The organism is Exiguobacterium sp. KRL4 (genome assembly GCF_001870785.1).
Lineage (GTDB): Bacteria > Bacillota > Bacilli > Exiguobacteriales > Exiguobacteriaceae > Exiguobacterium_A.
On the sequence record NZ_MOLV01000028.1, the window covers coordinates 57672 to 103020 of the forward strand.

Annotated in this window: 39 protein-coding genes and 1 riboswitch (1 of these 40 running past the window's edge); of the genes, 22 read left to right on the forward strand and 17 right to left on the reverse strand. The window is 46.4% G+C overall.

The window, feature by feature from the left end; translation table 11 throughout:
- Nucleotides 1–474, reverse strand: the beginning of a protein-coding gene (locus BLD48_RS13905) for a methionine ABC transporter ATP-binding protein (RefSeq protein ID WP_071500754.1). The gene continues 540 nt to the left of window position 1, outside the view; only the first 474 of its 1014 coding nucleotides appear in the window; its start codon is at nucleotides 472–474; its stop codon lies beyond the left edge, outside the window.
- Nucleotides 475–557: 83 nt separating this feature from the next.
- A riboswitch (SAM riboswitch) is annotated at nucleotides 558–663 on the reverse strand.
- A gap of 62 nt (nucleotides 664–725) precedes the next feature.
- Nucleotides 726–1913 (reverse strand): aminotransferase class I/II-fold pyridoxal phosphate-dependent enzyme, encoded by a 1188-nt coding sequence (locus tag BLD48_RS13910; protein ID WP_071500755.1) that lies wholly within the window; start codon nucleotides 1911–1913, stop codon nucleotides 726–728.
- A 163-nt stretch (nucleotides 1914–2076) separates the two neighbouring features.
- Here BLD48_RS13910 and BLD48_RS13915 point away from each other — a divergent pair, with 163 nt between their 5' ends.
- Nucleotides 2077–3681 carry an alpha-glucosidase gene (locus BLD48_RS13915; RefSeq protein WP_071500756.1) on the forward strand — a complete coding sequence of 535 codons (1605 nt, stop codon included), beginning with the start codon at nucleotides 2077–2079 and terminating at the stop codon, nucleotides 3679–3681.
- A gap of 357 nt (nucleotides 3682–4038) precedes the next feature.
- Here BLD48_RS13915 and BLD48_RS13920 read toward each other — a convergent pair whose 3' ends face one another.
- From BLD48_RS13920 to BLD48_RS13930, 3 genes are all read right to left on the reverse strand, one after another.
- Nucleotides 4039–4767 carry an MBL fold metallo-hydrolase gene (locus tag BLD48_RS13920; RefSeq protein WP_071500757.1) on the reverse strand — a complete coding sequence of 243 codons (729 nt, stop codon included), beginning with the start codon at nucleotides 4765–4767 and terminating at the stop codon, nucleotides 4039–4041.
- Between the two features lie 101 nt (nucleotides 4768–4868).
- Nucleotides 4869–5672, reverse strand: a complete 804-nt coding sequence (locus tag BLD48_RS13925) for an SMP-30/gluconolactonase/LRE family protein (protein ID WP_071500758.1) — start codon at nucleotides 5670–5672, stop codon at nucleotides 4869–4871.
- A gap of 33 nt (nucleotides 5673–5705) precedes the next feature.
- Nucleotides 5706–6230 carry a YceI family protein gene (locus tag BLD48_RS13930; protein WP_071500759.1) on the reverse strand — a complete coding sequence of 175 codons (525 nt, stop codon included), beginning with the start codon at nucleotides 6228–6230 and terminating at the stop codon, nucleotides 5706–5708.
- A 131-nt stretch (nucleotides 6231–6361) separates the two neighbouring features.
- On the opposite strand from BLD48_RS13930, the gene BLD48_RS13935 reads away from it, so the two are divergent.
- A complete protein-coding gene (locus BLD48_RS13935; protein ID WP_071500760.1) occupies nucleotides 6362–8560 on the forward strand; it encodes a phosphodiester glycosidase family protein in 2199 nt (732 codons plus the stop codon).
- 95 nt (nucleotides 8561–8655) lie between these two features.
- Here BLD48_RS13935 and BLD48_RS13940 read toward each other — a convergent pair whose 3' ends face one another.
- Nucleotides 8656–8919 carry a metal-sensitive transcriptional regulator gene (locus BLD48_RS13940; RefSeq protein WP_014971295.1) on the reverse strand — a complete coding sequence of 88 codons (264 nt, stop codon included), beginning with the start codon at nucleotides 8917–8919 and terminating at the stop codon, nucleotides 8656–8658.
- 229 nt (nucleotides 8920–9148) lie between these two features.
- Between BLD48_RS13940 and BLD48_RS13945 the strand changes: the two genes are divergently transcribed.
- The 3 genes from BLD48_RS13945 to BLD48_RS13955 all read left to right on the forward strand — a co-directional run bounded on the left by BLD48_RS13945 (nucleotide 9149) and on the right by BLD48_RS13955 (nucleotide 12665).
- On the forward strand, nucleotides 9149–9694 hold the full coding sequence (locus BLD48_RS13945) for an RNA polymerase sigma factor (protein ID WP_014971294.1): 546 nt from the start codon (nucleotides 9149–9151) through the stop codon (nucleotides 9692–9694).
- Nucleotides 9694–10446 carry an anti-sigma factor gene (locus BLD48_RS13950; protein WP_071500761.1) on the forward strand — a complete coding sequence of 251 codons (753 nt, stop codon included), beginning with the start codon at nucleotides 9694–9696 and terminating at the stop codon, nucleotides 10444–10446. The genes BLD48_RS13945 and BLD48_RS13950 overlap by 1 nt, the downstream gene beginning before the upstream one ends.
- A 176-nt stretch (nucleotides 10447–10622) precedes the next feature.
- Nucleotides 10623–12665 (forward strand): putative bifunctional diguanylate cyclase/phosphodiesterase, encoded by a 2043-nt coding sequence (locus BLD48_RS13955; RefSeq protein WP_071500762.1) that lies wholly within the window; start codon nucleotides 10623–10625, stop codon nucleotides 12663–12665.
- Between the two features lie 257 nt (nucleotides 12666–12922).
- Here the strand turns inward: BLD48_RS13955 and BLD48_RS13960 are convergent, their stop codons facing one another.
- The 3 genes from BLD48_RS13960 to BLD48_RS13970 are packed head-to-tail and all read right to left on the reverse strand — an operon-like array spanning nucleotide 12923 to nucleotide 14954.
- Nucleotides 12923–13270 (reverse strand): iron-sulfur cluster biosynthesis family protein, encoded by a 348-nt coding sequence (locus tag BLD48_RS13960; protein ID WP_071500763.1) that lies wholly within the window; start codon nucleotides 13268–13270, stop codon nucleotides 12923–12925.
- A 50-nt stretch (nucleotides 13271–13320) separates the two neighbouring features.
- The gene (locus tag BLD48_RS13965) at nucleotides 13321–14049 is read right to left on the reverse strand and encodes a TspO/MBR family protein (protein ID WP_071500764.1); all 729 of its coding nucleotides are present in this window, start codon (nucleotides 14047–14049) and stop codon (nucleotides 13321–13323) included.
- Nucleotides 14050–14108: 59 nt separating this feature from the next.
- Nucleotides 14109–14954 carry a DegV family protein gene (locus BLD48_RS13970; protein ID WP_071500765.1) on the reverse strand — a complete coding sequence of 282 codons (846 nt, stop codon included), beginning with the start codon at nucleotides 14952–14954 and terminating at the stop codon, nucleotides 14109–14111.
- Nucleotides 14955–15139: 185 nt separating this feature from the next.
- Between BLD48_RS13970 and BLD48_RS13975 the strand changes: the two genes are divergently transcribed.
- The 6 genes from BLD48_RS13975 (at nucleotide 15140) to BLD48_RS14000 (ending at nucleotide 20120) form a co-directional block, all read left to right on the forward strand.
- A complete protein-coding gene (locus tag BLD48_RS13975) occupies nucleotides 15140–15685 on the forward strand; it encodes a helix-turn-helix domain-containing protein (RefSeq protein WP_071500766.1) in 546 nt (181 codons plus the stop codon).
- Nucleotides 15686–15698: 13 nt separating this feature from the next.
- Nucleotides 15699–16793, forward strand: a complete 1095-nt coding sequence (locus BLD48_RS13980; protein WP_014971287.1) for an ABC transporter ATP-binding protein — start codon at nucleotides 15699–15701, stop codon at nucleotides 16791–16793.
- Nucleotides 16793–17599 carry an ABC transporter permease gene (locus BLD48_RS13985; protein WP_014971286.1) on the forward strand — a complete coding sequence of 269 codons (807 nt, stop codon included), beginning with the start codon at nucleotides 16793–16795 and terminating at the stop codon, nucleotides 17597–17599. The genes BLD48_RS13980 and BLD48_RS13985 overlap by 1 nt, the downstream gene beginning before the upstream one ends.
- Nucleotides 17596–18399 carry an ABC transporter permease gene (locus BLD48_RS13990; RefSeq protein WP_071500767.1) on the forward strand — a complete coding sequence of 268 codons (804 nt, stop codon included), beginning with the start codon at nucleotides 17596–17598 and terminating at the stop codon, nucleotides 18397–18399. Before BLD48_RS13985 ends, BLD48_RS13990 begins: the two co-directional genes overlap by 4 nt.
- A gap of 3 nt (nucleotides 18400–18402) precedes the next feature.
- Nucleotides 18403–19476, forward strand: coding sequence for an ABC transporter substrate-binding protein (locus tag BLD48_RS13995; RefSeq protein WP_071500768.1), 1074 nt, complete (start codon nucleotides 18403–18405; stop codon nucleotides 19474–19476).
- 134 nt (nucleotides 19477–19610) lie between these two features.
- Nucleotides 19611–20120 carry a hypothetical protein gene (locus tag BLD48_RS14000; RefSeq protein WP_071500769.1) on the forward strand — a complete coding sequence of 170 codons (510 nt, stop codon included), beginning with the start codon at nucleotides 19611–19613 and terminating at the stop codon, nucleotides 20118–20120.
- Nucleotides 20121–20152: 32 nt separating this feature from the next.
- Here BLD48_RS14000 and BLD48_RS14005 read toward each other — a convergent pair whose 3' ends face one another.
- Complete coding sequence (locus BLD48_RS14005) at nucleotides 20153–20761, reverse strand: YktB family protein (protein ID WP_071500770.1); 609 nt, start codon at nucleotides 20759–20761, stop codon at nucleotides 20153–20155.
- Nucleotides 20762–20891: 130 nt separating this feature from the next.
- Between BLD48_RS14005 and BLD48_RS14010 the strand changes: the two genes are divergently transcribed.
- Nucleotides 20892–22589, forward strand: a complete 1698-nt coding sequence (locus BLD48_RS14010) for a GGDEF domain-containing protein (protein WP_071500771.1) — start codon at nucleotides 20892–20894, stop codon at nucleotides 22587–22589.
- A gap of 171 nt (nucleotides 22590–22760) precedes the next feature.
- Here the strand turns inward: BLD48_RS14010 and BLD48_RS14015 are convergent, their stop codons facing one another.
- From BLD48_RS14015 to BLD48_RS14030, 4 genes are all read right to left on the reverse strand, one after another.
- Complete coding sequence (locus BLD48_RS14015; RefSeq protein WP_071500772.1) at nucleotides 22761–23411, reverse strand: homing endonuclease associated repeat-containing protein; 651 nt, start codon at nucleotides 23409–23411, stop codon at nucleotides 22761–22763.
- A gap of 269 nt (nucleotides 23412–23680) precedes the next feature.
- The gene (locus BLD48_RS14020; RefSeq protein WP_071500773.1) at nucleotides 23681–25330 is read right to left on the reverse strand and encodes a peptide ABC transporter substrate-binding protein; all 1650 of its coding nucleotides are present in this window, start codon (nucleotides 25328–25330) and stop codon (nucleotides 23681–23683) included.
- A gap of 342 nt (nucleotides 25331–25672) precedes the next feature.
- Nucleotides 25673–26122, reverse strand: a complete 450-nt coding sequence (gene bcp / locus BLD48_RS14025; RefSeq protein WP_071500774.1) for a thioredoxin-dependent thiol peroxidase — start codon at nucleotides 26120–26122, stop codon at nucleotides 25673–25675.
- Between the two features lie 12 nt (nucleotides 26123–26134).
- Nucleotides 26135–26977, reverse strand: coding sequence for a hypothetical protein (locus BLD48_RS14030; protein WP_071500775.1), 843 nt, complete (start codon nucleotides 26975–26977; stop codon nucleotides 26135–26137).
- A 111-nt stretch (nucleotides 26978–27088) separates the two neighbouring features.
- Between BLD48_RS14030 and BLD48_RS14035 the strand changes: the two genes are divergently transcribed.
- The 8 genes from BLD48_RS14035 to rlmD all read left to right on the forward strand — a co-directional run bounded on the left by BLD48_RS14035 (nucleotide 27089) and on the right by rlmD (nucleotide 36606).
- Nucleotides 27089–27376 carry a HesB/YadR/YfhF family protein gene (locus tag BLD48_RS14035; RefSeq protein WP_014971276.1) on the forward strand — a complete coding sequence of 96 codons (288 nt, stop codon included), beginning with the start codon at nucleotides 27089–27091 and terminating at the stop codon, nucleotides 27374–27376.
- A gap of 127 nt (nucleotides 27377–27503) precedes the next feature.
- The gene (gene pruA, locus BLD48_RS14040; protein ID WP_071500776.1) at nucleotides 27504–29048 is read left to right on the forward strand and encodes an L-glutamate gamma-semialdehyde dehydrogenase; all 1545 of its coding nucleotides are present in this window, start codon (nucleotides 27504–27506) and stop codon (nucleotides 29046–29048) included.
- Nucleotides 29049–29120: 72 nt separating this feature from the next.
- Nucleotides 29121–30632 carry a sodium/proline symporter PutP gene (gene putP / locus BLD48_RS14045; RefSeq protein ID WP_071500777.1) on the forward strand — a complete coding sequence of 504 codons (1512 nt, stop codon included), beginning with the start codon at nucleotides 29121–29123 and terminating at the stop codon, nucleotides 30630–30632.
- A gap of 266 nt (nucleotides 30633–30898) precedes the next feature.
- A complete protein-coding gene (gene gatC, locus BLD48_RS14050) occupies nucleotides 30899–31189 on the forward strand; it encodes an Asp-tRNA(Asn)/Glu-tRNA(Gln) amidotransferase subunit GatC (RefSeq protein WP_014971273.1) in 291 nt (96 codons plus the stop codon).
- A gap of 16 nt (nucleotides 31190–31205) precedes the next feature.
- A complete protein-coding gene (gatA, locus tag BLD48_RS14055) occupies nucleotides 31206–32648 on the forward strand; it encodes an Asp-tRNA(Asn)/Glu-tRNA(Gln) amidotransferase subunit GatA (protein WP_071500778.1) in 1443 nt (480 codons plus the stop codon).
- A gap of 13 nt (nucleotides 32649–32661) precedes the next feature.
- The gene (gene gatB, locus BLD48_RS14060; protein ID WP_071500779.1) at nucleotides 32662–34095 is read left to right on the forward strand and encodes an Asp-tRNA(Asn)/Glu-tRNA(Gln) amidotransferase subunit GatB; all 1434 of its coding nucleotides are present in this window, start codon (nucleotides 32662–32664) and stop codon (nucleotides 34093–34095) included.
- 148 nt (nucleotides 34096–34243) lie between these two features.
- On the forward strand, nucleotides 34244–35212 hold the full coding sequence (locus BLD48_RS14065) for a diacylglycerol kinase (RefSeq protein ID WP_071500780.1): 969 nt from the start codon (nucleotides 34244–34246) through the stop codon (nucleotides 35210–35212).
- Between the two features lie 29 nt (nucleotides 35213–35241).
- The gene (gene rlmD, locus BLD48_RS14070) at nucleotides 35242–36606 is read left to right on the forward strand and encodes a 23S rRNA (uracil(1939)-C(5))-methyltransferase RlmD (RefSeq protein WP_071500781.1); all 1365 of its coding nucleotides are present in this window, start codon (nucleotides 35242–35244) and stop codon (nucleotides 36604–36606) included.
- 67 nt (nucleotides 36607–36673) lie between these two features.
- Here rlmD and BLD48_RS14075 read toward each other — a convergent pair whose 3' ends face one another.
- The 3 genes from BLD48_RS14075 to BLD48_RS14085 form a co-directional block, all read right to left on the reverse strand.
- Nucleotides 36674–37867: a CDP-glycerol glycerophosphotransferase family protein gene (locus BLD48_RS14075; protein ID WP_071500782.1), complete on the reverse strand. Its 1194-nt coding sequence runs from the start codon at nucleotides 37865–37867 to the stop codon at nucleotides 36674–36676.
- A gap of 25 nt (nucleotides 37868–37892) precedes the next feature.
- Nucleotides 37893–39044 carry a helix-turn-helix domain-containing protein gene (locus BLD48_RS14080; protein WP_071500783.1) on the reverse strand — a complete coding sequence of 384 codons (1152 nt, stop codon included), beginning with the start codon at nucleotides 39042–39044 and terminating at the stop codon, nucleotides 37893–37895.
- Nucleotides 39045–39177: 133 nt separating this feature from the next.
- Nucleotides 39178–41442, reverse strand: a complete 2265-nt coding sequence (locus BLD48_RS14085) for a methyl-accepting chemotaxis protein (RefSeq protein ID WP_071500784.1) — start codon at nucleotides 41440–41442, stop codon at nucleotides 39178–39180.
- Nucleotides 41443–41620: 178 nt separating this feature from the next.
- Here BLD48_RS14085 and BLD48_RS14090 point away from each other — a divergent pair, with 178 nt between their 5' ends.
- Both BLD48_RS14090 and BLD48_RS14095 read left to right on the forward strand, forming a co-directional pair.
- Nucleotides 41621–42043, forward strand: coding sequence for a CBS domain-containing protein (locus tag BLD48_RS14090; protein ID WP_012371366.1), 423 nt, complete (start codon nucleotides 41621–41623; stop codon nucleotides 42041–42043).
- 128 nt (nucleotides 42044–42171) lie between these two features.
- A complete protein-coding gene (locus BLD48_RS14095) occupies nucleotides 42172–44973 on the forward strand; it encodes a putative bifunctional diguanylate cyclase/phosphodiesterase (protein ID WP_071500785.1) in 2802 nt (933 codons plus the stop codon).
- Nucleotides 44974–45349 lie beyond the last annotated feature (376 nt).

Genomic DNA, 45349 nt, shown 5'->3' on the forward strand with positions numbered 1-45349 from the left:
ATTGTTGGCAAGCGCTCGGGCAATCCCGACACGTTGCTTTTGACCACCACTGAGTTGGCTCGGAAAATTCGTTTCGAATCCTTCCAGTCCGACAAGAGCGACGAGTTCCTTGATCCGGCTTGGGAAATCACTGCGTTTAACGCCGGCTGCTTTTAAGGCGAACCCAATGTTATCAGAAACGTTCCGTGATTGAATCAATTGGAAATGTTGAAAGATCATTCCGATCTTCAGGCGCAACTCCCTTAGGCTGCCTTTTGAGAGGTCGGATAGTTTGATTCCCGATACTTTGACCGTTCCTTGTGTCGGTGTTTCGAGTCCGTTGATTAAACGGAGTAACGTACTTTTTCCGGCACCGGATTCTCCGATGATGCCAAAGATTTCACCTTGTTGAATCGTTAAGTTGACGTCACGTAGAGCAAAAATCGGTGTCCGGTCCCGGACAAACCGTTTGGTAATTCCTTTGAATTCAATCATCTGTCGTTTCCTCCCTATACAAAAAAATCGCCTTTTTCCAGTTAAGAGCAACCAGAAAAAAGCGACGAAGTGTAAGATTTCGTAACTTATCTCTCAGAATGAAACATTCTGTAGGATGTGGCACCGTTCCATTTGCTGGTGGTTGCCGGACGTCGTTGGGCCTATTCCCTCGGTCGCTCTCGATAAGTAGATATGCTGTTGGGATTTACTTTAACGGAAATCATTCCCATCTGTCAAACGTTTTTTCAGAATTATTCCGCAACGGTCTGTGAAAACAAATGTAATTGACCAATCCGTTGCACGGCTTCGACCAATCGTTCGGCGTCGGCAATCAAGCTGATCCGGACATATCCTTCGCCGTATTCGCCGAAGAAATGTCCTGGTGTGACCGCGACATGTGCCTCGTCCAGTAAGTGATCCGTGAAGCTTTGTGAGGTAAAACCGGACGCGACCGGCAACCAGACGAAGAACGAACCGCCCGGGACGGGACCTTCCCAACCGATTTCTTTGAGTTGTCCAAACAAGGCGTCGCGACGCGTTTCATACAGGGCACTCAGCTCACGGACGCACGTCTGGTCACTCGAAAGCGCGACGGCCGCTGCGTGCTGGATTGGTGTGAAGGCGCTGACGTATAAGTGTTCCTGGTATGTTTCAATGCTTGCGATGACGGATGGATTACCGATTGCAAAGGCAATGCGGAAACCGGACATGTTAAAGCGTTTGGATAACGAAAACAGTTCGATGCCGACGTTTTTCGCGCCCTCTGTTTGGAGGAAACTCCGTGTCGGACCGTCAAAGCTGATGCCGCCGTACGCCAAATCATGGACGACACAGATGTCGTTGGCGTCAGCGAAGGCGACGGTCTGCTCGAACGCTTCTGCCGTTGCCGTCGCACCGGTCGGATTGCTTGGATAGTTGAGGAACAGCATCCGGGCCCGTTCGACGTCCTTCGTATCGAGTAGATTGTAGTCAGGTAAAAAGGCATTTTCCGCAAGAAGCGGCAAGGTGATCGGATATGCACCGGCAAGTGCCGCACCGGACAGGTAGTCGGGGTAACCGGGATCTGGAACAATGACACCTTCACCCGGGTTAACGATCGTTTGCGGCAAAGCGACGATGCCGGCCTTGCTGCCAAGCAGAATCGCCACTTCAGAAGCAGGATCGACCGACACACCAAACTCTTTTTGATAAAAGTCGGCAACGGCCTGCTTCAGGAAATCATGTCCACGAAATGGGGGATACTGTAGGTTGGTCGAGTCGTCAATCGCCTCTTTCAAGGCATCCAAAATATGTACAGGTGTCGTTTGGTCCGGGGTTCCTTGACCAAGTGTGATGACGTCGTGACCGGCTGCTTTGACGGCGCCGATCCGCTGGGCGAGTTCAGCAAAGACCGGAGCCGGCAATCGGTCAATCGCAATCGATGGGACGAAATGTTTCATCTGTGTTCCTCCTTGTTGGGTATTGTCGTCAAGGATAACGAATTTTCAGAAAAAATAAAAGAGTTTTTTAATAATCGTTGATAATTGGTAGAAATAACCGATGGTCTGATTCTTTTTGATACACTAAACAGGAATGGATCTGTCTAACGAAGGAGATGAGCGAGTGAACCAAGACTGGTGGAAAGAAGCCGTTGTCTATCAAGTGTACTGGCGTAGTTTTAAGGACTCGAACGGAGACGGGATGGGGGATTTGCAGGGGGTAATCGAAAAGCTGGATTACATCGCTTCGCTGGGGGTCGATGTCATTTGGCTGAACCCCTGTTATACATCACCCGATATCGATAACGGATACGATATTGCGGATTATTATACCATCATGGAAAAAGCGGGAACGATGTCCGACTTGGAACAGTTAATCGGTGCAGCCCATGACCGGGGATTGAAGCTGATTCTTGATCTGGTCGTCAACCACACGAGTGATCAACACGCATGGTTCAAGGATGCGCGAAGTAGCAAGTCGAGCGAAAAGGCGGACTGGTACATTTGGCAGGACGGGGTAAAAGGGACACCGCCGAATAACTGGCGCTCCTATTTCGCACCGAGTCCCTGGACGTGGGATGAGACGCGCGAACAATATTATTTCCACTCGTTTGCATCCGAACAGCCGGACTTGAACTGGGAGAACCGAGACGTGCGCCAAGCCATCTATACGATGATGCGGTGGTGGACAGATAAAGGAATTGACGGCTTCCGGATGGACGTCATCAATTTGATTAAGAAACGAGCGACGTTTGATGATGTGGAAAACCCACTCGATTTGTCTTACTTAGGCAATCAGCCGGGTGTTCATGACTTTTTACAAGAAATGCACCAAGAAGTCCTTGCCGGAACAGATCTCTTTACGGTCGGTGAGATTCCATTCGTCGGACCGGAAGATGGTTTACTGTACGTCGGGGAAGACCGGAACGAACTACGGACGCTGTTTCATTTCGAAGTGGCGGATGACATGGAGACGATGGACTTACCGCGGTTTAAACAAATTCAAAAACAATGGTATGAAGCGTTGTATCCGCACGGTGTAGCGTCCCAGTTCCTGAACAATCATGACCATACCCGTCAGGTGACGCGGTTCGGGAGCGAACGGTATCGGATTGAAAGTGCGAAGTTACTCGGACTGATGTTGCACACGTTACCCGGCATTCCGTATATCTATCAAGGCGAAGAAATCGGGATGACCGGTATCCGGTTTTCTGATCCAGATGCCTATCAGGACGTTGCCTTTCGGAATCAGTATGCAGAACGCATTGCAGCTGGAGAATCACCCGGTACGGTCCTGTCTTCGATGCAGATGCGGGCACGGGATAATTCACGGACACCGATGCAGTGGAATGCGAACAAAGCTGCAGGATTTACGGAGTCCAATTATCCTTGGATGACGGTCAATCCGAACTACCTCGACATCAATGTGGAGGCAGCGGAACAAGATCAAAACTCGGTTCTCGTTTTTTACCGCACCTTGATTGCCTTGCGGAAAACACATCCTGTCATGGTGTACGGTGTCTATCGTGATTTAGCGATTCAAGATCCGTATTTGTATGTTTATGAGCGGGAACTCGACGGTGTGACATGGCGGATCATCTTGAATCTTCATGATGAGGCGGTCACGACGACACTTTCTTTACCAAAGGAACAGCTCGTGTTGTCGAATTATGAAACCGGTGACACGGTACAGTTAGCACGGTATGAAGCCCGGTTGTATCAATACTAAGAAAACGATAAGACAAAACGAGGCTGGGGTATAACTCAGTTTCGTATACGCCATCACGCTTCTCTCACGCGCTTTCCTCAGGCGAGACACAAGCCAAATGATCTGCCCGTTCGGACAGATCGCCCGGTCTTGTTTGTCTCTGACAGCGCAAGTCATCTTGCGCTTTTTCCTGTAGGAGTCGCGTGATTTCGTCTTAAAAGAAAAATGTCACGGAAACATGAATGAACTGCACCCCAACTGGTAGATACTTTAAAAAAAGTGTCTACCAGTTGGGGTGCAGTCCAGATGATGGCAATTCCTCTTTTTCTTTAAAAATCAGCTAGTTATGTCCCAGCCGCTTTCTTTGTGTATTGGCGTTTAGATATAACCGTTTCGTTTTTTAGAAGATAACAGCTGTTCGAATCGATCGACGGCTTGGCGCATATCAAAGCTCGGCGCGACGACAAGTGGTCCGTGACCCACTGCTAGCACATCCGGTGTTAATTCTGTCAGCTGATGGGCGGACTGCAGTGCGACTTCCTTGTCCCATGTCGCAAGAGACGGGAACGGGAACTGCCAGCGTGTGTCGCCTGATACGGCTAGTCCACCCTGTGTTTGAAACGCATCACCGGCAATCAGTGTCCGGCTGCCTTCGTGCCAGAGGGAAATCGAGCCCGGCGTGTGACCGGGTGACGCAATGACACTTAAACTGCCAATTTGTTGTCCGCTTTCTAGTAACCGGTCAGGACGCGTCTTGATGTTTTTCGGAATACCGCCTTTAAGAGGTGTCGTTTCGCCTTCGCGTAACGATTCGTCGCCACTGAGAAGGGCGGCGTCCCGGTAGCTGATCGAGACTTCAGCGAGCGGAAACGCACTCGCTAAGAAATCCAGAGAACCGACATGATCCGCATGCGCATGCGTCAAAACGATGGACTGTAACGGTTTATCAAAGGATTTAATGACGGAATAAATCGCTTTTGCATTCAGTGAGATTCCCGTGTCAATCAAGGTTAAGCTGTCTGCCTCTTCAAATAAGTAACAGTTGACCGGGAAAAAAGACGGGGTCGTTTGCAGTTGATGAAGTCGTTCAATCGTTGAAATATGCATCCAGTTACACTCCCTCGTCAAAGTATTCGCTTCTTCTTCAGTATCGCCTGTTTTAGTACAGGCGTCTACAAAAAAACTCCCTAAAAAGGGAGTCGGAAACATCAATACGTGACTTCGAAAACTGCACCGGCATGTTCCGAGTCGTCACCGTCCGCGGCCGTCGTAACGAGCAAACGGTCTTCATACAAAATCGGACATGTCGGATTGGAAACAGGAAATTCTACATGGTCGAGCTTTTCGCCAGTTTCAAGATTCCAGCGTGTCAGGCATGAGCCGGCATAATGGGCGATGAAGACGTGACCGTCCGTGTCTTTTGTCATGCCGTCCGGGAATCCATCCTCGTCTTCTAAATCGATGGCGACACGGCGGTTCGTTAACGGTTGATCCGCCGCATAATCAAAGGCATAGACTTTTTTAGTCGGTGTATCGATGTGGTAAAGCGTCTTACCATCTTCCGACCAAACCAGTCCGTTTGAGTTCGTTAAGTTCTCGAGCAAGACATCAACTGAGCCGTCATGACGCAAACGGTAAAGAGAAGCGGTCTCGCCGTCTTCCTCATTGATGCTTCCGGCTACATATTGACCGGACGGATCGAGTTTCCCGTCATTCATCCGGTCGGATTCAGGTAGTGTCAACTGTGTTTCCAGTGAGAGGTGTCCTTCTTTTACATCAAATGTACCAAAACCATGAGCAGACGTGACCCGAAGAAAATCAGGAGCATCCGTCAAAGCAATCGATGTGATCGCACTTGGTAATTGATACGGTTTTAGTGCTTCTGTCGTTAAGTCATATGAAAAAAAGAGTTGATTCGGAATATCAACGAAATAAAATCGTTTTGTTTTAGCGTCGTACACCGGTGATTCACCGGTCTTACAAGAGACATCGATAAAGAGTGATACTGTCATTTCATTTCCCCCTACAAGTGCTGTTACCTCTGATTAAGCGTGAATGAATTCGAGATGCAACTGGAACTTGACGTCACTGCCGACCAAGACACCACCGGCTTCGAGCGCGACGTTCCATGTCAGGTTGTAATCCTCACGTTTGATTTTCCCATCTACTTCAAAGCCGGACCGTGTATTTCCCCAAGGATCGACGCCACTGCCTTCATACTCAACCTTAAACGTTTCAGTCCGTGTCACGTCTTTAATCGTCAAATCACCCATTACTTCATATTCGTCACCCGCGTGTTTTTTAAACGATGTCACGCGGTAAGTAATGTTCGGATATTGTTCGACGTCAAAAAAGTCAGCTGATTTCAAATGGGTGTCCCGATCGTTACTTCGTGTGTCGATCGTTGCGACGGGAATCGTCACGACGGCAGATGCATTTTCTAAATCATGGGCTTCACCGCTGACATCAAACGTAAAATCACGGAATTCACCTTTTACCTTTGAAATCATCATATGTTTGACTGTGAATGTGATGGAGCTGTGGTCTTGATCGAGCTGATAGGTGGTCATGTTCGATTCCTCCTCGTTCGATTCACTTCAGGTATGCCTTTAATAGTTCCTTTTTACCTTGAAAACAAAACATTGAAATAATTATGTAATTTTTTACCTTAAAAAGGCATAATGTATACTGGAGGTGTTTTATGAAAAGGAAATTATGTATTTTATTGATTATATTAGGCGTATTTAATTTTCAACAAATAACACATGCTGAAACTATTTCTAAAAGTGTCGACTATACAGTCAAACAAGAAAATACATCTGGTGTTCCGCAGACGATTCAACAACTTACTGTGCGACCTGATTCAGGAAATCAATGGATGACGGTAAAAGGACGTGATCATGTACTAGCCACCGAATCACTGCCTTCTCAAGTAAGTCGATCTACTGCGTCCGGAAATCGTGTGGTTGCTGCCATTAATGCTGATATGTATAAAGTCGCAAGTGGTTTACCAATCGGGTTGCAAATTCAGCAGAATGCAGTACTCGTCAGCCATAGTGTGAAAGAGTCTGCACTGAAGTTTCCTTCGTTCATCATAAACGGACAAGGGAAACCGGAAATCGGTTCTTATGGCATTGTCGGAACATTAAAGTCTTCAGCACAGTCCCTGACAATCCATTCTGTTAACCGAAATGAAAATCTGGATAATCGAATTGGTATTTTTACAAGTGCCCACCATGTATCTAAAAAAATCAATTTCGTAGGATTATCGGATGCGATGAAAAAAGAAGTGGCGATCGTGACGATGAAGGGAAATTCGGTTAGAGCCTTTAAATTAGGACAACGCCATTCGTGGACAGTAGATCGGACAGAAACGACTTTTCGATCGAACATATCGATTCCGGCAGATGAAGTCGTATTGATGGCGTTCGGCAAACAAAAGAAATTGTTACTCGACTTGTTGAAAGAAAATAAGGTAACTACTCAATTTAACCTCATTCAAATGTCGAACTTACAAGTAAGAAATGACATCGCAGAAGCGGCTTCTGGGTACAATTGGCTGATCAAAGACGGGATCGGTCTAGACCTTAACACAATTTCTGAAAATCATGATCGTTTCTTGATGATTGTCCGAAAGGCGCGGACATTGATTGGGGTGACAGCGGATCAAACGGTTCATATCGTAACAGTGGACCAAGGAAGAACGACATCAAAAGGATTCACGATGCTCGAAGCAGTCGCGCAGATGAAACGACTAGGCGCTGTTTCAGCGTTAGCATTTGATGGAGGAGGATCGACGGAGATGATGGTCCGACGGGCCGGTGAGTTTCCGGTTCGAACAGTAAACGTTCCGGCAGATGGAAGAAGTCGATCCATCACAAACAGTTTAATCGTTTCAACACGCTATGTTCCGGAAAAAAAAGCCGCCTATATGATTATTCCTGAGCAAACGGAGTTGTACGTGGGTGAAACGCGTCAGTTGACCATCAAGTTGACCGACAGAAACAGTCAACCAATTGATGCAAATCAGAAGAAAATAATATTAGCCGGTACAGGTGTTAGCGGGATGACTGTAAAAGCGCCACTTCAACCCGGAAAGTGGACAGGACAATTGGCGGTTGATCAAATCAAACGGTCAGTCACGATCAATATCACAAACCGTTTATCAGGAATGACCTTTAACGGCGGAAAACCCCTACTTCTAAAAGTCGGTCAGAAGGTCCGCTTGACGAGTGATGGATGGTTGAATGGCCGGAAAGTCACGATTCCATTAAATGAAAAGAAATATCAGCTGAAACAACCAATCAGCACGATTTCTAATGATGTTTTGACAGCTAAGAAACCTGGGAAAACCGTACTTACATTATCAGCAGGCGGACAAATGGTATCACTTCCGATTACTGTGACGGCACCGACAACTTCTACGAATCAATCAACGGTGATTGATTCCTTTGAAAGCGGCGTCTATATATCGAAATCGCCCTATGTATCCAGTTATTCGACAATGTTAAGTACAGAGCAAAAGTCAGCAGGTCGGTCAGCGCTTAAGCTGACATACAACTATTCCGGCTGGTCCAAGCAAAATGGAGCCATGTATATCACGAACGCGAAGTGGAAGATTACTTCGCCTGCAACAAGATTGTCCCTTGATGTATATGGTGATCAGAAGGCACCGTGGTTACGTGCGCAGTTGAAGGATGCAGGAGGACGAAGTCATACGGTCGATTTCGTGAAACGGGTCAACTGGACAGGGTTCAAAACTGTTCAAGCGAAGCTGGATCCGACATGGCCTGCCCCAATTCAGATACAATCGCTGTATTTTGTAGAAACGGACGTAAAGAAAAAAGGAACGGTGCAAAAAAGTAAAGTGTATCTCGATCAATTGAAGGCATGGCACTAAACGTACATAGTATGAAGTGTTATACTAATATTAAACAAAAGCTGCTCCGACTGATGATCGGAACAGCTTTTTTTGAGGAAAAACATCTATTTTTTTCACCGACTTTTTACTAACAAATTTACCGCTTCCTTGACCAATTCCTCGGTATCACCTTCACCGGATTTTTCGGCTTCTTTCACGCATTCAATCAAGTTCGAGCTGACGACGACACCAATCGTCCGGTCGATGGCAGAACGAGTCGCCGACAATTGCGTGATGACGTCCCGGCAATCCTGTCCTTCTTCCATCATCCGTAATATACCACGGAGTTGTCCTTCGATACGACTGACCCGATTTTTCATTTTACGATCGTAATCCATTCATTTTCCTCCATTCTAAGATGCAATCCGTTTATTCGATACCTTTATGCTATGCCCATCACGGTATTATTGTCAATCTAGCCGCTTTCGAGCTATATTTTTTAGTAGAATAGGGAATATGGATGTGGTGGACAAAAATTGAGAAAAAACTAAAACTAAAACTAAAACGATTTTGCGTCAGCTTGCGTATACTATATGATAAGGCTGACTGATCACAAGGAGGAGAAGGATGCATACTCAATCCGATGAATCGCTTTATCATCAGATGCGCAGTGGAGATGAACAAGCTCTCGAAGTGCTGTACGAAAAGTACGAAAGGCTATTGTTCTCATTCGCTCATCGCTTTACGAACAATGATCGTTTATCAGAAGAAGTCATTCAGGAAGTCTGGATGAAGATATGGAATGGACGGGTCGACTTTAATACTGATAAAGGGAAATTCTCCTCTTGGATATTAACGATTACCCGCAACGCTGCGCTGGACTGTTTAAGACGTGAAAAACGACAGCCGACGATTGAAGTCGAAGAGCGCGACGGCGGATACGATGAACCAGTCGAACGAACGGTCATCCAGCGTGAAACCGCATCTGAAGTCCGAGATGCCGTCAGTGAATTGAAACCGGATCAACAAGAGTTAATTGAACTCGTTTATTTTACAGGGTTAACGCAACAACAAATTTCAGATCAATTGAATTTGCCGCTCGGAACGGTAAAAACAAGAATCAGGAGTGCAATTCAGGCACTTCGGAAATTATTAGACGGGAGGGAACGTTGATGGAAGAACGTTGTCATGATTTAATTGACTACTTCAACGGAACATTATCAGCTACCGATCGCGACGCGTTCGAAGCGCACTTGGCGACTTGTGACGATTGTAAACAGGCGTTTCAAGAGATGCAAGACTTGATGCTGCCCATCGCGGAATCACTTCCGGAACGACCGATACCGACAGGCATGAAATCAAGAATCCTTGGGGAAGTTCTCGGGTCAGCGAATGAACCGATGAAACCTGCTTCTGCGGAACCAACGCGCAAGGAAACACCACAAGTGTCTGAGCTGGAATCGGCTCGGACGCAAAAACAGAAAAAACGCGCGGTCCCACTGGGGTGGTTGATGAGTATCGCAGCGGCTTTACTCCTGTCGCTTGGTGCCAACGCGTACTTCCTGTCACAGGATGAGTCTTCTCCGACAGAAGAATTCGCGATGGACGAAGTCAAAGGAATGGGAAACTTTGAAAGTACGGCATCCATTAAAGGATCGAGCATGATTTTCACGAAAGACGAAAAAGAATACATGCTCGTCCAACTAAAAGATTTGCCACCGCTAAAAGAAGGTGAATTGTACCAGCTGTGGACGATTCAAGGAGATACACCACGCGCGAACGGTGTCATCGAAAAAGACGGAGAAGCAGCGGCGGTCTTCCCGCTAAAAGGAGACGGAACGATTGATGCCGTCGCCATCACCGTCGAACCAGAACCAGATCTAGAAAAGCCGACCGGTGAAGTCGTCGCGTCTGTTGCTCTATAAATCGATACGATAGTCAGATGCCGGAATTCCGGCATCTTTTTTTGTCTTTCTTGAGTTTAGTCTTCTATTTCAGAAAAAAAACATCCGTTCTTACGAAATTTCATGAGAAGACTGAAGAAATGATGGGAAGTAGACGATACTAATAGGAATGTCAGTCAAAAAGAGAGGCACTTACCATGAATGAATGGATCATCTTAACGAAACACTATGAAGAGACATTGGTCATCCTATCGGTCATCGTCGCCATCGTCGGATCCTATGCCTCACTGGAATTAAATCGTCGACTCGCAAAAGCGGTCTCTTTAAAAAAACGAGCTTTATTTTTGTCATCGATCACGATGGGACTGTCCATTTGGGGCATGCACTTCGTCGGGATGGGGGCGTTTGAGTTAGCTGTACCGGTCAGCTATGACTGGGTCTTGATGTTTTTATCCATCGTTCCGGCTGTCACGGCAGCCTGGATTGCGTTTTACTTATTATATTACTCGGAGTTGACACGTCAGAAAGTCATCGTCGCAGGCACATTGGTCGGAATCGGGATTGCGATGATGCATTATTTAGGCATGATGGCGGTACAGTTTAACGGAGATATCCGGTATGACGCGGCATTGTTCACCTTATCGATCGTGATTGCCGTCACAGTGGCGTATGTCGCCTTGCTGCTTCTGTACATGACACGTCATGTCAATAAAAAACGGATCCTGATTCCCGTTGCGGTATTGATGGGATTTGCGATCTCGACGATGCATTATGTCGGTATGTTAGGGACGACGTTTTGTATCCCGGAGTCGTCGGCACTTGAGATGGCAGATCGGCCGGTCACATCGAATATTCTAGGTGACGTCGCGATTCCCGTCTTCTTCATCATCATTTTGATCGCCGGTCTCTATATTCACCTTGAACGACGCGCCTTGCAGATGATGGCCTACACGGATCATTTAACAGGATTACATAATCGCCGTTGGCTCGATTATCATATGGAAAAAGTTGATGCCCAGTATAGCCGGACCAGACAACACATGACGATGGCGTTACTTGATTTGGATGGATACAAATGGATTAATGATACATTTGGATTCGATCAAGGGGATACGGTGATTCGCCAATTCGCAGACCGAATCAAAGGATTGCTGGGGGAAGATGAAGCTTGTATTCGATACAACGGAACCCAGTTTTTCCTGATTAAAAACATTCCTCCGGATCAGTTAGAAGAAGCATTCACGCAGGTACTTGAAGCGATTCGACGGCCGATTATACTGGAAGGTCAAGAAATTCATCTGACAGCGACGATTGGTATCATCGTTCCGAATGTAAACGATACGTTAGAGATGCGGATTGGTCAGATGGAAAGTGCGTTACGTGCCGGAAAAAATGAAGGACGGGACCGCTTCGTCATCTATGATGAAACCCGCCATTCCGATCGCCGGGAACAGCAAATCGTCGGTTCGTTACGTCGGGCGATGACGGATTTCAAGGAATTTAATCTGGTCTATCAACCGAAAATCGCTCTTGCGACAGGAAAGGTCGAACAGGCGGAAGTCCTGATTCGTTGGAATCATCCGAAATTCGGGTTCATTTCACCTGCTGAGTTCATTCCACTTGCTGAAAAATACAGTCTCATTCACCGTCTGACACAATGGGTCCTGCAAGAAACCGTGAATCAGATGGAACTATGGCGTGAAGAAAATCATTTCATCCGTCAAGTGTCAGTCAATCTCTCAGCGATGCATTTTCGGTCCGAATCGCACAACTTGATGATTAAGGAGATCGTTCATCATTCGTTAAAGAATGGGGGAGAACTTCAGTTGCAGCTCGAGATCACGGAAACCTCCGTCATGGAGAACCTCGACCGCGCTTTGTTGATGCTCGGAGAGTTGAAACAGTTAAGTCTGACGATTGCACTGGACGATTTTGGCACTGGTCTGTCGTCACTGACCCACCTCAAGCACCTGCCGATCGATATCTTGAAGATCGACAAATCGTTTATCGATGAAGTGCCGCATGACGAACGAGGAACAGCAATCACGGAGATGATCATCCAGCTTGCGAAAAGTCTTGGGATCGAAGTGGTCGCGGAAGGTGTCGAAACGCTGGAACAACACGAGTTCTTGAAACGGCTGGGCTGTGATTATGGCCAAGGGTATTATTATAGCCGCCCGGTCAACGTCAAGGATCTGGATCAGCAGACGATTGAACGAACGGTGCTGGATGTTGTTTGAGAACACATCGCTTAAATCCAGTACGCTCTTTTTTACGTATACTAGATAAGCATGCAAGGAATATGCATGCGATCATGGGGGACGCAATCGCTTCATGAACAGATTCCGGGCAGGGATTTGTTCGACTTGTGCAAGATGCAGACAGAATCGCAGTACATTTAGATAGACGACTCCGCCTTCTACTCAACACACTATCTGTCTGTCCATCACAATACAAAGGCAGCTTCCACAAGGGAGGCTGCCTTTTTTGTATAGGGTTATCGATTGACTGTCAATTGGCAACCCGTTTGATCCGTGACAAGGACGTTCGTATTAAAATATTGACCGTCACTTTTTAGAATCAATGATTTTTTCTCCGCATTGTAGTCAAGCGTCATCTCTTGATCGAGAAAATGACTGGACCATCGTTTGACGAGGACGGGACCAACATTTGAGTCGATCGTCATATCTTCGCTTGTTGCTGCTGATACGAGACGTATGCTGAAGATACCGGAGTTCCCGCAACCACAGCCCTCAGTATCGTAATAAAGATGCAATTGACCTACTGTGTCACCGCGTAATTGGTCGATGCGACCAAGAGCGGCTTCTGTAAATGTGATGTGCATGACATTCACTCCTTTTGTTCAGTATACGACGAAATGAGTGAGAAATAACGTTACTTGCTCACGTGGACTTGACGACGCATCCGGACGAGCAGGAAGACATATCCGGCAAGCAGGACGACGACACTGCCCAAGACAACCGTATCGACAAGTCCGTTATCGGATTGGAAATTGATTGCGATATAGGCCCAGACGAAGACGAGCGGATAAATCGGATCGCGGTTGGCGAACATGAACAATAACGCGACGATGACACCTACACCCAACATGATCATCGTCCAACCGGCGTCACCGATGCCAAGCAACGAGTTGATGTTTTCGGTATCGAGCGTCAAGAAGATGTTTGCAATCGTCGCAACCGACACCCAACCAAGATATAGCGAAAATGGTAATTTAAAACGTAACGCTTTTGTCTCGCGATCAATCTTCGAGTAGATGACGATCAACGAAAGTAACAGACCGACGATGACGACGACGGACAATGGAAATAGTTTGAAGGAGAACGATACAATCCACCCTGCATTAAAGAGACAGCTGATCAAGAACCAGGGTCCGATTTTTTTCGCGATCTCATGTTCTTTGAACTTCGGAATCGTCTGCATGATTAACCAGACGAGTAAAACAGCGTAAATCAATCCCCAAATCGAAAAGGCGTAACCTGCGGGTTTGAACAAGGTTGAAATCGTATCCGAGATACGACCTGTTTTTCCACCGTCTAACGCATTGACAGCAATCGTAAAGACAAAACCAAGCCAGTTGAGCCAAATCCATTTGTTTTTCAAATCAAAAACCTCCTTTAATCTCTAAAGGAGGTTTACCCGGATTAGTCACTCTTTAGACATCAGCGTCGGCTCGTTGGATTCAAAAACGACATCCCGATGGCCGGGTTTCCGGTATGGGAACCGAGGACAGGCGTCAAATTATCAATCCGAATCGTCACATCAAACCGTTTTTCGAGACTCGTTTTCCATTCAAGTGCTAAGTCGTAAGCCGCTGCGTGGAATAAAGAGACATCGGTGACGGTGCCACTTTCAAGCATTTCGACGAGGTGATCATACAGTTTCGCATGTGCTTTTTTGAACGTCCGGACCGTCTGATACGGAACGATTTTTCCATCTTCAAAATGGAACAAGGGACGAAGCTGAAGTAAGTTGCCGACAAACGCCTTCGTTGAGGAAATCCGTCCGCCCGCCTGCAGTTGATTCAGATTAGCGACAGTGAATTCGATATGGTGATCGAGGCGACGTTCAAGGATATGCTGCTCAATCTCTTCAACCGGCATGCCGGTTGCTGCAAGCTCCATCGCTTCTGCCAACAGTTGACCTGCCGGGTAGATGCCGCAACGGGAATCGATCGCAATCAACCGGAATCCGGCAATCTCAGCTCCTTGGATGGAGGCATTATACGTTCCACTCAGTTCGCTCGATAAATGGATCGCAAAACCGATATCATAGTGTTCTTTTAAACGTTCGTAGTGTTCGGTGAACGTTCCGATCGAAGGTTGGCTTGTCGTGACCTTATGCTTGGCGTCGATCCATTCATACACCGTTTCCGCTTGGACGTCGACGCCATCGATAAAACTTTCACCGTCCTTCATGACGAGAAGCGGAACGACGGTCAAGTCATCTCGTGCAGAAATCGAGTCCGGTAAAATGGTTGTACTGTCTGTAATCCATGCAATCTTCATACTGTCTCCTCCTTGTTTTAGTACCTGATATTAATTGTAGGTGCAAGCGTTATCGCTGTCAAATGAACCTTTGAAAATTAAAACATTTTAGTTGATTAACTGACGGGATACGCTATAATCGGTACGTGATTAGTAAACTTTAAGTCATCTTATACTAAACTGAGTAAGAGAAAGGAGGACGTGGATTGCGGACGATCGGCAATAAAATCAAGAATCTACGTCTTCAAAAAGGCTTGACGCAAGAAGAACTTGGAGAGAGAACGGATTTGAGTAAAGGATACATCTCACAAATTGAACGGGAGATCAGTTCCCCTTCGATCGAGACGTTGTTTAGCCTCTTAGAAGTACTCGGCATCTCGGCAAAAGATTTTTTTGATGAGGATACGTTAAATCAGAAAGTCGTTTATACGCAAAACGATGTCACAAGTTATGCGGATCCGGAACAGGGGTACCATGTGACCTGGCTGATTCCGGAATCGAATGAGAAGGAAATGGAACCGGTCTTGTTGCATTTGGCACCAGGAGGCACATTTAAAGCCTATGAACCGTCGGGGTCAGAAACGTTTGTTTTCGTTCTCGAAGGACGCGTCACGTTACGACTGGGACACGAATCCTTTGTTGCGACGCAAGGAGAGACATTCTATTATAAAGCTTCTGAAATTCATCAATTACGAAATGAGTCGGAGACGGATACGAAGGTACTCGTCACAGCAACTGATTCGTATTTATAAGGAGGAACAGGACTTGGCAGATAACACCATCATCCAATTTACAGATGTGACAAAACGTTTTGACGATCAGACCGTCCTTGATCGGGTCAGTTTTGAAATCGAACGTGGGAAATTTTATACGTTGCTCGGACCATCCGGTTGCGGGAAAACGACCGTCTTACGACTGATTGCCGGATTTACCGAGGCGACAGAAGGCGATATTCTGTTTAACGGTAAACGAATCAATGACGTCCCGGCGAACAAACGACAAGTCAATACGGTCTTTCAGGATTATGCCTTGTTTCCGCATCTCAATGTTTTTGAAAACATCGCGTTTGGCTTACGGATCAAAAAGATGAAAGAAGCAGAGGTCAAGACGCGGGTCCTCGACGCCTTGAAGTTTGTTAACTTGTCCGGGTATGAGAACCGTGAAATCACGGAAATGTCAGGTGGACAACGTCAGCGCGTGGCAATTGCCCGGGCAATCGTCAACGAGCCGGAAGTCATCCTGCTCGATGAACCGTTATCAGCCCTTGATTTGAAGCTTCGGACGGAGATGCAGTATGAACTACGCGATTTGCAACGACGTCTTGGCATCACGTTCATCTTCGTCACGCACGATCAAGAAGAAGCGCTTGCAATGTCGGATGAAATTTTTGTCCTCAATCATGGTCTGATTCAACAGTCCGGTACACCGACGGACATCTACGATGAACCGATCAACCGTTTCGTCGCCGACTTTATTGGTGAATCGAACATCATCCCGGGACGGATGTTGACGGACTACCGTGTGTCGTTTGCGGAAAATGAATTTGATTGTGTCGACCGGGGTCTTGAATTGAATGAACCGGTTGAGATCGTCATTCGTCCGGAAGACTTGGAGATCACGAGCGTTGCTCAAGGGAAATTACGTGTCACCGTCGATTCACAACTGTTCCGCGGTGTGCACTATGAGATCGCTTGTATGGATGACGTCGGAAACGAGTGGCTTGTCCATAGTACGAAAAAAGCGATCGTCGGTGAACAGATTGGACTGACATTTGATCCGGAAGCGATTCATGTCATGCGTCTAAATGAGACGGAAGAGGAATTCGATAAACGACTTGAGTCATATGACGGGGTGCTGTGATGCAAAAAACACGCAACTGGTATCTGATTCCGTATAGTTTTTGGATCGCGTTGTTCGTCATCGCGCCGATCGTCCTGGTCGTCTATTATTCGTTTCTCGATCTCGAAGGTCATTTTTCACTCATCAACTATCAAAAGTTCTTTACTTCGACCTATCTGACGATGACGTTAAGTTCTTTTTGGTATGCCTTTTTGATTACCTTCTTTTCGCTCGCCATCGGTTATCCGACGGCTTATCTACTGACAAAAACGAAACATAAGCAATTATGGTTATTATTAATCATCTTACCGACTTGGATTAACCTCCTGTTAAAAGCGTATGCCTTCATCGGTCTATTCAGTACCTATGGATGGGCGAACCAGACGCTTGAGGCCATCGGAATCGGTCGGAAACAGATTTTGTTCACGGACTTCAGTTTTGTATTTGTTTCCGTCTACATCTTCATACCGTTCATGATCTTACCGATCTTTAATGCGATTGAAAAATTGAATCCGTCCCTCGTCTTTGCGGCACGTGATCTCGGGGCATCCAACTTCATGACGTTCCGCCGTGTCGTCTTCCCGTTGACGCTTGACGGTGTGAAGTCAGGCTGTCAACTCGTCTTCATTCCGGCGCTGTCTTTATTCATGATCACGCGTCTGATTGCCGGGAATCGTGTCATCACACTGGGAACGGCGATTGAGCAACAGTTTCTTGTCACGCAGAACTGGGGCATGGGCGCAACGATTGCCGTCTTCTTGATCATCGCGATGGCGATCATTCTTGCTTTGACGAGTACGAAACGGAAGAAAGGAGCGACAACATGATGAAACGACTCAAATTAGCGAATCTATACTTGATCGGTGTCTTCATCATCTTGTACGCACCGATTTTCTATCTCGCCTTCTATTCTTTTAATAGTGCCGACAACATGACGAATTTTGAATCCTTTACGTGGGACTGGTATAAGGAAGTATTCCAAGACTCCCGTCTCTTGATCATCGTCTTGAATACGCTGGTCATCGCGCTGTTGTCAGCGGCGATCTCGACGATCATCGGTGTCTTAGGAGCAATTGGGATTCAAGCAGTCCGTAAGAAACGAGTTGAGACGTCACTGTTGACGTTGAACAGTATTTTGATCGTCAGTCCGGATGTCATCATCGGTGCGTCCTTCTTGATTTTCTTTACGATGCTTGGCATTCAGCTCGGCTTTACGTCGGTCTTGTTGTCACACATCGCGTTTTCTGTCCCGATTGTCGTCATTCTTGTTCTTCCGAAACTCCAGGAGATGAGTCCGACACTCGTCGATGCAGCGCGTGACTTAGGCGCAAGCCGATTCGATGTCTTGACGAAAGTCATCTTACCCTACATCACACCAGGGATATTTGCCGGATTCTTTACGGCACTCACGTATTCGCTTGATGATTTCGCCGTGACATTCTTTGTCACCGGAAATGGTTTTACGACCTTATCCGTTGAAATCTATTCGCTCGCACGACAAGGGATTTCCATGAAAATCAATGCGTTGTCGACAGTCATTTTCTTGTTTACGTTTTTACTCGTCATCGGCTATTACTTCCTAAACCAACGTTCTGTGATGAAGCTGTCCCGACCGGAGGTGAAATGATCGATGAAAAAACTCATTCAATTGTTCGTAGCGATTTTTCTGATATCCGGCATCATCTTGTTTGCCTTAAATCGACTCAATGCAACGCAAGGGTACTCCGGTAAAAATGTCTTGAACATCTATAACTGGGGTGACTATATCGACCCTGAACTGATTGATCAGTTTGAGAAAGAGTCTGGTATCAAAGTTGTCTACCAAACGTTTGATTCGAACGAAGCGATGTTGACGAAAATCGAGCAGGGAGGCACGACGTATGATGTCGCGGTCCCGTCTGATTACGCGATTGCCAAGATGATCGAAGAAGATCTGGTGATCCCGATCAATCAGGAAAAAGTGCCGAACTTAAAAAATATCGATCCCCGTTTTTTAGATTTATCGTTTGATCCAGGCAACCGCTATTCGATTCCTTATTTTTGGGGAACGGTCGGAATCGTCTATAATCAGAAATTGATTGGCGGAAAAAAACCGACGAGCTGGAAGGATCTTTGGGATCCGGCGCTAAAAAATCAGATTCTCCTCGCAGACGGAGCACGTGAAGTGATGGGGATGAGTCTGAACAGTCTCGGCTACTCGTTAAACGAGACGGACGAAACCAAACTTCAAGCGGCGAAAGCCAACTTGATGAAACTGACACCGAACGTCAAGGCGATCGTCGGTGATGAAATCAAGTTGCTGCTCGCGAATGAAGAAGCTGGAATAGGTGTCGTCTGGTCCGGGGATGCCAATGAAATCATGAGTGAAAATGAAAATTTGAACTATGTGATTCCGAAAGAAGGATCCAATGTCTGGTTTGATAACATCGTCATTCCGAAGACAGCAAAAAACATCGACGGTGCTCACCAATTCATCAACTTCATGCTCGAACCGAAGAACGCCGCAAAAAATGCTGACTACGTTGGTTATTCGACGCCCAACACGGCTGCTTTGAAGTTGCTTGATCGTGAAGTACGTGAAGATGAACGGTTTTACCCGAACAAAGAAGTCACCGATACACTTGAAGTATATGAAAACTTAGGGAAAGAAATGTTGGCACATTATAATGAACTATTTTTAGAGTTCAAAATGCATAAGAAATGATGCAAAAAAAGTTGTTACCTATTCAGGTAGCAACTTTTTTTAAATATTTTTTAAAGAAATGTATTTAAAATGAATATTATTTCGAAAATGGGGGAATGAGATATCTATCAAAGCATTTCAAGGGGGAGCACATCATGAAACAATTTTTAGGTCTTATCTTAACTGCTGCACTTACCATGAGTCTTGTCTCAGGTCCTTCATATAACGAATCCGTAGAAGCGGCTAAACCGACAGATGTCGACTGGTTGAAACAGATCAAAACGAGTGCTTCAAAGGCAACATCAACCGATAATAAAGTGAAACTGGAACAGACGACATTGGCGCAAGTACATACTGCGTACAAAGGTGAAAGAAACTCGACATGGTGCCAAAGTGGTAAAGGGTTAGTCACACCTAACAAAGCGATTCATTATTGTTCAACGTTCGGTGTACCCGATCGTAAAGCAAAAGTTTCAGCAATCGTCTATAATCCTAAAGTGCTCAGTCGAACGGTTTCTGTCAAGGAAGTAAAACAAGCATATCCTACTGCAAAGCTTGATCAAGCCTTTAATCTGATGACAGTTTCAACAAAACAGGTCAACATTTATCTAAATTTAAATTCTGAGCGTACACAAATCATGTCAATTCTAGTAAAATATAACTAATGAACAAAGGATGACCTTTTGGGCCATCCTTTTTATTGAATCTTTTTATAAATCGGCACGAGTTGTTCATAGGTATTTCGAATCAGATTTACTAATTCCTCATGCGACATCGAACTGACTTGATCAGCGGGAACATGACGGCCCACTAGGAATTCCGCTTTCTTCACATCACGAAACCGGACGAGTCCTTGTTCAAGACTTGTTTCATCGATTCGTTGCGCGTCTTTTTTCATATGATCATAAGAAATGACGAAGTCAGACGGAAGTGCATGTAAGATGTCTTGTTGCTGCAATAATTTAGTTGCATATTGTGATTTGTTCGGAAGTTCGTAGATATAGGCAAGCCAGATGAAAAGATGATCATCAAATAAGCCGACTTGAAAATGGGGAAGCATCTTATAACCACGTTTATTTGGTGAGAATGCCATCCATGTATCATTTGGTGGATTCACTTTCCGGCGGGCGTGTTGTGCGATATGGACATAGATATCTTCTGCAAGATGAACCGTCAAGTCAGGTAAAACTTCTTGTCCAATCTGTTTAAAGACAGGCTGTATCCGTTCCCGGATTGCCTCCATCCGCTTCTCCAACCCATCAATCTGAAATGTATCAAACGCTTCTTTTGTAAAATGAGTAGTCACTGATTTATCACCTCTGTCTAATAGTGTAACAAATCGGAGTATTAAAAATAGACTTCGATGCTCAAATGGTGAATAATAAATATGCGTTTTCCATATATATACAAAAACGTTTAGGGGAGGGGAAGTCAACGTGCGTCGTTTTCAACAATATCTCCTTCGAAGCTGGATTGTATTTTTCCTTGTCGTCATTGGAATAGATTTACTGGCGAAATCAAGGGATTACAGTCCCAGCATCGATTTTTTTACATTTACGCTTGTCGTTGCACTCTCTACTATTTTTGTCATCGATCCCGTCCGTCGAAGACATATGAGTTTTACGTTCCATTTTGGGTTCGTCCTGTTTACGTTCTTGACATACGGATTACTCTCGGCCATCTGTGTCGGACAATTGACGATGTTGATCTATCAGTTGCGAACGGTCCATACGGCCATCGGACGCCGACGGATGCTACATAACTACCCGTTTAATGTCACGCTTGAACTATTGCTGATCCTACCAGCGGGACTTGCCTACAATGCGTTAGGCGGAACCCATGGAAAAGATTTTGCATTGATCGGCAACATTGGACCCTTGCTCGTTATGGTCTTGATTTTATGGTTGGTCTTATTGTTCCAATATAGATTATCTCACTTTTTACTGGGTGAAAATATCCCGAGCAATGTCATGTTACCGTTACTCCGATTTGAAGCAGTCGTCATCGCGGCTGAATTATTGTTTGGTATCTTCAGTACATTGATGGTCCAAAACAATGGGAACAGTGGACTTGTCATGACGGCGTTTGCGTTGTTCATCATCAAGCGGTCACTTGGAAGTTCCGTCCATGCGAGCGACCGGATCGAGCACTGGGAACAAATCGAACGCTTAAAAGAAGCCGCCTGGAAGGACGGGGACGCCCAGTTCATCATCGAGCGTTACTTACGGCAGTTAAATCATTTTGTCCGTCCAGACATTGCGTGGATCAAGTTTGATTTTAGTGAAGGAAATCCGATTTATTATTCCTTAAAAGACGGACGGAAATTAAAGGCCGATCACGTTCAGGGTATCATCATCGAAGAGATCATTGAAGAAAAAGATGAAGTCTTGTTATACGGGATGCAACAGGAATGGGACATTCGGTTATACGATTGTATCCCGGAAGAAACCCAATCAATTTTATTCATTCAACCGGAAGCGACGGAAAAAATCAACTGTTCGTTATTTCTAGCATCCGAAGCGAGCGGTGAATTCACAAAAGATTTTGGTTATGAGCTTTATCGGGCTCTTCGTGTCTTGTCCTGGGCCGTCGAACGGGCACAGGAACGTGAGCGTCTCTTGACGGACAGCCGGACCGATGCGATGACGAAATTACCGAACTACCGCGCCTTACAAGAATGGGGCGATCGGCGGATCCGTCAACGGGACTTATATCCGTTCTCGGCTTTAATGATTGATTTAGACCACTTTAAACAAATTAATGATACGTATGGACACGAAGTCGGTGATGTCGTCTTGTTTGAAGTCGCCAAGCTGTTGATGCAGGCGACGCGTATCACGGATCTTGTGGCACGTTACGGAGGGGAAGAATTTGTCGTCTTGTTACCAAATACGGATCTTGAATCCGCGCAAATCGTGGCGGAACGGATTCGCGAGACGTTACATGCCAACCCGGTTCGGATTGAAGACAATCAATTAAAGATTACGGCAAGTATCGGCATTGATACATTAAACGAGTTAGGTGATCTAGCGAGCCTGATCCGGAACGCAGACCGAGCGATGTACATCGGAGCGAAGTTCCAAGGGCGGGACCGTGTCGCATCGTATCAAGAGTGGAAAGAACGTGTAATATGAAAAGAACCGTCGACGATGTCGACGGTTCTTTTTTGTTGTAAACAGGCTTCTAGGTGGTCTGAATAGGATAGGGAACAAAAAGAAGAGAAGAATTGCGCAAAAAAAGCCTCATTCCAGGTGCGAATGAGACTCATGAAGGGATGTGTTTAAAATTGAAAGATAAAGGCAAGATTATTGGGCGTGTTGTTTACTGATCCGAATTTCACTTTCAATGGCATGAATCGCAGCTGACCATGAACCGTAACGGTGAAGTAAGGCTTTCGTAGAAGGTTTATTATTACGTTTTGCCCATTCACGGTACGCTTCGAAAGAGAGCGAGAAACCAACTTCTTCAATCGCTTGTCGGAGCGAAGCCGCGAGTTCGGCTTTCGAATAGGTGACACTAGCTTCTAAGCCGGCAGCCGTACAGGCGTCATGCCACGATCCGAACATTTTCACGATATGATAATGACTAGGTGCATGATGAACGGATTTTCGCCACATCTGGTATTTCTTTAATGTAATCGTTGATCCGACGTCTTGGGCATAACGGTGGAATGATTTTAAGATTTCATCTTTTGTATATTTCGGAGCACGTTCGAGTTCTTCCGGCTGCTGATCGATGTGCCATTCGTATCCTGCTGCAGATAATGCTTCCGGCCAAGAACCAAACTGGCGAATGATGGTCTCTGGTTGAGGCCATCCATGTTCGATGGCATAGCGACGATAAATCGTCCGACGGGGACGGTCCTGAATCAGCTCACCTAAGGCTTGGATCGCTTGAATCATTTCCAGTTGTTCTTCCGTCCATGTTTGTTGACTCGTAAGTACACGTTGTTTCAAGGGTGAGTCCTCCTTCCTAGTCGATCGTAATAGTTGAGGCAAAAGTCCTCTGTATAGAATATATCGGCACATTTCCATTAATTATGAATAATTACCATGAAATACTGTAAATAAAGTGAAAATCATTCTTCAGCTAAGTATAAATGGAAGTAATTCAAATGAAAACAGAATGTTAACAATTTTTAATGTTAATTCTAAAAACAGTACATTTGTCTCATATGGAAAAAAAGACCAGACTCGCATGGAGCGAGACTGGTCTGAAGTGGTACTTATTTCCCTTCGATGTACGTCCATTTGAACGAAGTATCCGCACCGACTTTGTGGTTAACGATTCCTTTAACGTAAGGTTTACGTAAGAGGGAAGCACCACGTTGGTACATGACGGAGATGGCTTGGTCGTCTTCAAGCAAGACTTTCTCAGCGTCTTTGAGTGACTGCCAGCGTTTTTCAGCATCCGTTTCCTTCATCGCTGATTTGATGAGTGAATCGTACTGATCGCTTGAGTAACCACCACGGTTGTAAGGTCCACCTGTCATCCACATGTCGAGGAACGTCATTGGATCCTGGTAGTCAGGTCCCCAACCAGCGAATGAAAGTTCGAATTCACCTTTTGATTCAAGCTCTAGCTTGTTCTTGAACGGTTGTTGTTTGATTGTGACTTCAAGACCTGGCAGGTTTTTCTCCCACTCGCCTTTGAGGTACTCAGAGATTTTCTTCGAGTTGTCATCATCGTATGAAAGAAGCTCAAGTTTGACCGTTTTCTTACCGACATCTTTCAGGCCTTTTTCGAATGATGCTTTTGCCGATGATGCGTCGAATGAACCAAAGCCTTCGTTACCGTCACGGAAGTCTTTTCCGTCCGGACCTTTAGCAAATTCTTTTGGTACATAGTAGTAGGCAGGGATTGATCCATTGTTCAGGAGGACTTTTGCCATCTGCTCTTTGTCGTAACCCGAATCGATTGCTTTTCGGATGTCTTTGTTTTTAAGCAGTTCGTTTTTGAAGTTCATTTGGATGTAGTACATTGATGCGTCAAGTCGTGTATCGAACTCTTCGCTGTCTTTGTACTGATCGACGAACTCACTTGTCAGACCGACCGTATCGATGTCGCCTTTTTCATAGAGGTTGACGGCAGTCGAAGTTTCTTTAACAACCTTGTAGTTGACTTCTTCGAGTTTGACAGCATCTGCATCCCAGTATTGATCGTTTTTCTTGTAGCTCCAGCCGACTTCTGTTTTCCAGTCCGTCAATTGGAATGGTCCGTTGTAAAGGAAGTTTTCCGGATTCGTTGCGAAATCTTTTCCTTTTTCTTCGACGAATTCTTGTTTAAGCGGCATGAATGAACCGAAGCCCGTCAACGCTTTGAAATATTCAGCAGGTTGTGTCAATTTAACTTCCAGTGTCTTGTCGTCAACAGCCTTGACACCGACGTCAGCTGGTTTTCCTTTACCTGTGTTGTAAGCTTCCGCGCCGTCGATGACATACATGATGTACGCATATTGTGATCCGCTTTTTGGATCAAGGACACGTTTCCACGCATATTCGAAGTCTTTTGCCGTGACGTCACTGCCGTCCGACCATTTAGAATCACGTAATTTGAATGTGTATGTAAGACCATCTTCAGAGACGTCTACACTTTCAGCGACACCAGGTGTTGCTTCTTGTTTCTCGTCAAGACGGAACAGACCTTCTTGGACGTTATTGAGGACTGTGAATGAAACGGAGTCCGTTGCGACCGTCGGGCTGAGTGCCGGGATATCTGAACCGCTTGTCAGGTTAAGGACCTGTTTGTCTGATGCCTTTTTCGTGTCGGTCGAACCTGAAGTATCTTTTGAATCATCTGTAGAGGTACAAGCAGCGAGGCTTGATCCAGCGATTGTTAGAGCACCAACGAGTGCAAGTGTTTTTTTCTTCTTCATAATGATAAGTTCCCTCCCAAGAATGAATATATATGATTGAAAAATGAGTACCGATTAGAATAGCGATCCGGTGTCCTATAAAAAAAATAAGAGGGGTCATCGCCTTTTATTTTGTTGAAGGAAAGCACCGGATCAACTTGTTACCAATAATAAATACAATATTCAGAAAAATCAATAGCTTATTTTCAGATTATTTCAAAATTATTAAAATTTCGTGTGTTATCAACGTTTTTTTTGTAAAAATAAATTTTCTCCAAGGATAATATCCAAGGATAATATTGGGAGGTAAAGATGATTATGAAAATTAAAACACGCTATCAGCAATAGCGTGTTTGAGGTGGGTCAGTTGAGTTGATCGAGGAAGGAAAGTGCTTCTGTGACATGATCTTTGACTTTGACGGACCGCCATTCCTGAATCAATTCACCGGATTCATTGATTAAAAATGTGGAACGGACGATTCCATAATATTCCTTACCGTAGTTTTTCTTGAGCTGCCAGACACCATATTGTTCACAGACGCTGTGGTCGACATCCGATAGAAGTTCGAAAGGAAGTTCGTATTTTGAGATAAAGTTCTGGTGCCTTTTCTGGCTGTCGGCCGAGACACCGAGAATGACCGTATTTTTAGCAGCAAAGGCTTCCGTTGCATCACGGAAATCACAGGCTTCGGTCGTACAGCCCGGTGTAGAATCTTTTGGATAAAAGTAGAGAACGACTTTTTTTCCGCGATAATCGCTCAACGAAATCAGTTCTCCTTGTGCATTCGGAAGGGTAAAATCAAGTGTGCTCATAGTAGTTCCTCCTTAACCAAGTTCCATGTTCAATTGGTCGGCGTATTTTTCAAGCTTCTTTTGCAAGCTTTCCTTTAAGGGATCAAGGGCGATCAAATATTTTTCGAAGTCTGTTCCGGCTTTTGCCGTCTTCAGCAACAAGGCTTGTTCATCACGGTACCAGTCGGCGTAATCTTCATAATAGTCGACCAGCGTCTCTGGATTCCCTTCATTGCCAAGCGCTTGACCGTAAATCATCAGGATATTACTGTTCATCTCAAGCGCCATATAATCCGTCTGGGCATTGACGCGTGTGAAGACTTCATCCTGTTGATCTTCCTTCGTATTACCGACTGCTTCCGCTGCTTTCGCGTTGACACCATATTCATCGGCATTAAAGGAATCGAACATCGAGGCGAGCGTCGTAAAGACGGCAGGCTCAAACGTCGTCGGTACGATGACGACTTTCCATGCATCATCTTGCTTCAGGAACAGCTTTGATGCTCGGTTTGGCAGCGGGGAGCCGTCTTCATCATTAAACTCGTGAATGATGTACGCCACGTCCCCTTTCTGAAAACTTTTGACGACCTTACCCGGTTTGATTTTTAAGTTTTTAGCACCAAGCATGGCAGGGCGGAGTAATTTTTCATCTCCTGTATATTCAACCCGGGCAAGGGCCTTGGCGTCAGCCGTACCGGACTGTCCGACGGTTTGTTGGTACGTCTTGTACACGTCGAGGACGTCTTGACTTGCCTGTTTGGTTTGTTTCGTTTCCGTGGACTTCGGGGATTCAGTATCAGTAGACGGGGCAGAATCGTTTCCGCATCCGACGAGGATGAGACTCGTTGATGCCAGTATCGTCAGCAATCGTTTCATTTCTGGTTCCTCCTAATGAAAAACATCAATACTCTGTGTCTTCACCATACAGGAAATTCGCTTTTTTGAGTAGGGAATAGGTACACTAACATAAAGGAGAGTGGGTTCAAGATGAAAATTCACGTAACAGATGAGGCATTACAGTATTTTAAAGAAGAGATGGAAGCAAAAGAAGGCGATACGATCCGTTTCTTCGCGAAATACGGCGGTTCAACGGATTTAACGCAAGGATTCTCAGTTGGTGTCCACATGGAAGCGGTGGACCGGGCGGCGGTCGAAGAAGTCGTCGACGGGATTCATTTCGTCGTATCGGATCAAGATGACTGGCTCTTCCAAGGACAAGATGTCCAAGTATCCGTTCAAAACGAAGAGATCGTCTTTTCCCAAGCGAAACAATAAGTGGAGAATGAAGGGGACCAAATTGGTCTGCTTCATTTTTTTTGTCTAGAATAATTGTAAGCGACGACATGCTTCTGTACAATGGAGAATGTAAGCGATTAAAAGCAAGTATAAAGGGGGAATAGAGATGATTCCGTACAAACACGAACCATTCACGGACTTCTCACAAGAAGCAAACAAGAAAGCGTTCGAAGAGGCGCTTGAACTTGTATCAAAAGAGCTTGGCAAGGATTATCCACTCGTCATCGGGGGAGAACGTGTGACGACAGAAGATAAGATCGTTTCTGTCAATCCGGCAAACAAAGAAGAAATCGTCGGACGCGTCTCAAAAGCAACACAGGCACACGCTGAAGATGCGATGCAGGCGGCAGTCAAAGCATTTGAGACGTGGAAATTCGTTAATCCGAGTGTTCGTGCGGACGTCTTATTCAAAGCGGCGAACATCATCCGTAAACGAAAACATGAATTCTCAGCCTATCTCGTCAAAGAAGCAGGTAAACCATGGAACGAAGCGGATGCGGATACAGCAGAAGCGATCGACTTCCTTGAGTATTATGCACGTCAGATGCTTATCTTAAAAGAAGGTAAAAAAGTTGAAAGCCGTCCGGGCGAATACAACCGGTACGACTACATTCCACTTGGCGTCGGCGTCATCATCTCACCATGGAACTTCCCACTCGCGATCATGGCAGGAACAGCGGTTGCTGCGATCGTGGCAGGTAACCCGATTCTCTTGAAACCGGCATCGACGACACCGGTCGTCGCTGCAAAATTCGTTGAAGTCATGGAACAGGCGGGCCTTCCGGCTGGCGTCTTGAACTTCATTCCAGGACCAGGCGCGGAAGTCGGAGATTACCTCGTTGATCACCCGAAAACACGTTTCATCAGCTTCACTGGTTCACGTGATGTCGGACTCCGCATCAACGAACGTGCTTCAAAATTGAACGATGGTCAAATCTGGCTCAAACGCGTTATCGCGGAAATGGGCGGAAAAGACACGATGGTCATCGATGAGTCGGCTGATCTCGACTACGCGGCAGACATGATCACAAAAGCGGCATTTGGTTTCTCAGGACAAAAATGTTCAGCTTGTTCACGTGTCGTCGCACTCGATTCTGTTTACGACGAGTTGCTCGCAAAAGTCGTCGAAAACACAAACAAACTCAGTATCGGTAACCCGGTTGACGTGACGAACAACGTTGGACCTGTCATTGATGCAGCAGCTTTCAAGAAAATCACATCGTACTTCGATGTCGCAAAACAAGAAGGACGGATTGCAGCAGGTGGTACGGCGGATGATTCTACAGGATACTTCGTTTCTCCTACAATCGTCGCTGACGTGCAACCGACCGATCGTCTGATGCAAGAAGAAATCTTTGGACCAGTCGTTGCCTTCACGAAAGCAAAAGACTTCAAAGAAGCGATCGACATCGCGAACAACACAGAGTATGGTTTGACGGGTGCCGTCATCACTCAAGACCGTACGAATCAGGAATACGCGCGTGCGAACTTCCATGTCGGTAACCTCTACTTCAATCGTAGCTGTACGGGCGCAATCGTTGGGTACCAACCGTTTGGCGGATTCAACATGTCAGGAACGGATTCCAAAGCAGGCGGACCGGATTACTTGACTTTACATCTTCAAGCAAAAACTACTTCTGAAATGTTCTAAAATGATGTTTAATAGATGAAACGGGTATGCGACCTGCATATCCGTTTTTCTTTAGAAAAGGGGGAGCACGAGATGAACGGAATGTGGTTCGCAATTTTGTTGTATCTAGGTTTGATGGTCACGCTAGGCGTCGTCGCGTATTATCGAACAAAAAACATGAATGATTATATGCTTGGAGGACGGACGATTGGACCTGTCGTCACAGCGCTCTCAGCAGGGGCAAGTGACATGAGTGGGTGGTTGTTGATGGGATTACCCGGCGCGATGTTTGCAACTGGTCTGTCCAGTGGTTGGATCGTCATCGGATTATTACTAGGGGCTTATGCCAACTGGTTGCTCGTTGCACCACGTCTGCGTGCTTATACGGCACATGCCGGGGACGCCATCACGATTCCCGACTACTTTGAAAAACGATTCCACGATAAAAGTGGTGTCCTGCGTACAGTTTCAGCTGGAGTTATCTTAATATTCTTTATAATGTACGCATCAAGCGGTTTTGTCGCCGGCGGTCGTTTGTTTGAATCGGTCTTCGGGCTCGAATATACAACCGGCTTATGGATTTTGGCAGGTGTCGTCATCGCCTATGTCTTCCTCGGCGGATTCCTCGCTGTCAGTTGGACGGACGTCGTCCAAGGAATGATCATGGTCATCGCCTTGTTGATCGTCCCAGCGGTCACGTTGACACTCAGTGGTGGGATCAATGAGACACTCGAGACGATTCGCTCGACGGATGGTTCAAAACTCGAGTTGTTCAAAGGAACGACAGTCATCGGGATCGTCTCCTTGCTGGCCTGGGGACTCGGTTATTTCGGTCAGCCGCACATCATCGTCCGTTTTATGGCGATTCGTAACCTTCACGAGATGAAAACAGCTCGTCGGGTCGGAATGATTTGGATGACGTTTTCAATCGTCGGAGCGATGGTGACGGGCTTGTTCGGATACGCTTACTTTACACAACAAGGTGGCACGCTCAACAATCCGGAGAACGTCTTCATTCAATTGTCGCGCGATCTTTTCCCAGGGTTCGTGACGGGCTTGTTGCTTGCAGCGTTACTTGCTGCCATCATGTCGACAATCTCGACGCAATTGCTCGTCTCGTCGAGTGCCGCAACAAACGATTTCTATCAACGTTTCCTGAAACGAAATGCATCGGATAAAGAGTTGATGGTCATGGGACGCGTCATGGTTCTTGTCGTCGCACTCCTTGCGATTGCTTTATCGTTTGGTGCTCAGAAATCGATTCTGACACTCGTGGGTTATGCCTGGGCTGGATTCGGTGCTGCGTTTGGACCGGTCGTCTTGTTCAGTTTATTATGGCGCCGGATGAATAAAACAGGAGCACTTGCTTCGATGGTGACAGGATCTGTCGTCGTCATTGCCTGGATTTTAGTCAAACTGTATGTCAAAGATTTACCGTTTTATATCTCGGAGATGTATGAGATGATTCCAGCTTTCCTCGCTTCGACGGTTGCACTCGTCGTCGGCAGTCTCGTCACGAAAGCACCGAGTCAAGCGATCTATGATGAATTTGATGAAGTACAAGCCCAGCTCAAAGGGGCGGAGCCACAACGGAAAGTCGTTTAATGACGAGTTCAAAGGAATGTGAGGGGGGGACTTCTCACATTCCTTTTTCAATGGTTAATTTTAGAATATTCAGTTTTTTTGTTTTGCTTGTCGGTAGCTCGGGTAATTCATAACTAGAAGCTTTCTGCCCGGAAGCTTTGCTACCCCCATAAGGACGATGGTGCGGACCTCCCCCCGATGCACCATCGTCTTTTTTGTCTGGACAAAAAGTGCTATGATTAGAAATAGTGTAAAATATATTGAAAAAGTTCCGGAGGTGGAATCAGATGGCAAAGATTAATGAAGAGCAAGTCCGCCATGTGGCGCATTTAGCACGTCTCGCCGTAACAGATGAAGAAGTCCAACAATTTACCGTTCAACTCGAGAAGATTCTTGGGTTCGCTGAACAATTAAATGAGCTCGATACGACAGGGGTCGAACCGACGACACACGTCCTCGATCTTAAAAACGTCTTGCGTAAAGACGAAGTACGCCCATCACTTCCGCGCACGGAAGTAGAACGACTCGCACCTGATTGGGAAGACGGACAAGTCCGTGTCCCGGCAGTGTTCGAATAAGGAGGAGACCACCGATATGTCACTTTTTGAACATGGTGTAAAGAACTTACACACACTCGTCAAAGATGGGGAAGTTAAGGTATCTGAACTTGTCCAAGAATCCTTTGACCGGATTGACCGCGTTGATGGAAAAATCGGAGCCTTTTTGTCTCTGAATGAAGATGCTTTCGAACAAGCAAAACGAATGGATGAAATCGCAAAACACGAAGCAAGCCCGTTATTCGGTTTGCCGATTGGTGTCAAAGATAACATCGTCACAAAAGGAATGACGACGACATGTGGTTCGAAGTTCCTTGAAAACTTCGTCCCGGCTCACGACGCGACGGTCGTCGAACGTCTGCATGAAGCAGGCGCCGTCACAATCGGGAAGTTGAACATGGATGAGTTTGCGATGGGTTCTTCAAACGAAAACTCAGCGTATAAACCGGTTCGCAACCCGTGGAACACAAAACACGTACCGGGCGGTTCGTCAGGCGGTTCAGCAGCAGCAGTCGCAGCAGGAGAAGTGTTGTTCAGCTTAGGTTCAGATACAGGCGGTTCGATCCGTCAGCCCGCTGCATACTGTGGCGTCGTCGGTTTAAAACCGACATATGGTCTCGTCTCACGTTTCGGACTCGTTGCCTTCGCCTCGTCACTTGACCAAATCGGACCGGTAACACGGACTGTCGAAGATAATGCCTACTTGCTCAGCGCGATCGCCGGTCATTGTGACATGGATTCGACGTCAGCAAACGTCAATCCGACCGATTATACACAAGCGTTGACAGGAGATATCAAGGGCTTGAAGATTGCCGTTCCGAAAGAGTACTTCGGAGAAGGAATCAGTGAAGGTGTCAAAGAGAACATCCGCACAGCGATCAAGAAACTGGAATCGCTTGGCGCGACGGTCGACGAAGTCTCACTGCCGAACTCGAAATATGCCCTCGCGACGTATTACTTACTCGCTTCTTCGGAAGCCTCATCGAACTTGGCTCGTTTTGACGGAATCCGTTATGGTGTCCGTGCCGAGGCAGACGCACTAGAAGACGTCTTCAAGTATTCGCGCGCACAAGGTTTTGGTGACGAAGTCAAACGCCGGATCATGCTCGGAACGTATGCTCTCAGCTCAGGCTATTACGATGCGTACTATAAAAAAGCACAGCAAGCGCGGACATTGATCAAACAAGATTTCGACAACGTTCTCGCAAACTATGATGTCATCATCGGACCAACCGCACCGACGCCAGCGTTTGAGCTTGGTGCTCAAAATGATGATCCGGTCACGATGTATGCCAACGACATCCTGACGATTCCAATCAACTTGGCTGGTGTGCCAGCGATTTCGGTTCCAGCCGGTTTCGTCGACGGATTACCGGTCGGTCTGCAAATCATCGGAAAACACTTTGACGAGGCGACGATTTACCGTGCTGCGCATGCATTCGAGCTTGCGACCGGCGGATTCGCGCTTCCGAAGCTATAAAGGAGAATGCCTTATGAACTTTGAAACGGTCATCGGTATTGAGGTCCATGCCGAATTAAATACAAATACGAAGATGTTTTGTGGCTGTGCCCGGGAATACGGGGCAGAAACAAATACAAAAACATGCCCGATCTGTCTCGGACACCCAGGTGTCTTGCCGAAAATCAATGAAAAAGCAGTCGAACTCGCCGTTCGTGCAGCAATGGCTTTGAACTGTCAGGTTGCCGATCAAACGAAATTCGACCGGAAAAACTATTTTTATCCGGATACACCAAAGGCCTATCAGATTTCTCAGTTCGATCAGCCGATCGGCTTTGACGGCTATATCGATGCGGAAGTGGACGGCGAAACAAAACGCTTCCGGATTGAACGTGTCCACCTGGAAGAAGATGCCGGGAAGATGAACCACACGGGTGCCAATCATTCGGTCGTCGACTTTAACCGGACAGGCGCACCGTTGATCGAAATCGTCAGTGAAGCGGACATGCGTTCACCAAAAGAAGCAGTCGCCTATCTCGAACGTCTCAAGGAAGTCTTGCAGTATGCAGGCGTCTCGGACGTTAAGATGGAAGAAGGATCGTTACGGTGCGACTGTAACATCTCTGTCCGTCCATACGGCCAAGAGAAGTTCGGAACGAAAACCGAACTGAAGAACTTGAACTCGTTCGGAAACGTCTTGAAAGGTCTTGAGTATGAAGAAGACCGTCACCGTAAGTTGTTGTTATCCGGCGGTGTCATGCGTCAGGAAACGTTACGTTTTGATGAAACGAAAAAACAAACAGTCTTGATGCGTGTTAAAGAAGGGGCGTCCGATTACCGTTACTTCCCGGAACCGGATCTCGTGAAGCTTGTCCTCGATCATGACTGGAAAGAGGCAATTCGCGCCGGGATTCCGGAATTACCGGACGCGCGTCGTGTCCGTTACCAGGAAGCGCTTGGCTTGTCCGCGTATGACGCGAAACAATTGACGGTCACACGTGAGATGGCAGAGTATTTTGAAGCGACGATCGCAGCGGGTGCGGAACCGAAAGCCGCTGCCAACTGGACGGTCGGTGAAGTTCAAGGTCACTTGAACAAATCGACGGAAACGTTTGAAACGATCAAGCTGACACCAGCCCGTCTCGCTGAAATGATCGAATTGATTGCCGGTGGGACGATTTCGTCGAAAATCGCGAAACAAGTCTTCACGGCCGTCATCGAACACGGTGTCGAACCGCGTGCTTACGTCGAAGAACAAGGACTGGCACAAATCTCGGACGAAGGACTCCTTCGCGGACTGGTCGTCGAGATGTTTGAAGCAAATCCGGCGGTTGTCGAAGAACTCGTCAACGGCCGTGACCGGAAAAAAGGTTTCGTCATCGGTCAAATTATGAAAAAGACAAAAGGAATGGCGAACCCGGCCCTCCTCGATCAACTCTTCTATGAGGAATTGGAAAAATTAAAATAAATCATCTAGAAGTGACTGTTTCTCGCCTTGCATCAAGGTGAAGAAGCAGTCGTTTCTTTTTTTTGCCTTTGTAATGTGTCAAAACTTCATGTAAAATAAAACAGTTATGTATCAAATGGATCGGTTGAGTAAAAAAGGAGAAAATCTTATGAGACCTAGAGCGCGAGTGATTTATAACCCGACTTCCGGGAAAGAGATGGTAAAGCGTAATCTGCCGTATATCTTGGACCGGCTGGAAGCAGCGGGTTATGAGACTTCCGTCTATTCGACGAAAGCGGTCGGTGACGCGACATATGAAGCAGCACGGGCCTGTGAAGCCGAATTTGACCTTGTCGTTGCTGCAGGTGGAGACGGTACGTTAAACGAAGTGATCAGCGGGATGGCATCGTATCCGGTTCGTCCGAAGTTAGGTGTCTTGCCAGTCGGAACAACAAATGATTTTGGGCGGGCGATGCGAATTCCGCTGACGATTGAAGGCGCGATGGACGTCATCTGTACGGGTTACACGATGCCGGTTGACATCGGCAAAATCGAAGGGACGACAGGAACGCATTACTTCATCAACATCGCAGGCGGCGGTATCATGACCGAACTATCGTACGAAGTCCCGTCAAAACTCAAGACGGCGCTCGGACAGTTGGCGTATTACGTCAAAGGGATGGAAAAGCTCCCGCAAATCCGTCCGACGTATGTCGAGCTGGAACATGAACGTGGCATCTTTAAAGGCGAAGTCATGCTCTTTTTGACATCGAATACCAATTCCGTAGGTGGGTTCGAGAAACTTTCACCGAATGCTTCCCTCAATGATGGACGTTTTGATTTATTCATTTTGAAAAAATGTAATCTCGTCGAGTTAATCCGCGTGATGCGGTTGGCGTTAAAGGGAGATCATTTCTCTGATCCATGTATTGAACATGTGACGACGTCATTCGTCCGGATGAAAAATACATCCGAGATGAGCTTGAACATCGATGGTGAGTTCGGCGGAATCTGTGAAGGTGAGATGACGAATCTTCGGTCGCATTTTGAAGTGATGACGCCGAAGTTCCGGATCGACGAGATGGAAACGATCAATTTACAGCTACAGGCACAAGAACAGGAAACGAATCTCGCGTAAAGCGCGGGATTTTCTAGGAGGAAAACAATATGATTCCAGTACAAAAAAACGATGAGCACGTCGTCGAGATCGTCGATTTGACGCACGACGGTTCAGGTGTCGCGCGGATTGACGGCTATACGGTCTTTATTCCAGGGGCATTACCAACGGAACAAGTAAAAGTCAAAATCACGAAAACGACGAAATCATATGGTTTCGGCCGGATCATCCGTCAAAAGACAAAGAGTGTCGATCGTGTTGAGCCACCATGCCCGGTCTATAACCAGTGCGGCGGCTGCCAACTGCAACACCTTTCATACGAGGCGGAACTCCAGTTTAAACACAATCGTGTCCGTGACGCATTTGCTCGTCTTGCGGGTCTTGAGATTCCGGTTCACGAAACAATCGGGATGGAAGATCCATGGGGATACCGCAATAAAGCACAGGTACCTGTCGCTTTCCAATCAAACAAGTTGATGGCTGGGTTTTATCAAAAACGGAGTCACCGCATCATCGATATGAATTATTGTTTGATTCAAAACAAAGAAAACGACGAAGCGATCCAAGCTGTTCGCAAAGTCTTGGCAGATCTTAAAGTACCTGCTTACGACGAAAAGAAAAACAGTGGTGTCATCCGCCATATCATGGCACGTCACGGCTACCATACAAACGAATTGATGATTGTCCTCGTGACGAAAGTCAAACAGTTGCGTGGTGTCGATAAAATCGTCGAAGGTATCTTAAAAGCGGTCCCGAATGTCACATCGATCCAGCACAACATCAATCCGGATGAGACGAACGTCATCTTAGGAAAACGTAATATCGTCCTTCATGGACCGTCTGTCATCCGCGACCAAATCGCTGGATTAACATACGAAATCTCACCGCATTCGTTCTTCCAGGTCAATCCGTTACAAACGGAAAAATTATACGGAAAAGCGCTTGAATACGCTCAATTAACTGGCGATGAAATCGTCGTCGATGCATACTGCGGCATCGGTTCGATTTCGTTATCCCTGGCGCAACAAGCAAAACACGTCTACGGCATCGAAATGGTCCCGCAAGCAATCGATGACGCGCGTCGGAACGCAAAAGCCAACGGAATCAATAACGTTTCGTTTGAATATGGAACGGCGGAAACGGTCATGCCGGCGCTCGTCAAAAACGGTATCAAACCGGACGTCATCGTCGTCGACCCACCACGTAAAGGCTGTGACGAAGAATTCTTGCGTGCTGCTGCTGAAGTCGCACCAAAACGCATCGTCTACGTGTCATGTAATGCGTCGACACAAGCACGTGACGCGAAGTTGCTTGCTGAGCTTGGTTACAAGTTGATGGAAGTCACACCAGTTGATATGTTCCCGCACACGACGCACGTCGAGAGTGTTGCGTTGTTTGTACGCGAAGAAAACTAAGCCACTTTAAACTAACAAAAAACGAGAATCACTTACCGGAAGAACGGTAGAGTGACTCTCGTTTTTTTTATGCGTAATTAGAATCAAAAAGCGCATCAACCACACGTTGACTGGCTTTCCCGTCATCCAAGCTGCAAAAGCGTTCCTGGAACGCCGTGTATTTATCCGCATATTGTTTGGAGTTTGCCGTGATGTCTTCGATATAGTCGATGACCTGATTACTTTCTTTTAACAAAGGTCCAGGAACGACCGCTTCAAAATCAAAGTAGAATCCGCGTAAGACAGACGCGTACTTCTCTAAATCATACGTAAAGAACAGCATTGGTCGATTCAAATGCGCAAAATCAAAGAATACGGAGGAGTAATCTGTGATCAGAAGATCGCTGATTAGATAAAGTTCGGCGATGTCGCCGTATGACGAGACGTCATACGCAAAACCGGCATACGCATCGAGATCCAGATGTTCAGCAATCAGATAATGCATCCGGAGCAAGACGATATAGTCCTGACCGAGACGTTTCTGCATCTGTTGTAAATCAAGTTGAAGGTTAAACCGGTATTGGCCTTTCGTCATGAACTCGTCGTCGCGCCAGGTTGGTGCATATAAAATGACTTTTTTGTTCGCCGGCACGTCCAATTTCCGTTTGATCGTCTCTCCCTGTTGATCCCGATCAGGAGCATATAAGAGATCATTTCGCGGATACCCACTTTCCAACAGCGTGCCGCTGAAACCAAAAGCACGTTTGAAGATTTCGCTGGAATAGGCATTTGGTGAGAGCAGATAATCCCATTCCTGTGCTTGTTGATAAAAATTCTTTTTGTATTGTTCTGTCGTCGTCCCTGCCATATGGACTTCTTCCATATCAAGACCTAACCGCTTCAAAGGTGTTCCGTGCCACGTCTGTACATAAGTCGTTGTGCGCCGTTTCTTTAAGCTGAGCGGTTGACGGGTGTTGAAGATCCAGTACCGTGCGCGTGCCATGCAGTAATAATACTTGGGACTATTGCGTAACACCCAGTCCGGACAGGCGGCTTTGACGTCATCGGTTGGTTCCTTCGCAAAAATCCAGATGAGCTTCAGCTCCGGATGTTGTTCGCGGAGCTTTAGATAAAGTGCTTTCGGATTGTCAGAATAACCACGTCCTAAAAAACTTTCGAATACAACAAGATTTTTTTTGATCGGAAGCTTCTGGAAGAGGCGGTACAAAAGCAATCCTTTATGAATTTTCTTTCGACGAATCTTAGTAAGTAGCTGTGTCATGTCATACTCCTTTAAAAAAATAAACTTAAAAATGATGTTGTCTATAGTGGGTCGGTGTCTCACCGGTCGTCTGTTTAAAAGCTTGGCTAAAATGACTTTGACTCGAGAAGTGTAATTTTTTGGAAATCGTTAATAACGAATCATCCGTCGAACGTAACAAGCGTTTCGCTTCCCGAATCCGTTCTCGAATCACGTAACGGGCGAGTGGCAGTCCGGTCTCTTCTTTGAAGAGGACAGATAAGTAATTCGATGAGACATGAATTTCTCGACTGATTGACGACACCGATAACGGATCATACAGATGTTGCTGGATGTAACGGATGGCAGCCAGAACATGCGGCGAATGCCGTAACTCCTGAATCTGTTTGACAGCTTCGGCAAAGCTGACCGTAATCCGGACATGGCGGTTCCGGAGCTCCGAAATACTTTGTGCCGCCTCGATTGATTCGATCATCCGGTCACTGAGCATAAACGCTTCATCCGGTTCAAGACCGCCTGTAATGGCAGCACGGGCGCTTAACAAAACGGTACCGAGCAACAGGTTTTTTTCGGCACGTAAGGGTTGATGACGTGCCAGTGAGCCGAATTCTCCGTAAGCGGGCAGGGAGTAGGTCGTCGCAAGTCGTTCACTTTGTCCGGATGCAATCCATTCGATGATTTGTTGTTCCCGTTCCCATGCCTTGATGTAGGCGGTCGAAGCGGTATGCGAAGGAACATCAGCAATGAGTGGGATTTCTTGATCGGCGACTTCCGATTCGACCCGGATATCCCGTGCGGCTAATTGTTGACCGGTTAACAGCCGGTAAACGAGATGTGCACAATCAATCAGGCGATTTTCCGTCGTTCGCGTCAACGATTTGTAAAACTGATGAAACGTTTCATCTTGAATATGTGCTCGGAATAAGGCAGACTGCAACAAAACCGGACCGATCCGGTATTGGCCTTGATCGAGGACGGGGATGAACAGATAAGCTGTTCCGTCCTTTAAGGTGTATAACAGTGGAGTGATCTCCGGAGGCGGCCAATTCTGCTCGATGGTTAATTGGCTCGGATGGAAGGGCGGAATGGGCTGGATGTCCAATTCTTCTCCTGTCGCAGATCGATAGGAGACAAAAAAACCTGTCGTTCCATAAAGGTGTTCTGCCGTTTGGATTAAGTCGTCTTTTTTAAGGGACATCTTCGATTTCTCCTTTCCATAAACGTGTTGTTTTCAGTTTACGTCGTGTCTAAACGATTGTATAGCAAGAATCAATTAAAAAACAGGACACCCGGTACCGAAGGAAATCGGTAAGGGGTGTCCTGTTCGTCGGTTACTGCTTAGACGGTTCATCAGGATGAGACGCTTCTTCTTGTAACGAGACGTCATCTTCTAAAACAGAGGAATCGTCCGAAACAGTTTCAGCGATGAGTTCGACCTCATCGAGGGAAGAAGCGGCTATTTCCTGTTGCGCAAGAGGAGAGGGCTCATTCGTTTCCTCGAAAAGAGTGTCTTTTTTATCGGTCGTTTCCTCATCGACTTGGAAATCGATCGTCAAGGCATGGAGTTCCGTCGCGATTTGAGCCAGGTGGACGGCAGCCGTCGTGACCGCTTCAATCGTCGCATTCGTTTCCTGAATGCTCGCAGCACTTGTTTCGATCCCGGCAGCATTTTCTTCCGCCAAGGCGAGGATTGTTCCCATCGCGTCCGACACGTCTTCCGTCGCTGTCGTCAAGGCACCGATATCGCCCGTCAAAGATTCCGTCCGTTTCGAGACATGTTGGACGGAACCGGCAATCTGTTCAAAATCCACGCCCGTCGTCTTGACGGATTCAAGGGATTGTTTTAAGTCATCCATGACACCGTTCATCGCACCCATTGCCGTTTGGGTCTCGTGCTGGATGTTACCCAGTAACTGCTTGATTTGTTTTGCCGATTGATCACTTTCTTCTGCGAGCTTCCGGACTTCGCTCGCGACGACGGCGAAGCCGCGGCCTTGTTCACCGACCCGGGCCGCTTCAATTGCTGCATTTAATGCGAGCAGGTTCGTCTGGCTCGAGATGGCCTGTAAGGTGCCAAGAATTTTCCCGATTTCATCCGAACGTTTTCCAAGAAAATCAGAGGTGTTCTGGATTTCCTGTTCAAGTGAATCGGAGTGTTGTAATAAATCCGTGATTGTTTGTTTGGTTAGGGCACTGCCCCGTGTTGCAGCTTCGGCGACGGAAGCGACTTCTGTCAAGGTTTGTGTCGCAGCCGTTTGCATTGCGACGGAGCGTTCCTTCACACCATAGACAGCGTGGGAAGACCGTTCGGCCTGTTTGGTTTGTGTCTCGCCGGCAGCAGCGATTTCTTCCATCGTCTGTCCGATTTGGACGGAGGCATTTTGAACGTGTGTTGCATTCGATGATAAGTCTTGTGACGCATCACGGACGGTTCCGGCAGAGTAGGTCATCGCCGTAATCGTTTGACGGAGTTTATGGCGCATCGCGTCAAAATTTTCACCAAGGTCAGATAACTCATCACGGATCCATCGTTTGTCACGATGCGTCGTTCGTAAGTCGCCGCTTGCGATGGCTAAGGCTTCATTGCGGAGACCGGACAACGGACGGTTAATCGACCGGCCGATCAGCCAAGCAATTAACGTCGCGAGCGCAATCGCAATGACGAAGTTGATCAAGGACTGCTTGAGCATCGCGTCTTTTGGTGCATATAACGAGGCGTAGTCGAGAACGACCGCTAGTTTAAAACCGGTTTTGGAAGATAGTTGCCAAATGACAACCGATTTTTTACCGGCGACATCCATGATGGCAGAACCGGATTCTTGATTGATCATTTGTGTTGGAGCCGCAAAATACGGTTTCCCGTTTTCGCGCAGCTGATCGACTTTTTTGAAGAAATGATTTTTATTCGGATGGGTGACGATTTTGCCATCCTTCGTATAACTGAAAACGAAGCCGTCTTGACCGATCTCGATTCGTTTCATGTCTTCCGACAGTCGATCGACACTTTTATAGACGGATAAAACGCCTTTGATGTTGGCCTGATCGTCAAGCGTCGCTTTTGAAAAGCCGATGACGGATAACTTGGTTGCTTCATCATAATACGGTTCGCTCATCGCGACGGTACTGGAATTTTCAAGTGCTTGCTTGTACCAGATTTCTTTGCGGGGATCATAACCTGCCGCCGCGTCTTGTTTCGGCCAATTCAAATAGCCACCTTTTACATCCGCATATTGAATGAATGAATTTTCGATTTTCGAAGAGCCGTACTTTTCAAGGACACTGTAGATATCCTTTGCTTTTTGGGAAGGTAGTTCGGTCGATGTGGATGCTTTATTGGTGTCTATGTAATTCGGTAGTTGACCATCCGCACGATTGAAGGGCAGACCGGCCAGTAAGGTCGTATCTTTTTTTGTGTCGTCGATGATGCGCGAAAACGATTGTTCGAGTTGTTTCAAGGCTGTCTGAGAAGTTGAGTCGACGAGACGTTCGACCGTCTGACTCGTCTGGTCGTAAGAAAACCAGGTCGAGACGCCTAATGTGAGGGCAGGTAATAAAATAAGTCCAATAAAAAGCCGACGTGTGATCGGAAGACGCATGTGTAATTCTCCTATCTTTTTGAAATAGTCTTTAAAATCTGTCTATTCTGATTATCGGAAGGGTAGTACTAAATATGAAGGAATTGTGGGGAGATTTTCATGATTTTGGAACTGAATACAACGTAAGTTCATGATAAAATAGGAGAGGTTTCACAGAGTGGCTAGGGAGGAACAAGAAATGAACATTGCGTTTTTCTTATTACCAAAAGACGAAGTCAAATACTTAGATCCGGAGTCAACGGTCAGACAAGCACTGGAAAAGATGAAACATCATCGTTTCACATCGGTCCCACTCGTTGACGATAAAGGAAAATATGCAGGAACCCTGACGGAAGGGGATGTCTTGTGGGCACTGGAAAAAAATCTCGAACATGCGGACTATGACCATGTCTTACAGACGCGTTTGACAGACATCAAACAACGTGTCCGCTATAAGCCGGTCTCGATTACTGCACAGATGGAAGAGATGATTGAAGTCATCACCGATCAAAATTTCGTGCCTGTCATCGATGATGGAAAACACTTCATCGGTATCATTCGTCGGCGTGATATCATTGATTATTTTGCTAAAAAAGTCGCACGGGAAAACGTTCAATACTAAAATCTAGTATTAAAAGCACTTATTTTCACGAAAAGTGAGGATAAGTGCTTTTCATTGACCCATTTTCACTTCACGAATCTGCCGAGTCGGACGATATAGAAACATAATGACAAGTTAAGGAGGACGATGTGTTGCGACGTTTATCACCAGTCTCCATCGTAGAAGCATTCCGAAAACGCTCTTACTATAAAACGTTCTCACGGATGATTTTAATCATTGGTTTATTAGCGTTATTAATCGCGACGCAACAACTACTTAAAAATCTAGAAGATGGGAATCAGTTTAAGCGTTCAAGTGAGATGATGAACATCTTTGATCGATTGAATCAAGTCGAGCGGAATTTGACGGACGAATACTATCTCACCTTAAGTGAAAAAACGGAAAAAACAACTTCGCTACGTAGCGACGTGTGGCAACAAACGAAGACGGAACTGACGGCACTCGAACAACAGATTGAGAAGACAGAGACAGACGGTCCGACGAAAAAGGGGCTCTTGTCCGAAATCAATCAACTGCAAGCCGGCGGGTATGCATCGGACCATCAGTTTTTTCGAGCTGTCACTTCGTATAAAAGTGAGATTTTGTTCAATCAACTGTACTTAAGCGGAGAGAAGGGGACGTATTATTCGCTTTTCTCGAATTTATTTTTGATGGAGGAAGAGTTCGGACGTGCTGGTCAGTTTCTGTTAAGCGCTAATCGAGATCACCAGTTGGATTCGATCGAGCTCTTACGGATTCGACAAATACGTCAGGATGTCAACTTACGGAATGATACGCTGCTTCAGTCCCTGTATGCGACGATGCGACCGGAAGAGACAGAACGCAGACGAGACATTTCAGTGATGAGCAATCAGATGTATGCGTATTTACGGATAATTGACGCGACGCTGAGTCAACCGAACAATCCACAATACGGAACGATCGATAAAGTATCAGGACGGTATCAAACGAGTATGTACCGTTTGTTCGATGAAGGAATTCGAAAGGTACAGTCAGAACTGACGGAGAAAGGAAACACCCTCATTCGAAATGCCTGGTTGATGTTCATCGTGACGTGTCTCGTCATCTTGTCGTTACTTGGGTTGACGCTCTCCTTATTGCGGGCGTTCCGAAAAGATTTACATATCCTTCAGGAAGAAGCGAATTTCTTTGCGGAAGGTCCTCGTCAATCACATCATCATGTGCCGGAACAAAACGACTTCCACCCGGTCGTTGAGGCATTCCGGACGATGACGACGATCATTTCCGGCTTACTGGATTACAATGATAAAAAAACGATTGAAATCAAACAGAAAAAAGCAGAAATCGAATCACTGTTTTCACAAAATACGAACCCGATCGTTGCGTTATCATCAGATTTTCAGTTGCTGAGCGGCAATGATCGGTTTAAGCAATTGGCCCAATCGTCGGGCTTAATGACGATTGAGGAACTGATTCACCCGGCGGACTTGAATCGTGTCCGGCGGGCATTGAATCGGGCGATCGAAGGATATAGCCAGACGATTCGTTGCCAAATGATTTTTAAGCAAGATATCCGTAATATGTTCGTCAACATCATTCATGTTCCGTCGAAAAATGACGGGGGAACCGCTCTCTACTTGACGTGTCACGACGAGACGGATCAATTCAAACGAGAAGAACGGATTACGCAACTTGCGCTGTATGATGTTTTGACGGGCTTGCTGAACCGAAACGGTTTTGAACAAAAGATGAGTGAAGCACTGGCGGCGCCACAGCCGGGGGAACTCGTCACGATTGGTGTACGTCAGTTCAGACGCATCAACGATATTTACGGACACAGCGCCGGCGATCAGATTTTAAAAGAAGTCTCGAACCGGTTGCGCCATCATTTCATCGGGACGGGATCAGCCGCCCGAATTGGTGGAGACGAATTCGCCGTCTTGATTTTCCAACAAGAAATCGTCGATTACCGGGATCTTAAAACCATCATTGAGCGTCCCTATCAAGTGGATGGGGAGACGATTGACGTCAATATCAGTATGAGTATGGTTCGATATCCAGACGACGCGGTAGCAGTGACCTCATTGTTGTCATCCGTCGATATTGCGATGCAACACGCAAAACGAGAACAAGCCGGTGAACCGATTTGGTTTGAATCGTGGATGAGTGAGGAATACCGTGAATCGGTCGTACTCGAATCGGAGTTGCGGGAAGCGATTGCGCGTAACGAACTTCAACTGTTTTATCAGCCGCAGGTGAATCTGAAGACGCAGGAAGTTGATGGATGTGAAGCATTGTTACGGTGGTTCCACCCGGAGCGGGGAATGATCAGTCCTGCTGTCTTCATTCCGATTGCGGAACGATCGATGCTCATTGAAGAGATTGGCATGTGGGTCGTGCAGGAATCGGTCAATCAAGTTCGCCGCTGGGAAGGGACGCCGCTTGAATCGATGCGTGTTTCCGCTAACCTATCCGTTAAAGAACTCGTCTCGGGTCGGATCGTCGAGTTTCTGACGGACGTCAGAGATCGGTATCCAGGGATTGAACAACGGATGGAGCTTGAAATTACAGAATCCTTTGGAGTCTTCTCGGATACACGGGTGTTTGATGCCTTACAGACATTACATCGTCTCGGGTACCGGTTGGCGATTGATGACTTCGGTACCGGTTATTCTTCGTTATCCTATTTAAGCCGTTTGCCGATTCAGCGTTTGAAAATTGACCGTTCCTTTATCAGTGGAGATGATGCGTGTTCGAACGCACCGTTGATCGAAACGATCATTCGTTTGGCGCATACGTTAAAATATGACGTGGTTGCTGAAGGAATCGAACAAGCGGAACAAGGGGAGAATTTACGGAAACTGGACTGTGAATATGGTCAAGGATTCTATTATTCACGTCCGATTCCGCCGGATGAATTTGAAATTTGGTATGAGCGGTATCAAAAAGAAATTAGCCAATCCGGATGACCAACCGATTGTTGAATGAACTTTAGTATGAAATGATGACCGTTTCCCGTTTGATTGAGGGAAGCGGTCTTTTAATGTCGGTGAGAAGAGTCTCTACATTCATGTAAGAGTCGGGAATCTGACGAATTAATTGGAAGCAACGTCCTTTTTCTTCCCTTGCTTTCCTCGGACGAGACGCAAGCCGCGCCGTCTTATTCTGTCGGATGCGAAGTCGGGTCTTGCCTGTCTCTGTCAGCGTGCAAAAGCATGCTTTTTCCCGTAGGAGTCAAGGGAAGACAGGACGTCGATAGTACCTCCGTATTTCGAAGAAACGCATGAATGGCGACAAAAAAACCGAAACGATTAGTCCTTTATCATGAACTGAGCCCTAGAGTTT

What these genes read in the sequence shown, in the direction of transcription:
- gatA (WP_071500778.1), top strand. Translation starts at nt 31,206, where the DNA reads ATGTCACTTTTTGAACATGGTGTAAAGAACTTACACACACTCGTCAAA.
- BLD48_RS14035 (WP_014971276.1), top strand. Translation starts at nt 27,089, where the DNA reads ATGAAAATTCACGTAACAGATGAGGCATTACAGTATTTTAAAGAAGAG.
- BLD48_RS14030 (WP_071500775.1), bottom strand. Translation starts at nt 26,977, where the DNA reads ATGAAACGATTGCTGACGATACTGGCATCAACGAGTCTCATCCTCGTC.
- BLD48_RS13970 (WP_071500765.1), bottom strand. Translation starts at nt 14,954, where the DNA reads ATGAAGATTGCATGGATTACAGACAGTACAACCATTTTACCGGACTCG.
- BLD48_RS14075 (WP_071500782.1), bottom strand. Translation starts at nt 37,867, where the DNA reads ATGACACAGCTACTTACTAAGATTCGTCGAAAGAAAATTCATAAAGGA.
- BLD48_RS14065 (WP_071500780.1), top strand. Translation starts at nt 34,244, where the DNA reads ATGAGACCTAGAGCGCGAGTGATTTATAACCCGACTTCCGGGAAAGAG.
- BLD48_RS13940 (WP_014971295.1), bottom strand. Translation starts at nt 8,919, where the DNA reads ATGGATTACGATCGTAAAATGAAAAATCGGGTCAGTCGTATCGAAGGA.
- BLD48_RS14080 (WP_071500783.1), bottom strand. Translation starts at nt 39,044, where the DNA reads ATGTCCCTTAAAAAAGACGACTTAATCCAAACGGCAGAACACCTTTAT.
- BLD48_RS13945 (WP_014971294.1), top strand. Translation starts at nt 9,149, where the DNA reads ATGCATACTCAATCCGATGAATCGCTTTATCATCAGATGCGCAGTGGA.
- BLD48_RS13985 (WP_014971286.1), top strand. Translation starts at nt 16,793, where the DNA reads ATGCAAAAAACACGCAACTGGTATCTGATTCCGTATAGTTTTTGGATC.
- rlmD (WP_071500781.1), top strand. Translation starts at nt 35,242, where the DNA reads ATGATTCCAGTACAAAAAAACGATGAGCACGTCGTCGAGATCGTCGAT.
- bcp (WP_071500774.1), bottom strand. Translation starts at nt 26,122, where the DNA reads ATGAGCACACTTGATTTTACCCTTCCGAATGCACAAGGAGAACTGATT.
- BLD48_RS14000 (WP_071500769.1), top strand. Translation starts at nt 19,611, where the DNA reads ATGAAACAATTTTTAGGTCTTATCTTAACTGCTGCACTTACCATGAGT.
- BLD48_RS14085 (WP_071500784.1), bottom strand. Translation starts at nt 41,442, where the DNA reads ATGCGTCTTCCGATCACACGTCGGCTTTTTATTGGACTTATTTTATTA.
- BLD48_RS13960 (WP_071500763.1), bottom strand. Translation starts at nt 13,270, where the DNA reads ATGCACATCACATTTACAGAAGCCGCTCTTGGTCGCATCGACCAATTA.
- BLD48_RS13950 (WP_071500761.1), top strand. Translation starts at nt 9,694, where the DNA reads ATGGAAGAACGTTGTCATGATTTAATTGACTACTTCAACGGAACATTA.
- BLD48_RS13935 (WP_071500760.1), top strand. Translation starts at nt 6,362, where the DNA reads ATGAAAAGGAAATTATGTATTTTATTGATTATATTAGGCGTATTTAAT.
- gatC (WP_014971273.1), top strand. Translation starts at nt 30,899, where the DNA reads ATGGCAAAGATTAATGAAGAGCAAGTCCGCCATGTGGCGCATTTAGCA.
- gatB (WP_071500779.1), top strand. Translation starts at nt 32,662, where the DNA reads ATGAACTTTGAAACGGTCATCGGTATTGAGGTCCATGCCGAATTAAAT.
- putP (WP_071500777.1), top strand. Translation starts at nt 29,121, where the DNA reads ATGAACGGAATGTGGTTCGCAATTTTGTTGTATCTAGGTTTGATGGTC.
- BLD48_RS13910 (WP_071500755.1), bottom strand. Translation starts at nt 1,913, where the DNA reads ATGAAACATTTCGTCCCATCGATTGCGATTGACCGATTGCCGGCTCCG.
- BLD48_RS14090 (WP_012371366.1), top strand. Translation starts at nt 41,621, where the DNA reads ATGAACATTGCGTTTTTCTTATTACCAAAAGACGAAGTCAAATACTTA.
- BLD48_RS13955 (WP_071500762.1), top strand. Translation starts at nt 10,623, where the DNA reads ATGAATGAATGGATCATCTTAACGAAACACTATGAAGAGACATTGGTC.
- BLD48_RS13925 (WP_071500758.1), bottom strand. Translation starts at nt 5,672, where the DNA reads ATGACAGTATCACTCTTTATCGATGTCTCTTGTAAGACCGGTGAATCA.
- pruA (WP_071500776.1), top strand. Translation starts at nt 27,504, where the DNA reads ATGATTCCGTACAAACACGAACCATTCACGGACTTCTCACAAGAAGCA.
- BLD48_RS13920 (WP_071500757.1), bottom strand. Translation starts at nt 4,767, where the DNA reads ATGCATATTTCAACGATTGAACGACTTCATCAACTGCAAACGACCCCG.
- BLD48_RS13995 (WP_071500768.1), top strand. Translation starts at nt 18,403, where the DNA reads ATGAAAAAACTCATTCAATTGTTCGTAGCGATTTTTCTGATATCCGGC.
- BLD48_RS13990 (WP_071500767.1), top strand. Translation starts at nt 17,596, where the DNA reads ATGATGAAACGACTCAAATTAGCGAATCTATACTTGATCGGTGTCTTC.
- BLD48_RS14020 (WP_071500773.1), bottom strand. Translation starts at nt 25,330, where the DNA reads ATGAAGAAGAAAAAAACACTTGCACTCGTTGGTGCTCTAACAATCGCT.
- BLD48_RS13930 (WP_071500759.1), bottom strand. Translation starts at nt 6,230, where the DNA reads ATGACCACCTATCAGCTCGATCAAGACCACAGCTCCATCACATTCACA.